This is a genomic window from Marinobacterium sp. xm-g-48 (assembly GCF_013282925.1).
Taxonomy (GTDB): Bacteria; Pseudomonadota; Gammaproteobacteria; order Pseudomonadales; family Balneatricaceae; genus Marinobacterium_E.
In genome coordinates, this window is the sequence record NZ_WBYQ01000008.1 from 1 (window position 1) to 55,990 (window position 55,990).

General features: G+C 48.2%; 63 protein-coding genes and 2 tRNA genes (1 of these 65 cut by a window edge). 15 read left to right on the top strand and 50 right to left on the bottom strand.

Going from position 1 to position 55,990, the window contains the following annotated elements; translation table 11 throughout:
• Positions 1-235 precede the first annotated feature (235 nt).
• The 4 genes from XMG48_RS10575 to XMG48_RS10590 are packed head-to-tail and all read right to left on the bottom strand — an operon-like array spanning position 236 to position 2,518.
• Positions 236-1,144 (bottom strand): hypothetical protein, encoded by a 909-nt coding sequence (locus XMG48_RS10575; RefSeq protein WP_173482045.1) that lies wholly within the window; start codon positions 1,142-1,144, stop codon positions 236-238.
• 34 nt (positions 1,145-1,178) lie between these two features.
• Entirely contained in the window at positions 1,179-1,439 is a 261-nt protein-coding gene (locus tag XMG48_RS10580) for a hypothetical protein (RefSeq protein WP_173482046.1), read from the bottom strand.
• Positions 1,432-2,223, bottom strand: coding sequence for a ParA family protein (locus XMG48_RS10585; protein ID WP_173482047.1), 792 nt, complete (start codon positions 2,221-2,223; stop codon positions 1,432-1,434). Before XMG48_RS10585 ends, XMG48_RS10580 begins: the two co-directional genes overlap by 8 nt.
• 25 nt (positions 2,224-2,248) lie before the next feature.
• Positions 2,249-2,518: a hypothetical protein gene (locus XMG48_RS10590; RefSeq protein WP_173482048.1), complete on the bottom strand. Its 270-nt coding sequence runs from the start codon at positions 2,516-2,518 to the stop codon at positions 2,249-2,251.
• Between the two features lie 236 nt (positions 2,519-2,754).
• Between XMG48_RS10590 and XMG48_RS10595 the strand changes: the two genes are divergently transcribed.
• Positions 2,755-3,045 carry a hypothetical protein gene (locus XMG48_RS10595; RefSeq protein WP_173482049.1) on the top strand — a complete coding sequence of 97 codons (291 nt, stop codon included), beginning with the start codon at positions 2,755-2,757 and terminating at the stop codon, positions 3,043-3,045.
• Positions 3,046-3,299: 254 nt separating this feature from the next.
• Here XMG48_RS10595 and XMG48_RS10600 read toward each other — a convergent pair.
• From XMG48_RS10600 to thrS, 10 genes are all read right to left on the bottom strand, one after another.
• Positions 3,300-3,376: transfer RNA gene (locus tag XMG48_RS10600), tRNA-Pro, on the bottom strand.
• A 65-nt stretch (positions 3,377-3,441) separates the two neighbouring features.
• Positions 3,442-3,501 (bottom strand) — tRNA-Pro (locus tag XMG48_RS10605).
• A gap of 52 nt (positions 3,502-3,553) precedes the next feature.
• A complete protein-coding gene (locus XMG48_RS10610; protein ID WP_173482050.1) occupies positions 3,554-3,901 on the bottom strand; it encodes a MerR family transcriptional regulator in 348 nt (115 codons plus the stop codon).
• Positions 3,901-4,203, bottom strand: coding sequence for an integration host factor subunit alpha (ihfA, locus tag XMG48_RS10615; RefSeq protein WP_173482051.1), 303 nt, complete (start codon positions 4,201-4,203; stop codon positions 3,901-3,903). Before ihfA ends, XMG48_RS10610 begins: the two co-directional genes overlap by 1 nt.
• Before the next feature lie 20 nt (positions 4,204-4,223).
• On the bottom strand, positions 4,224-6,602 hold the full coding sequence (gene pheT / locus XMG48_RS10620) for a phenylalanine--tRNA ligase subunit beta (RefSeq protein WP_173482052.1): 2,379 nt from the start codon (positions 6,600-6,602) through the stop codon (positions 4,224-4,226).
• A gap of 31 nt (positions 6,603-6,633) precedes the next feature.
• Complete coding sequence (pheS, locus tag XMG48_RS10625) at positions 6,634-7,617, bottom strand: phenylalanine--tRNA ligase subunit alpha (RefSeq protein WP_173482053.1); 984 nt, start codon at positions 7,615-7,617, stop codon at positions 6,634-6,636.
• Between the two features lie 102 nt (positions 7,618-7,719).
• Complete coding sequence (rplT, locus tag XMG48_RS10630; RefSeq protein ID WP_173482054.1) at positions 7,720-8,076, bottom strand: 50S ribosomal protein L20; 357 nt, start codon at positions 8,074-8,076, stop codon at positions 7,720-7,722.
• A gap of 32 nt (positions 8,077-8,108) precedes the next feature.
• The gene (gene rpmI / locus XMG48_RS10635) at positions 8,109-8,303 is read right to left on the bottom strand and encodes a 50S ribosomal protein L35 (protein WP_173482055.1); all 195 of its coding nucleotides are present in this window, start codon (positions 8,301-8,303) and stop codon (positions 8,109-8,111) included.
• A 94-nt stretch (positions 8,304-8,397) separates the two neighbouring features.
• The gene (infC, locus tag XMG48_RS10640) at positions 8,398-8,898 is read right to left on the bottom strand and encodes a translation initiation factor IF-3 (RefSeq protein WP_173482056.1); all 501 of its coding nucleotides are present in this window, start codon (positions 8,896-8,898) and stop codon (positions 8,398-8,400) included.
• A gap of 56 nt (positions 8,899-8,954) precedes the next feature.
• Positions 8,955-10,871 (bottom strand): threonine--tRNA ligase, encoded by a 1,917-nt coding sequence (gene thrS, locus XMG48_RS10645; RefSeq protein WP_173482057.1) that lies wholly within the window; start codon positions 10,869-10,871, stop codon positions 8,955-8,957.
• Between the two features lie 224 nt (positions 10,872-11,095).
• Here thrS and XMG48_RS10650 point away from each other — a divergent pair, with 224 nt between their 5' ends.
• Positions 11,096-12,685: a sensor histidine kinase gene (locus tag XMG48_RS10650; protein WP_173482058.1), complete on the top strand. Its 1,590-nt coding sequence runs from the start codon at positions 11,096-11,098 to the stop codon at positions 12,683-12,685.
• Positions 12,678-13,373, top strand: a complete 696-nt coding sequence (locus tag XMG48_RS10655; RefSeq protein ID WP_173482059.1) for a response regulator — start codon at positions 12,678-12,680, stop codon at positions 13,371-13,373. Before XMG48_RS10650 ends, XMG48_RS10655 begins: the two co-directional genes overlap by 8 nt.
• Positions 13,374-13,433: 60 nt before the next feature.
• On the opposite strand, the gene XMG48_RS10660 is transcribed toward XMG48_RS10655, so the two are convergent.
• The 4 genes from XMG48_RS10660 to XMG48_RS10675 form a co-directional block, all read right to left on the bottom strand.
• Positions 13,434-14,936 carry a tripartite tricarboxylate transporter permease gene (locus XMG48_RS10660; RefSeq protein WP_173482060.1) on the bottom strand — a complete coding sequence of 501 codons (1,503 nt, stop codon included), beginning with the start codon at positions 14,934-14,936 and terminating at the stop codon, positions 13,434-13,436.
• A gap of 3 nt (positions 14,937-14,939) precedes the next feature.
• Complete coding sequence (locus tag XMG48_RS10665) at positions 14,940-15,377, bottom strand: tripartite tricarboxylate transporter TctB family protein (RefSeq protein WP_173482061.1); 438 nt, start codon at positions 15,375-15,377, stop codon at positions 14,940-14,942.
• Positions 15,377-16,348, bottom strand: coding sequence for a tripartite tricarboxylate transporter substrate binding protein (locus tag XMG48_RS10670; protein WP_217363849.1), 972 nt, complete (start codon positions 16,346-16,348; stop codon positions 15,377-15,379). The genes XMG48_RS10665 and XMG48_RS10670 overlap by 1 nt, the downstream gene beginning before the upstream one ends.
• A 174-nt stretch (positions 16,349-16,522) precedes the next feature.
• Complete coding sequence (locus XMG48_RS10675; RefSeq protein ID WP_173482062.1) at positions 16,523-17,197, bottom strand: FadR/GntR family transcriptional regulator; 675 nt, start codon at positions 17,195-17,197, stop codon at positions 16,523-16,525.
• A gap of 83 nt (positions 17,198-17,280) precedes the next feature.
• Here XMG48_RS10675 and XMG48_RS10680 point away from each other — a divergent pair, with 83 nt between their 5' ends.
• Positions 17,281-18,429, top strand: coding sequence for an alpha-hydroxy acid oxidase (locus XMG48_RS10680; RefSeq protein WP_173482063.1), 1,149 nt, complete (start codon positions 17,281-17,283; stop codon positions 18,427-18,429).
• A 22-nt stretch (positions 18,430-18,451) separates the two neighbouring features.
• On the opposite strand, the gene XMG48_RS10685 is transcribed toward XMG48_RS10680, so the two are convergent.
• The 26 genes from XMG48_RS10685 to XMG48_RS10810 all read right to left on the bottom strand — a co-directional run bounded on the left by XMG48_RS10685 (position 18,452) and on the right by XMG48_RS10810 (position 42,475).
• Positions 18,452-19,783, bottom strand: a complete 1,332-nt coding sequence (locus XMG48_RS10685) for a hypothetical protein (RefSeq protein WP_173482064.1) — start codon at positions 19,781-19,783, stop codon at positions 18,452-18,454.
• The gene (locus tag XMG48_RS10690; protein WP_173482065.1) at positions 19,777-20,508 is read right to left on the bottom strand and encodes a hypothetical protein; all 732 of its coding nucleotides are present in this window, start codon (positions 20,506-20,508) and stop codon (positions 19,777-19,779) included. The genes XMG48_RS10685 and XMG48_RS10690 overlap by 7 nt, the downstream gene beginning before the upstream one ends.
• Complete coding sequence (locus tag XMG48_RS10695) at positions 20,501-21,487, bottom strand: VWA domain-containing protein (RefSeq protein ID WP_173482066.1); 987 nt, start codon at positions 21,485-21,487, stop codon at positions 20,501-20,503. The genes XMG48_RS10690 and XMG48_RS10695 overlap by 8 nt, the downstream gene beginning before the upstream one ends.
• The gene (locus XMG48_RS10700) at positions 21,487-22,479 is read right to left on the bottom strand and encodes a VWA domain-containing protein (protein ID WP_173482067.1); all 993 of its coding nucleotides are present in this window, start codon (positions 22,477-22,479) and stop codon (positions 21,487-21,489) included. Before XMG48_RS10700 ends, XMG48_RS10695 begins: the two co-directional genes overlap by 1 nt.
• Positions 22,469-22,795, bottom strand: coding sequence for a hypothetical protein (locus tag XMG48_RS10705; RefSeq protein ID WP_173482068.1), 327 nt, complete (start codon positions 22,793-22,795; stop codon positions 22,469-22,471). The genes XMG48_RS10700 and XMG48_RS10705 overlap by 11 nt, the downstream gene beginning before the upstream one ends.
• The gene (locus XMG48_RS10710; protein ID WP_173482069.1) at positions 22,788-23,690 is read right to left on the bottom strand and encodes a DUF58 domain-containing protein; all 903 of its coding nucleotides are present in this window, start codon (positions 23,688-23,690) and stop codon (positions 22,788-22,790) included. Before XMG48_RS10710 ends, XMG48_RS10705 begins: the two co-directional genes overlap by 8 nt.
• Positions 23,691-23,700: 10 nt before the next feature.
• Positions 23,701-24,663, bottom strand: coding sequence for a MoxR family ATPase (locus XMG48_RS10715; protein WP_173482070.1), 963 nt, complete (start codon positions 24,661-24,663; stop codon positions 23,701-23,703).
• Between the two features lie 118 nt (positions 24,664-24,781).
• A complete protein-coding gene (gene sthA / locus XMG48_RS10720) occupies positions 24,782-26,182 on the bottom strand; it encodes a Si-specific NAD(P)(+) transhydrogenase (RefSeq protein WP_173482071.1) in 1,401 nt (466 codons plus the stop codon).
• A gap of 39 nt (positions 26,183-26,221) precedes the next feature.
• Complete coding sequence (nqrM, locus tag XMG48_RS10725) at positions 26,222-26,455, bottom strand: (Na+)-NQR maturation NqrM (RefSeq protein ID WP_173482072.1); 234 nt, start codon at positions 26,453-26,455, stop codon at positions 26,222-26,224.
• 3 nt (positions 26,456-26,458) lie between these two features.
• Entirely contained in the window at positions 26,459-27,505 is a 1,047-nt protein-coding gene (locus tag XMG48_RS10730) for an FAD:protein FMN transferase (RefSeq protein WP_173482073.1), read from the bottom strand.
• Positions 27,506-27,508: 3 nt separating this feature from the next.
• A complete protein-coding gene (gene nqrF / locus XMG48_RS10735) occupies positions 27,509-28,738 on the bottom strand; it encodes an NADH:ubiquinone reductase (Na(+)-transporting) subunit F (protein ID WP_173482074.1) in 1,230 nt (409 codons plus the stop codon).
• A gap of 30 nt (positions 28,739-28,768) precedes the next feature.
• The gene (gene nqrE / locus XMG48_RS10740; RefSeq protein ID WP_173482075.1) at positions 28,769-29,377 is read right to left on the bottom strand and encodes an NADH:ubiquinone reductase (Na(+)-transporting) subunit E; all 609 of its coding nucleotides are present in this window, start codon (positions 29,375-29,377) and stop codon (positions 28,769-28,771) included.
• On the bottom strand, positions 29,377-30,036 hold the full coding sequence (locus XMG48_RS10745; protein ID WP_173482076.1) for an NADH:ubiquinone reductase (Na(+)-transporting) subunit D: 660 nt from the start codon (positions 30,034-30,036) through the stop codon (positions 29,377-29,379). Before XMG48_RS10745 ends, nqrE begins: the two co-directional genes overlap by 1 nt.
• 2 nt (positions 30,037-30,038) lie before the next feature.
• Positions 30,039-30,821, bottom strand: coding sequence for a Na(+)-translocating NADH-quinone reductase subunit C (locus tag XMG48_RS10750; RefSeq protein WP_173482077.1), 783 nt, complete (start codon positions 30,819-30,821; stop codon positions 30,039-30,041).
• A complete protein-coding gene (locus XMG48_RS10755) occupies positions 30,811-32,019 on the bottom strand; it encodes an NADH:ubiquinone reductase (Na(+)-transporting) subunit B (protein WP_173482078.1) in 1,209 nt (402 codons plus the stop codon). Before XMG48_RS10755 ends, XMG48_RS10750 begins: the two co-directional genes overlap by 11 nt.
• A 13-nt stretch (positions 32,020-32,032) precedes the next feature.
• The gene (locus XMG48_RS10760) at positions 32,033-33,373 is read right to left on the bottom strand and encodes a Na(+)-translocating NADH-quinone reductase subunit A (protein WP_173482079.1); all 1,341 of its coding nucleotides are present in this window, start codon (positions 33,371-33,373) and stop codon (positions 32,033-32,035) included.
• Between the two features lie 308 nt (positions 33,374-33,681).
• Positions 33,682-34,992 carry a Tol-Pal system beta propeller repeat protein TolB gene (tolB, locus tag XMG48_RS10765; protein WP_173482080.1) on the bottom strand — a complete coding sequence of 437 codons (1,311 nt, stop codon included), beginning with the start codon at positions 34,990-34,992 and terminating at the stop codon, positions 33,682-33,684.
• Complete coding sequence (gene tolA, locus XMG48_RS10770; RefSeq protein WP_173482081.1) at positions 34,986-35,933, bottom strand: cell envelope integrity protein TolA; 948 nt, start codon at positions 35,931-35,933, stop codon at positions 34,986-34,988. The genes tolB and tolA overlap by 7 nt, the downstream gene beginning before the upstream one ends.
• 4 nt (positions 35,934-35,937) lie before the next feature.
• Positions 35,938-36,354 (bottom strand): protein TolR, encoded by a 417-nt coding sequence (gene tolR, locus XMG48_RS10775; protein ID WP_173482082.1) that lies wholly within the window; start codon positions 36,352-36,354, stop codon positions 35,938-35,940.
• Positions 36,355-36,363: 9 nt separating this feature from the next.
• Positions 36,364-37,041: a protein TolQ gene (tolQ, locus tag XMG48_RS10780; protein ID WP_173482083.1), complete on the bottom strand. Its 678-nt coding sequence runs from the start codon at positions 37,039-37,041 to the stop codon at positions 36,364-36,366.
• 12 nt (positions 37,042-37,053) lie between these two features.
• A complete protein-coding gene (ybgC, locus tag XMG48_RS10785) occupies positions 37,054-37,470 on the bottom strand; it encodes a tol-pal system-associated acyl-CoA thioesterase (RefSeq protein ID WP_173482084.1) in 417 nt (138 codons plus the stop codon).
• 6 nt (positions 37,471-37,476) lie between these two features.
• Positions 37,477-38,490 carry a Holliday junction branch migration DNA helicase RuvB gene (ruvB, locus tag XMG48_RS10790; RefSeq protein ID WP_173482085.1) on the bottom strand — a complete coding sequence of 338 codons (1,014 nt, stop codon included), beginning with the start codon at positions 38,488-38,490 and terminating at the stop codon, positions 37,477-37,479.
• A 1-nt stretch (position 38,491) separates the two neighbouring features.
• Positions 38,492-39,124, bottom strand: coding sequence for a Holliday junction branch migration protein RuvA (gene ruvA / locus XMG48_RS10795; RefSeq protein ID WP_173482086.1), 633 nt, complete (start codon positions 39,122-39,124; stop codon positions 38,492-38,494).
• Positions 39,125-39,169: 45 nt separating this feature from the next.
• Positions 39,170-39,688 (bottom strand): crossover junction endodeoxyribonuclease RuvC, encoded by a 519-nt coding sequence (ruvC, locus tag XMG48_RS10800; RefSeq protein WP_173482087.1) that lies wholly within the window; start codon positions 39,686-39,688, stop codon positions 39,170-39,172.
• A 341-nt stretch (positions 39,689-40,029) separates the two neighbouring features.
• Positions 40,030-41,793, bottom strand: a complete 1,764-nt coding sequence (gene aspS, locus XMG48_RS10805; RefSeq protein WP_173482088.1) for an aspartate--tRNA ligase — start codon at positions 41,791-41,793, stop codon at positions 40,030-40,032.
• 238 nt (positions 41,794-42,031) lie between these two features.
• The gene (locus XMG48_RS10810) at positions 42,032-42,475 is read right to left on the bottom strand and encodes an HIT domain-containing protein (RefSeq protein ID WP_173482089.1); all 444 of its coding nucleotides are present in this window, start codon (positions 42,473-42,475) and stop codon (positions 42,032-42,034) included.
• Between the two features lie 53 nt (positions 42,476-42,528).
• Between XMG48_RS10810 and XMG48_RS10815 the strand changes: the two genes are divergently transcribed.
• Both XMG48_RS10815 and XMG48_RS10820 read left to right on the top strand, forming a co-directional pair.
• The gene (locus XMG48_RS10815) at positions 42,529-43,656 is read left to right on the top strand and encodes a GNAT family N-acetyltransferase (protein ID WP_173482090.1); all 1,128 of its coding nucleotides are present in this window, start codon (positions 42,529-42,531) and stop codon (positions 43,654-43,656) included.
• A 47-nt stretch (positions 43,657-43,703) separates the two neighbouring features.
• Positions 43,704-44,072: a hypothetical protein gene (locus tag XMG48_RS10820; protein WP_173482091.1), complete on the top strand. Its 369-nt coding sequence runs from the start codon at positions 43,704-43,706 to the stop codon at positions 44,070-44,072.
• A gap of 8 nt (positions 44,073-44,080) precedes the next feature.
• Here the strand turns inward: XMG48_RS10820 and XMG48_RS10825 are convergent, their stop codons facing one another.
• The 3 genes from XMG48_RS10825 to fabV all read right to left on the bottom strand — a co-directional run bounded on the left by XMG48_RS10825 (position 44,081) and on the right by fabV (position 46,799).
• The gene (locus XMG48_RS10825) at positions 44,081-44,266 is read right to left on the bottom strand and encodes a hypothetical protein (protein ID WP_173482092.1); all 186 of its coding nucleotides are present in this window, start codon (positions 44,264-44,266) and stop codon (positions 44,081-44,083) included.
• An 85-nt stretch (positions 44,267-44,351) separates the two neighbouring features.
• A complete protein-coding gene (hemH, locus tag XMG48_RS10830) occupies positions 44,352-45,437 on the bottom strand; it encodes a ferrochelatase (RefSeq protein ID WP_173482093.1) in 1,086 nt (361 codons plus the stop codon).
• 168 nt (positions 45,438-45,605) lie between these two features.
• Positions 45,606-46,799, bottom strand: coding sequence for an enoyl-ACP reductase FabV (gene fabV, locus XMG48_RS10835; protein ID WP_173482094.1), 1,194 nt, complete (start codon positions 46,797-46,799; stop codon positions 45,606-45,608).
• Between the two features lie 146 nt (positions 46,800-46,945).
• Between fabV and XMG48_RS10840 the strand changes: the two genes are divergently transcribed.
• The 7 genes from XMG48_RS10840 to XMG48_RS10870 all read left to right on the top strand — a co-directional run bounded on the left by XMG48_RS10840 (position 46,946) and on the right by XMG48_RS10870 (position 52,746).
• Positions 46,946-47,380 carry a MaoC family dehydratase gene (locus XMG48_RS10840; RefSeq protein WP_173482095.1) on the top strand — a complete coding sequence of 145 codons (435 nt, stop codon included), beginning with the start codon at positions 46,946-46,948 and terminating at the stop codon, positions 47,378-47,380.
• A 141-nt stretch (positions 47,381-47,521) separates the two neighbouring features.
• A complete protein-coding gene (locus XMG48_RS10845; protein ID WP_173482096.1) occupies positions 47,522-48,007 on the top strand; it encodes a DUF523 domain-containing protein in 486 nt (161 codons plus the stop codon).
• Between the two features lie 79 nt (positions 48,008-48,086).
• Positions 48,087-49,805, top strand: a complete 1,719-nt coding sequence (locus tag XMG48_RS10850) for a proline--tRNA ligase (RefSeq protein ID WP_173482097.1) — start codon at positions 48,087-48,089, stop codon at positions 49,803-49,805.
• Positions 49,806-49,817: 12 nt separating this feature from the next.
• Positions 49,818-50,162, top strand: coding sequence for an arsenate reductase (glutaredoxin) (arsC, locus tag XMG48_RS10855; protein WP_173482098.1), 345 nt, complete (start codon positions 49,818-49,820; stop codon positions 50,160-50,162).
• Position 50,163: 1 nt separating this feature from the next.
• Positions 50,164-50,742 (top strand): NAD(P)H:quinone oxidoreductase, encoded by a 579-nt coding sequence (gene wrbA, locus XMG48_RS10860; RefSeq protein WP_173482099.1) that lies wholly within the window; start codon positions 50,164-50,166, stop codon positions 50,740-50,742.
• 10 nt (positions 50,743-50,752) lie between these two features.
• Complete coding sequence (locus XMG48_RS10865; RefSeq protein WP_173482100.1) at positions 50,753-51,127, top strand: DUF2069 domain-containing protein; 375 nt, start codon at positions 50,753-50,755, stop codon at positions 51,125-51,127.
• Positions 51,127-52,746 carry a SufS family cysteine desulfurase gene (locus XMG48_RS10870; RefSeq protein WP_173482101.1) on the top strand — a complete coding sequence of 540 codons (1,620 nt, stop codon included), beginning with the start codon at positions 51,127-51,129 and terminating at the stop codon, positions 52,744-52,746. The genes XMG48_RS10865 and XMG48_RS10870 overlap by 1 nt, the downstream gene beginning before the upstream one ends.
• On the opposite strand, the gene dnaQ is transcribed toward XMG48_RS10870, so the two are convergent.
• Genes dnaQ through XMG48_RS10885 form a run of 3 tightly spaced genes read right to left on the bottom strand, consistent with a single transcriptional unit; the run spans position 52,734 to position 54,651 of the window.
• Positions 52,734-53,453, bottom strand: a complete 720-nt coding sequence (gene dnaQ, locus XMG48_RS10875) for a DNA polymerase III subunit epsilon (RefSeq protein WP_173482102.1) — start codon at positions 53,451-53,453, stop codon at positions 52,734-52,736. The two genes, XMG48_RS10870 and dnaQ, sit on opposite strands and share 13 nt — an antisense overlap.
• Positions 53,453-53,887: a ribonuclease HI gene (rnhA, locus tag XMG48_RS10880; RefSeq protein WP_173482103.1), complete on the bottom strand. Its 435-nt coding sequence runs from the start codon at positions 53,885-53,887 to the stop codon at positions 53,453-53,455. Before rnhA ends, dnaQ begins: the two co-directional genes overlap by 1 nt.
• Positions 53,884-54,651 carry a class I SAM-dependent methyltransferase gene (locus XMG48_RS10885; protein ID WP_173482104.1) on the bottom strand — a complete coding sequence of 256 codons (768 nt, stop codon included), beginning with the start codon at positions 54,649-54,651 and terminating at the stop codon, positions 53,884-53,886. Before XMG48_RS10885 ends, rnhA begins: the two co-directional genes overlap by 4 nt.
• Before the next feature lie 79 nt (positions 54,652-54,730).
• Here XMG48_RS10885 and gloB point away from each other — a divergent pair, with 79 nt between their 5' ends.
• Positions 54,731-55,504 (top strand): hydroxyacylglutathione hydrolase, encoded by a 774-nt coding sequence (gloB, locus tag XMG48_RS10890; RefSeq protein WP_173482105.1) that lies wholly within the window; start codon positions 54,731-54,733, stop codon positions 55,502-55,504.
• 121 nt (positions 55,505-55,625) lie between these two features.
• Positions 55,626-55,990, top strand: the 5' portion of a protein-coding gene (locus XMG48_RS10895) for a LysM peptidoglycan-binding domain-containing protein (RefSeq protein WP_173482106.1). Its footprint extends 1,237 nt past the window's final position; 365 of the gene's 1,602 nt are visible here — the first part of the coding sequence; the start codon lies at positions 55,626-55,628; its stop codon lies off the right edge, out of view.

The window sequence follows — 55,990 nt, forward strand, 5'->3', positions numbered from 1 at the left end:
TGAAAACGAATCATATAAGGTGTTACTTGATCAACTTTCAAGCATCTAAGGCGATTCGGGGCTTGCCAATGTTTTAATTGGCTAGATTCTGATTTAATTCGCAGCTGTAAACGACTGCTATGTGCCGACAGCAGCCCCTGAGGGTACGTAATCCCCCCCTATCATCGTTCAAATGTGCACATATCGAACAACAATCCAAAAGAGCTTAGCACTCCAATGCTAAGCTCATTCTTCTTCAAAGACTCAACTCAACCTCACTCTCTCTTTCAGAGTCCGAGCTTGATTCCTTGACGCGCTTTGCAGCACGCCAATTATTGAACTTCTCTTGATCACAAGAAAGCAATTCATCGACAGTCTTTTTGATATCAAGTGCTAGACCTGCATATGCGCTAAGTTCAACAAACCGCTTAAATCTCTCCCCCTCGTTACTGGGCAGTCTAAATCGTTCAGTATCTAAACATGGCACAGGCAACTTCATAGTCCTTGCCCACTTTAGAAAATTGAAATTAGTGTCTTGCGCTAGTGAATCATAGACAGATTGAGGTATAGCTTTGTGATCAATGACTTTGGAGTCAATTACGAACTGTTCTACAGCATCAGAAAATGCTGCGGACCCAAAACCTGACGAATGCACTTTAGGATCGTCCAGCAAATCATAAATTATCTGCCATACCCCTAAATTTTCATCCTGATATAGCTCAGTCGGGAAGGACTTATACCCCTCTGAAGAATAGTTTCTTGATATGAACTCAAAAGAGTCCATAAAGGACTCTTCGAATTCAACATAAGAGTCTAGATCCACATCAGGAATTGACGATGCCAACCTGCAAGATTGCAACATCAGAATTCTAAGAAACCCATCTTGTACGGTGCTGTATTGCTCGTATTGAGATTTAACAGCAAGCTCTGCTGGCAAACTGTCTTTGATTGAATCCAAATATGACTGCTCAAACAAAGAGTTCATAGAGGAGTTCTGAATTACATTTTTTCCAAGTGCCACCCTTGCGAAATAAGCCAATTTGCAGGCAATGATCACTTCACCGTCTGTAAATAGATTCTTGATTGAGCCATCAAATGGCTCTGGCGTAACGCCAGAAACATTCAATAGACGCACTTGATTTGTAGTTGATGTGTTTTTATTCATAAGTGTACCTTTTTATTATTGTTATCTACACGTTTCAGAAGATCATCTCCTGGAGTTGCTCATTGGTGAGTCGAGTCGAAATTGCCAGCAAAGCTCTCATAGCTCGGGAATCAGGACAACTTGGAGAGCCATCAATCTCACAAATTCGTTTTTTAAAATCTTCCAGTCGATTGATATCAATTTTTGTAAATCGAATCGCCTTCGGATTGATAGCTGACCGCAAAGTTCCAGAAGCAATCTTTGGCTTTTCCGTCTTTGGTTCCTGATCATTTATTTTATTTGCTAACTTAGACATGATTACTACCCTCTACCAACGCATAGGTGATTACCTGGTAATCTTCAGCGCTATCTGATTTAGGACTGTAGAGCGCGACAGGCATTTTGGCATCAATAGCCTTTCTGATATCAGACCTAGATTTGCACGTACGCTTGATAAAATACGGTTTGATAACCTGAAGCTCCTCCCCTATTTTTTCATTGAGGACAGTGGAACGAGCGTCATATTTGTTAACAAAAAAACTCACCACACCACTTTCCAACATCTCGGCTACATCATCAAAATCTTTGGTCTCTGTGATTAAATCGAACATATTGCTGATGGAGTTAACCGCAAAACCATCCAGTTCTACTGGAACTATCACTTTGTCTGATGTGTATACTGCGTTCAAAACGCCCTCCCCGATCGATGGTGGGCAATCTATAAGAACATAGTCATAACCCAGTCTTTCTAAAGATTTCGCCAGGATCGTCTCTCTGCGCGTCCTCTGAGGTATGTTTATTAATGCTTGCTCAAGCAGACTGTTGGAATGAACTATAAATAGATTATCAACTTCAGTACCGTTGATTCTCGCTTGTGAGATAGCTTTGTTGATATCAAAGGATTTGTTGGCAAAGAGATCTGAGAGCGACGGTGAAGCGCTCTCGTAATCTTCTTTAAAAATTGAAGATGTGTTCGCCTGAGGATCCATGTCGATAACCAATACTCTTTTGCCAAGGTTGGCTAAGGTATATGAGATATTGATAGTTGCAGTTGTCTTTCCAACTCCCCCTTTGTGATTTAGTAATGACCAGATTTTCATATTGTTACCTTTCTTCTTATTCTTATTAGTCTGAGTATTTGATGTTGTATTTGGCAGCAACAGCTAAAACCGTATCTTCAAACTCATCCAATACGTTGAAAGTCGTCCCAGTCCTTTGAGCCTTGATCTTCCAATCTTTGTTGCCAAACCAGATTTCCAAAAGGTAATTACCCTTCCCCCTTAAAGAGCAAAACTTCTTTGGATGCCAAAACTTGAATTCACTGCCTGGCAGTTTAATTAAAAAGGCATTTACCGTTTCAGCACTGATTGAATTCGATTGCATGTGTAGTTTCATTTCCATACCTCCATGTATGTCTTAATTATTATTTGTATTATTATATTAATACTTATAATAATTTAAGTCAATGAAAGGCTGTATAAAAAAACAGTATTTGTTTAATGAGGTATGGAGGCTAGTTGGAATTGTGAACAAGGCACTATCACTGAAGAATAAAGAAGCAACTAAATCTTCAATGTTCAAATAACTTCATAAAAGTTAGTATTCAAGTTCATTATTTGGGAGCTATGTGTATGAAAACTTTTGGATTTGGAGAAAATCTAGTAAACCTAAAGAACATCAATGTGAATGATGACAAAAACATCATGGCATTCGAATTAATTCTTGATGGGGAAAATCTCGGGTTATTCTGCTCTTTCTTTGATGAGATTGATGTGGGTAAGATCCAATCTGCAGCTGATGGTTCAGATATTTCGGATTACCCAGAAAGCGAGAAAATATCGGATTACTGTAAAGCAAACGGAATTGATCTAAGTAACCTCTGCGAAAGAGTTTCAGAAGAACTTTGTGCTGTAATCAGATAAAAAATTGATACTTCAATATAGCCTCGCTGATGCGGGGCTTTTTTGTATTCAATTATGGAAAGGATTTCGGGGTGTTAAACTGCAATCTGACCCTTGACCACTATGCATGGGGTGCCCATGGGTGTCAGTAGGATTTTTACACACTAATTATCAATATTTTTTAGAACATTGTGTTATATACTGACTATTTAAAAGATACATTGAGCTCACAGCAATATATAGAAATCATATGTTAGTGAATACTATCACTAAAGTGGTCGGGATGACTGGATTCGAACCAGCGACCTATCGCCCCCCAGGCGAACGCGCTACCAGGCTGCGCTACATCCCGTTTGTATTAAATCGTATAAAAAACAAACTCCTTTATATAATATTTAGAAATTAAAACGTAGTCAACAAGGGATTCGAACCTCCGACCCCCTGCACCCCATGCAGGTGCGCTACCAGGCTGCGCTACATTCCGGAAACTTGGCGCGCATGTTACAGGATGCGCTTTCGGGTTTAAAGCCTAGTTGGCGTTAATTCTCATCGATTTAAGAATATCTTCCAGCTCGGTAATCGATTGGCGAATCAACTGCTTATACCGCCCTTGATCATCGTGTGTATTACCTGCTGTCAGATACTGTTTTGCTCCAGCAATAGTAAGGCCTTGTTCGTAGAGAAGGCCCTTGATTTCACGAATCAGAAGAATGTCTTGGTGCTGATAGTAGCGGCGATTACTGCGTTTAACCGGCTCAATTTGTTCGAACTCTTGCTCCCAGTAGCGAAGCACATGAGGCTTTAGATCACACAACTTGCTGACTTCACCAATCGTAAAGTAACGCTTGGTTGGGATGGTAGGAAGATCGCTCGACATTATTGTTGCTTAGCTGAATGCAGCTCTACTCGCTCTTTAAGCTTTTGCCCCGGACGGAAGGTTACCACTCGACGGGCAGAGATAGGCACCTCTTCACCCGTCTTAGGGTTACGTCCAGGACGCTGTCGCTTATCGCGTAGATCAAAATTACCAAAACCCGAGAGTTTGACATGCTCGTTATGCGAAAGACTCTCTTTGATCTCATCGAACATCGATTCAACCATCTCTTTCGCTTCGCGTTTGTTTAGACCGAGTTCTTCAAAAAGACGCTCTGCCATATCCGCTTTTGTTAACGCACTCATACCAAACCCCTTTATTAGGTTTAATCTCGCAATACTGCACCTAGATCAGAGGTCAGTTTTTCAACGACCGCTTGCACTGATGCATTGATCTCTTCTTCGTTAAGAGTGCGCGATGGGTGCTGCCAGGTCAAGCCAAGAGCAAGACTTTTTTGTCCATCATCAATACCTTGGCCGGTATATACGTCAAATAGGATGACCTCTTTTAGGAACTCACCGCCCTCTGACTGCGCAATAGAACGAACAGAGTCAAAGCTCACTTCTGCACCGATCACCATTGCTAAATCACGACGTGACTCTGGGAATTTAGAGAGGGATGCAAAGCGAGGTAGACGCCCTTCCAATAGAGATGATAGCTTCATCTCGAATAGATAGACTGGACCAGCTAGATCTAAACTCTTTTGTAGACTTGGGTGCATTGCACCAACCCAACCCACTGTCACGCCCGCTTTCTCAATGCGAGCTGACTGACCTGGGTGAAGGGCATGGTGAGTATCGGCAACCAACTTAAACTGGCTCGCATCGCCACCCAAAGAGAACAAGGACTCCAGATCACCTTTAATATCAAAGAAATCGACCTTGTCGCTCTTACCCATCCACGATTCTGGTGAACGGTTACCCGAAATAATCCCCGCTAGGCTGTTCTCTTGTTCAAGCTCATCGCCATTGGCAATGAAGCACTGACCAATCTCAAACAGACGCACTCGACTCTGTTGACGCGCTTGGTTGTAAGCAACGGCTTTAGAGAGACCTGGCCAGATAGTGGTACGCATCACCGCCATCTCTGCAGAGATAGGGTTAGCAAGCGCTACCGCTTCATTCTGATCGTCAAATTGTTTTGCAAGCCCCGCTTCGATGAAGCTGTAGGTAATCGCCTCTTGGTAACCACGAGATACCAAGTGACGGCGCAGGGTGCTTGCCGTTAGTTTCGACTCTTTGATAGAGGGCAGAGGAAGCTCTGCACGGGGTGTATTAGACGGCAGATTGTTGTAGCCGTAAACGCGTGCAATCTCTTCAATCAGATCAACTTCGATGCTGATATCAAAACGGTAGCTAGGAACCGCAACCATCCATGAGCCATCGCCATTAGCACGCAACTGAAGACCTAGACGCGTTAGAATCTCTTCGATCTCGGCCGCTGGAATCTCAAGTGCCAACATATCAGTGACACGCTGGTGACGCAGCTCAAGAGCGACCGGCTTCGGCAAGTTCGCTTCAGATACAGCCTGGATAACCGGACCAACCTCACCACCAACAATGTCAATCAGCAAGGCTGTCGCACGCTCAATAGCACGCGCCTGTAGCTGCCAATCCACACCACGTTCGTAACGGTGGGATGCATCCGTATGCAGACCATAGTTTCGTGCGCGACCTGCAATCGCGATAGGGTCAAAGTAGGCACACTCAAGCAGAATATCTTTACTCTCTTCAGAGACTTCAGAGTTACCGCCCCCCATGATGCCCGCCATCGCAATTGCTTTATTGTGATCGGCAATCACTAGCGTATCAGCGTTCAGCTTAATCTCACTGCCATCAAGCAGTGTTAGCGCTTCGCCCTGCTCGGCCATGCGAACACGAATACCACCTTCAATCTTATTCAGATCAAAAGCGTGCATTGGCTGCCCTAACTCAAGCAACACATAGTTGGTAACATCGACAACAGGATCGATAGAGCGAACGCCAGAACGCTCTAAACGCTCAACCATCCAACGTGGCGTCTGTGCATTGATATCGATGCCACGAATGACACGACCCAAGTAGCGAGGGCAAGCTGAAGCGGCTTCTAACTCGATCGAAACGGTATCACCAATGGTTGCTGCAACAGCAGAGCAATCGATCTCAGCCACAGCGGCTTTATTCAATACACCCACTTCACGAGCCATACCGACCATACCTAGGCAGTCACCACGGTTAGGCGTCAAATCGACATCGATAATCATATCTTCAAGATTAAGGTAGTCACGGACACTCTGACCGACTGGAGCATCGGCTGGAAGCTCCATGATGCCGCCATGATCATCCGATAGGCCTAGCTCATCTTCAGCACAGAGCATACCCATGGATTCAACACCACGTAGCTTGGCTTTCTTAATCTTAAAGTTACCCGGTAGAACGGCACCGACCGTTGCAAAAGCGGTCTTGATTCCAGCACGGGCGTTGGGGGCACCACACACCACTTGGAAGGTCTCACTACCGTCGCTTACCTGACATACGCGCAGTTTATCGGCATCTGGGTGCTGCTCGGCACTCAGAACTTCACCCACAACCACACCGGAAAACTCTTTGGCAACCGACTCAATCTCATCAACTTCTAAACCTGCTAGGCTGAGTTGATCCGCTAAACCCTGCGTATCGATGGCAGGCTGAACCAGTTCACGTAACCACTGTTCACTGAATTTCATAGTTAAATACTCTCGTCTGCTATCGGCTGAATTAGTTGAACTGGCTTAGGAAGCGCAGATCGTTTTCAAAGAATAGTCGTAGATCGTCAACGCCATAACGCAGCATTGCGAAACGCTCTACCCCCATACCAAAGGCAAATCCGGTGTACTCTTCAGAGTCGATACCCGACATCTCAAGTACTTTTGGATGAACCATGCCACAGCCTAGTACTTCTAGCCATTTACCATCACCGCGATCGATATCGACTTCAATAGAAGGCTCAGTAAATGGGAAGTAGGAAGGACGGAAACGCACACGCACATCCTCTTCAAAGAATTCACGTAAGAACTGTTCAAGCGTACCTTTAAGATCTGCAAAGCTGATGTTCTTATCGATGATCAAACCTTCAACCTGATGGAACATTGGTGAGTGGGTCTGGTCATAGTCACAACGGTAGACACGACCTGGACAGATAATACGAATAGGCGGCTTCTGCGCCTCCATCGTACGAACCTGTACTGGAGAAGTGTGGGTTCTTAACAGACGGTGAGCGTCAAAATAGAAGGTATCGTGCATCGCACGCGCTGGGTGGTGCGATGGAATGTTGAGCGCTTCGAAGTTGTGGTAATCATCTTCGATCTCAGGCCCCTCTTCTACCGAGTAACCGATGCGACTGAAGAAAGCTTCAATACGATCCATCGTTTTTGTCACTGGGTGCAGGCCACCCAACTCTGGCTGACGACCAGGAAGCGTGACATCCACCTTCTCTGCAGCCAACTTCGCTTCAAGTGCAGCATTTTCGAGTAGGCTCTTACGCGCATTCAGCACATCGGACAGCGCCTCTTTGGCCACGTTGATGCGTGCACCTGCAGCAGGACGCTCTTCGTTAGATAGTTTACCAAGCCCTTTCAATAGCTGGGTAAGGTGCCCCTTCTTACCTAGGTACTGAACACGAACTTCGTCTAAAGTTTTTACATCGCTCGCTGTTTCAGCAGCGGCTTTTCCTTCCGCCAACAGGGCGTCAAGATTTTCCATTTACGGCTCCACTCTCTGGGTCCAAATACAAAAATAGGGGAAGAGCGAGCACCCTTCCCCTATCTGAGTCGATCAATTCATCACCCTAGGGTGACGATTGTCTTAGGCTAGTGCTGCTTTTGCTTTTTCAACAACAGCGGTAAACGCTGTTTGCTGATGCACTGCCAGATCAGCCAGTACCTTACGGTCGATCTCAACGTTAGCCTTTTTAAGGCCAGCGATCAGACGGCTGTACGACAAACCATTGATGCGAGCTGCTGCGTTAATACGAGCAATCCACAGAGCACGGAACTGACGTTTGCGCTGACGGCGGTCACGGTAAGCGTACTGACCCGCTTTGATGACAGCTTGTTTGGCTACGCGGAATACACGACTACGAGCGCCGTAGTAACCTTTAGCCTGTTTCAATACTTTTTTATGACGTGCACGAGCTTGTACACCACGTTTTACGCGAGGCATGGTAACTCCTTCTTAATCCTATTCGTAACCAATTAAATGTATGGAAGCATGCGCTTAACCAGAGCCTGGTCAGCTGCATGTACCTGAAGCATTGGGCGTAGCTGACGCTTACGCTTAGTAGTCTTCTTGGTCAGAATGTGACTTTTGAAGGCTTGCTTGTGCTTGAAGCCATTAGCAGTCTTCTTGAAACGCTTTGCCGCACCGCGGACAGATTTAATCTTTGGCATTTACTTTCTCCACGCATTCGTTAGTTATCTGTTGGAACGAACAAAACCTGCAACACCATACTGGATGGCACGGCAGGTCTTAGTTTGGAACCAACTACTTTTTCTTAGGAGCTATGACCATGACCATCTGACGACCTTCAAGTTTAGGACGAGCTTCAACAGTACCGTAGTCTGCCAAATCCGTTTCAACTCGATTAAGAAGCTCCATTCCGAGCTCCTGGTGCGCCATCTCACGACCGCGGAAGCGAATCGTAATCTTGGTCTTATCTCCACCTTCTAGGAAACGTATCAGGTTGCGTAGTTTTACCTGATAATCCCCCACATCAGTCCCTGGACGGAACTTAATCTCTTTAACCTGCATCTGAGTCTGTTTCTTCTTAGCCTCATTTGCACGTTTTTTCTGGTCGTAAAGGTGTTTACCGTAGTCCATCACCTTACAGACGATTGGGTCGGAATCGGAGATCTGTACTAGATCCAATCCTGCCTCTTCAGCCGCACGAAGCGCTTCATTAAGGCTTACAACACCAACCTGCTCTCCGTCAGCGCCGATTAAACGACACTCACGAGCTCGAATATTTTCATTAATTGGCGGCAAATTCTTTTGACCGCGCTTGTTATCACGCTTGATAGCTAGTTTCTCCTAAAGCGTTTTTATTCGCTGCGACCTTTGCGATTATTCTCTTGAATCAACAAGTTAGCAAAGTCTTCAACACTAAATACACCCATATCTTCACCTGTGCGTGTGCGTACAGCAACGCTGCCAGATTCAACTTCTTTATCGCCGATTACTAGAAGATAAGGGATTTTCTGTAGAGTGCGCTCGCGGATTTTAAAGCCGATCTTCTCATTTCTCAAGTCCGAAATTGCTCTAATACCGCTATTTTGCAGCTTAGATACCACTTCATTGACAAAATCTGACTGTTTATCCGTGATATTCATGACGGCAACCTGCACTGGAGACAACCAAGTCGGCAGCGCCCCCGCGTAGTGCTCAATCAAAATACCGATAAATCGCTCAAACGAACCTAGAATCGCACGGTGCAACATAACCGGTGTTTCACGATCGCCCTTCTCGTTAACAAACTGAGCATCGAGTCGACCCGGCATCGAGAAGTCGACCTGAATCGTTCCACACTGCCAAACACGACCCAGACAGTCACGTAGTGAGAATTCAATCTTAGGACCGTAGAAGGCACCTTCACCAGGCAGTTCTTCCCAATTCAGACCCGCTGCGTCCAAAGCATCAGCCAACGCCTTTTCAGCTTTATCCCAAACTTCATCAGAACCGACACGCTGCTCAGGACGAGTAGAGAGTTTGTAAATAATGTCGCTGAATCCGAAATCAGTGTAGACCTCATGAAGGAAGTCGATGAATTCAGCCACCTCAGATTGAATAGAGTCCTCAGCACAGAAAGTGTGACCATCATCTTGAACGAAGCCACGAACACGCATGATACCGTGCAGTGCACCAGATGGCTCATTGCGGTGACACGAGCCAAATTCAGCCATACGCAAAGGTAGGTCACGGTATGAACGCAATCCCTGGTTGAATACTTGAATGTGACATGGGCAGTTCATCGGCTTAACGGCAAAGTCACGGCTCTCAGAGTGGGTCGTGAACATCTGCTCTTGGAACTTATCCCAGTGACCTGATTTTTCCCACAGAGTACGTTCAACCACCTGCGGTGTCTTGATCTCTTGGTAGCCACGTTTGCGCTGCTGTTCACGCATGTACTGTTCCACTGCCTGCCAAAGAGTCCAGCCATTCGGATGCCAAAACACCATACCTGGTGCTTCTTCCTGAAGATGGAACAGATTCAACTGCTTACCGAGTTTACGGTGGTCACGCTTCTCTGCCTCTTCAAGGCGGTGCAAGTAGGCTTTAAGGTCTTTCTTGTCACCCCAAGCTGTGCCGTAGATACGAGTTAGCTGCTCGTTTTTAACGTCACCGCGCCAGTAAGCGCCAGCCACTTTCATCAGTTTGAAAACTTTTAGGTGGCCCGTATTAGGCACGTGAGGGCCACGACATAGATCGATGAAATCACCCTGCTTGTAGAACGAAAGATCCTCTTCACCAGGAATCGATTCAATGATCTCAACCTTGTACTTCTCGCCCATCGCTTCGAACATTTTCACTGCGTCTGAACGACTCATAACTGAGCGCTCAACAGGAAGGTTCGACTTAGCCAGTTCCGCCATGCGCTTCTCGATCTTCTCTAGATCTTCTGGCGTAAATGGACGCTCATAAGCAAAATCGTAGTAGAAACCGTCATCGATCGTTGGACCGATCGTCACTTGAGCACCAGGGAAAAGATCTTGAACAGCCATCGCCATCAAGTGCGCAGTTGAGTGACGAATGATATCGACACCCTCTTCATCGCGCGCCGTGATAAGAGAGACGTCTGCATCCGCCTCGATGACAAAAGAGGTATCAACCAATTCACCATTCACTCGACCGGCAAGGGTAGCTTTCGCTAGACCTGGGCCGATATCAGACGCCAGATCAAAAACAGACAGTGGCTGATCGAATTCACGTTTACTTGAATCAGGAAGAGTAATAACAGGCATTTATAGATCCTAGTGCTCAGTGGTGACCCATACGACAGGCCACGTAAGTTATGTGCGAACGACTCAGTCGAAGCGCGTTTCAATTGAAGGGCAGTATTATACAGATCTAACCAACCAGTCTCCACCCTGATCCGGCTTAAAACCCAATGGTTAGCCACGAAGTGACTGATTTTTATCAAGCATCGTGGCATCATTGCGACAACAAAAATGATAAGAGTACAGGGATGAAAGCACCTCGCCTTAAAATCAGCACCCGCTTAACACTACTGGTCAGTCTATTGATCCTGACGCAGGCGATTGTGTTGGGAATTTTCACCCTAAGATATCTAGCGGATTCACTCGAAGATCAGATCGGTCAACGCGCCCTGCAGCTCTCGTCAATGATCTCTCAAACCCCCTCTATTCGCGACGCTGTCAGTCGCAGTGATAGTGACGCTGTCCAAGCCATTGTAGCGGACCTCAGATTAGCAACCGACGCCAGTTTCATCTCTATTGGCGACATTGACGGCATACGTCTCGTTCACCCAAAACCAGAACGCATCGGCAAACCGATGGTGGGTGGTGATAACTATCGCGCACTGGAACTCGGTGAGAGCTACATCTCTAAAGCCGTTGGCAGCCTTGGGGAGTCAATCCGAGGCAAGACACCGGTGCTGGATGATCAGGGTAAGATCGTCGGCGTGGTTTCGGTCGGTTATTTAACCAAAACCATCGACCAGACCATCTTTAACTATCAAGGCACCGTCATCGTAGGCACCTTTGCCCTACTCTTGGTATCGATTATGTTGGCCATGTGGATTGCACGCCGTTTTAGGTCTGCCATTTTTGACCTTGAACCTCACGAGATCGCTGCCCTATTCCTAGAGCGAAACGCCACGCTAGAGTCGGTTCGAGAAGGGATCATCTCCATTAACTCAAAAGGTGAAATCACCACCTTTAACCGAGCAGCCTTGAGAACACTGGGGATTGATGATCAAGATGTTTCAGGACGCCCACTCAGTGAGGTGCTTCCCGATTCAAGAATGCCCATGCTGCTTGAGACCGGTGAAGCCGAGTACGACCGAGAGACTCTCGTCAACGGCCGACAGCTGATCATTAACCGATTACCCATCGTTAAAGAGGACCAGGTGGTGGGTGTGGTTGCCAGCTTCCGCCCGAAAGATGAGTTGACGGAGGTGAGCCGAAAGCTAACCCGCATTCGCCAGTATGCTGAAGCACTTCGTTCACAAGCACATGAATACGCCAATAAACTGCACACCATTGCAGGTCTTATCAGCTTAGATGCCAAGCAGGAAGCGCTCGATCTTATTGGGCAGGAGACTAAGGAGCACCAGGAGCTATTAACCTGGCTAAAAGAGTCGGTGGCAGATCCGGTCGTAGCAGGCTGTATACTCGGAAAATTCAATCGCGCGAATGAACTAGGGCTGACACTTGAGATTGATGAGGGTTCACAGCTTCACCAACTTCCGTCTCATATTGAATCACAGCAGATGGTGACGTTAATCGGCAACCTCATTGATAACGCTTTTGATGCCTCACTTTCGGCCCACTCCGAAGAGGTACGTCTATCAATGACCGATATGGGCTCGGATATCATTATTGAGGTCGAAGATGACGGTGAGGGTATTGATCCCAACAAGATCAACAACCTATTTACCTCAGGCGTCAGCAGCAAAGGCGAAGGTCGCGGCATAGGACTATTTTTAGTGCAAGAGACCTTAGAGGCCCTAGGTGGCCACATTACTGTTGAGGCCTCACACTCAGGCGGAAGCCGTTTTACCCTCTATCTACCAAGGAGTGGCAAGGATGTCTGATACATTGAAAATACTGATCGCTGAAGATGATCCACAGATTGCTGAAATTCAACGACGTTTTGTGGAGCGCATCGATGGCTTTGACGTCATAGGCATTAGCCACTCAACCCGAGACGCACAAGATATGCTCGACGTTTTCCAGCCGGATCTTGTGCTGTTAGACATCCACTTCCCTGACGGAAGCGGTTTAGATCTTCTTAAAACCCTGCGTTCAGGGGACTCACAAACCGACGTCATCATGATTACAGCCGCTAAAGAGGTCGATAGCCTATCCGAGGCTCTGCGCCTGGGTGTGTTTGACTATGTTCTGAAACCCTTAGTTTTTGATCGACTCTCTGGCGCCTTAAACCAGTACAGATCACATAAAACCACCCTTACCAATCAAGCTAACGAGCTGTCTCAGCAAGATGTTGATCAACTGCTCTCGCGTCACAGAGAGAGCAAAAACAGCAGCCTTAAACTTGAAGCTCTACCCAAGGGGATCGACCAGATTACACTGGATAAAATCGTTGCGGTGTTCAGGGAGAGTCATGACTCTTTAAGTGCAGAACAGGTAGGCGAGCGCATTGGCTCTAGCCGCACCACCGCGAGACGCTATTTGGAATATCTAGTGGGACAAGAGCGACTCAATGCCGATATTAACTATGGCACGGTCGGCCGACCTGAACGGCGCTACAAAGGGCTATAAACAAAAAAACGCTGAGTCTTATCAGCGTTTTTTATTAGAGCATCTACCAACCTGTCGTGGTTAGCTACTCTGCGTAGGTGGTTTCAATTTGCCACGGAAGATGAACGGCGCTAGGAAGCCAAGAACAGCAGCAATCCATAGACCGACTGAGATGTTACTGCTGAACAGATAGGTCCAGTCACCATCAGAAAGCACCATCGCACGGCGCAGGTTCACTTCCATGTGACCACCCAACAGGATACCCAGAATCACCGGTACTGAAGGAATGTCCATCTTGCGAAGCAGGTAACCCAGCACACCAAAGCCAATCATCAATAGTAGATCGAAGTAGCTACCGGTCAGTGAGTAGATACCGACAAAGGCAACCAGGGTCACACCTGGCAGCAGAATCGCAGGGGATACCTGTAGCACTCGGCTGAACATCTTCACCATTGGGACGTTAAGCACCAACAGTACAACGTTGGCAATCAGTAGTGAGGCGATCAAACCCCAAACCACCTCAGGTCGATCGTTAAACAACGTGGGACCTGGGGTGATATTCAACGTCATCAACAGTGCTAGCAGAACGGCTGTTGTACCTGAACCCGGAACACCTAGCGTCAACATAGGTACTAACGCACCCCCTGCCGCCGCATTGTTACCGGCCTCTGGTGCAGCGATACCACGTGGATCACCTTTACCGAACTGCGAGTTGTCACGTACCGATGACTTCTCTTGCATATACGCCAAGAAACTACCCAAGGAAGCACCTGCACCCGGCAATAGACCTGCAATAAAGCCGATCACTGTTGCCTTTAGCATGGTCCATTTAGTGCGAGCAATGTCAGCCCAAGGAATACGTACTTTCTCTAGTTTCACGCCTATGGCAGAGTCTTTACCGTGTGACTCAATAAACACCAGTACTTCAGAGACCGCAAAAAGACCAACGATGGCTACCAAGAAGTCGATACCATCAAACAGGTGCATGTTATCGCCGGTAAAGCGAGTCATACCCGTTGAAGCATCCACACCAATAGTCGCGATTCCCAGACCGATACAGACGGCTAATGCTGCCTTAGCCTGGTTGTTAGAACCGATACCACCTAAGGTGGCAAAGGCCAGCATGTAGAGCGCAAAGTACTCGGCCGGGCCGAACTGGTAAGCCACACGAGCCAACAACGGCGCAAGCAGCATTAAACCAATGGTCGCCAACAGTGCACCGACAAACGAAGCGACACCTGAGAGTACCAACGCATCTCCGGCGCGACCTGCTTTGGCCATTGGATACCCATCAAGACAGGTCATCATAGCCGGCTCATCACCCGGGATATTCAGAAGAATCGAAGAGATACGACCGCCGTACATGGCGCCGTAGTAAACACTCGTCATTAACACCAGTGCCTGAGTTGCATCTAGACCAAATGAGAATGTTAGAGGAATTAGTATCGCAACACCGTTCGATGGACCTAGACCCGGCAGAGAGCCGATCATCGTTCCAAGGATACAGCCTGCTATAGCAAGGGCCAGGGTAAATGGCGAGAGCGCCACATCAAAACCAATGGCCAAATTTGCAAAGATATCCATACCCTACCCCATCAACCAGCGCGGTAGCGCGAAAAGACTTAAACCGAAGATGAACTTAAAGATCAGGAACAGCGCTCCTGAGAAAAGCACTCCAGTCACCACAGCATTTTTTGCTCTAGCTTCAATCAGATAGGATACAGCGGTACCGGCTATCGCGGTTGAAACTAAGAAACCCAGCGGTTTAAGTGTGTAGGCATAGAAAACCAGCGCTACAACTGCAAAGCCAATGTGCATAAAGGTTGTTAAACCTGGCCACTCTGGCTCTTGATCCGGTTTCATGATCATCACAAGACCACAGATTACCGCTACCGACGCAATCATCATCGGGAAGGCTTTTGGGCCGAGTGGATCAGAGAAAAAAGGCTCTTGCAGTTGAGTGGCGCCCGCGAAATACGCGAGCGCCAGCACAACGACGATCAACCCCGTTATGCGATCTGTCATTACTTGATTACACCAAGCTCTTTAGACATATCTTGTACTTCCTGCATCACACCGTTTAGGTAGTTCTGGAAGTCTGGGCCCACTTTCGTGAACTTAACAAGACCGTTTGCTTCCATAGCGTCCGCCCACTCTTTAGAGGCTGCAACCTGAGCTAGCGCATCAGACCACTGGTTGTAAGAAGCTTCAGACGCACCTTTTGGAGTGTAGAGACCACGCCAGTTAACCGCGACAACATCGATACCCTGCTCTTTAGCCGTTGGAATCACAACATCTAGACCTGGAATTTCGATACGCTCGTCAGTGAATGAAGCCAGTACGCGAACGTCACCGTTTTTAATGAAGCTTACAACACCTGAGATGTCACCTGTCATTGCTGACGTGAAGCCACCAACTGTCTGAGTGATCGCATCAGCGTCACCATCAACAGCGATGTACTTAACCTTACGGATATCCGTGAAGCCTTTACGTTTCAGCGCCATTAGGACTTTAAGGTGATCGTAACCGCCTGCAGCTGATCCACCGGCAAAGGCGTGCTTACCAGGGTTCGCTATAACATCATCAAGCAACTCGTTCAGAGTCTGGTAAGGCGAGTCTTTAGCAACCACGATAACGCCAGGGTCAGCACCGATAGCACCTAGGAAACGAACCTGATCAGACGTCATACCTGAGTAAGCGTTTTGAGCTAGACGCGTTGCTGTAGCTGTTGAAGCAGCAACAATAAGATCACCGTCGTCGTTACGCTCGTTAACCACGTGCGCGTAGGCTAGACCACCGCCTGCACCCGCCATATTAGTGACTTGAACGGGATCTTTAACGGCACCGATGTCATGCATGATTTTGCCGATTTGACGACAAGTGAAGTCCCAACCACCGCCTGGGTTAGCAGGTGCAATACACTCAGCCGCCATTGCAGAAGAGGCAACGCTCATTGCAACGCCAGCTGCTAGAAATTTAATTTTTGCTAGTTTCATTTTCTTCTCCTTGTTATGAACACTGACATCGCAGTTTGATGAACAGTTAACAAGAATTTAGAAAAATCCACTCTTAAGAAAAAGCTTGTGGCGATAAGGAGTATTAATTTTATAAACAGCATTTTGTTCATAAAGTTCACGAGACGGCTTAATAGTGTGGAATAACAGGATTGCCTACTGACGGGCGAACGCCAACAGAGAGCGTGTGTAAAGCACATGCTCTCTTGCCGCCTCCTGCGCGGCTAACCGATCCCCTTGTTCAAGAGCCGAGAATATCTGCTGATGCTGAGGATTAATCCGCTCAGGATATCGCCCATAACGTTTAAGTGTTAGATCTAAGGCCTTGTAAATAGATGAAAAATAACGGTTGTAGAAGAGCTCACTTAAACTAGCGACTACGAGATTGTGGCTGTACTTAGCGATCAGCATATGAAACTGAAGATCCGCTTTTGCGCGAATCAATGTCGTGTTCTTTTGACTCCGCAGCTGCATCTTCTCGAACTCAGATCGAATGATCTGAATCTGCGTTTTCGAAGCGTTCTCAGCACAACACCCAGCGGCCACAGATTCAATAAAAGCTCTTAACTCAAGCACATCCCTAACGTCATTCAATGTCGGATCTGCTTTTACCGGTAAATTAAGAACCACACTCTCTAAAGGGTTAACCAGACGAGTTAGACGTCCCTGCTGTTTAATGAGCAGACCGGCGGCAAGCAACTCTGACATAGCCTCCCTAATCGCACTTCGGGATACTGAAAAGTGAGCAGCCAACCTCGACTCAGACGGAAGGGTTTCGCCTGCTCGAGTAGTATCCATCAATAGCGATAACAGAGAAGAAGTGATCGACATAACTGGTCTGACAAGTGGTGTTTATTTTCTGCAAGAGTACGCTGCAACAGGATAGAGTGCAAAAAAAGTTAAGGAGCCCTTCAATGAGTGTAATTTGCGAACTATCTGACCTACGTCGTCTCTACCACAAACGTGTCCCTAAAATGTTCCAAGGCTACTGTGAGTCTGGATCATGGACGCAACAGACGTTGGCAATGAATGACTCTGACTTTAACAAGATTCTGTTTCGTCAGCGCGTGGCGCGTGATCTTGCACCCCGCACCCTAGCGACTCAAATGGTGGGACAGGATGTGACCATGCCAGTAGCCATGGCTCCGGTGGGTCTTTTGGGTATGCAACACGCCGATGGTGAGATCAAAGCAGCGCAAGCTGCTGAGGCCTTTGGCGTTCCTTTTACTCTGTCTACCATGAGCATCTGTTCCATTGAGAAGGTAGCCGAAGCAACCACCAAACCCTTCTGGTTCCAGCTCTACGTTCAGAAAGATCGCGAATTCACTAAGAAGTTGATCGAACGTGCCAAAGCTGCAGGCTGTTCCGCTCTGGTTGTTACACTGGATCTTCAGATGATCGGTAAGCGCCATGCAGACCACCGCAACGGTATGACCGCACCACCCCGCCTGACTATCCCTAACATTTTAGATATTTCACGTCGTCCACGCTGGGCATTCGGCATGTTGGGGACTAAAAATCGTGAGTTTGGCAACATCCAAGGCTGTGCGACCGGCGTTGATGACATGAACGATCTAATGAAATGGACGGCCGGATCCTTTGATCCCAACCTAGATTGGGACGACTTGAAGTTCTTCCGTGAACTTTGGGATGGCCCTTTGATCATCAAAGGCATTCTAGAAGCTGAAGATGCGAAGAAGTGTATCGAACTAGGTGCCGACGCTATTGTCGTCTCAAACCACGGTGGTCGTCAGTTAGATGGTGCTCGCTCATCGATCAGCGTGCTTCCAGAGATCGTTGATGCGGTTGGCGACCAAATCGAGGTCTGGATGGATGGTGGCATTCGCTCTGGCCAAGATGTTATTCGTGCTCGCGCACTGGGGGCTAAAGGCGTACTCGTCGGCCGTCCTATGGTCTATGGCTTAGGCGCTATGGGTAAAGCGGGCGTAACAAGAATGTTAGAGATTTTCCATGAGGAGGCTGAATTGACCATGGCCTTTATGGGACATCGTGACATTGCTTCTGTGTCTAAAGATGACATTGTCATCAAAGGCGAACTCTAAAAAGAGCGATCAATTGGTAAACCTAAAGAGTTAATCGATTGATCAATGCTCGTTTTATCTCTTCAAGAGGCGCTTGATCGCTTTTAGAAAAAGCCAATTGGTTAATGCTGTGAGCTAGCCAAGTCGCCTCTTGATCACCTTGCGCATCGGCCCAGTGTTGTAGGGTTTTATAACGCTCGCTACCCTCTGCCCCAGCACAACCACTCGCTAACACGAGTGATCTAAGCTGATCAGCCGTCGTTGCTGAGTAGATCGCACGTTTAAACGCCTGTACTCTTGCTCTTCTTTGCCTAAATGCTCCCGCTAAAAGAGTCACTTTAATGAGGATAGCGACAGCGATTATCGATAAGAGCACAATGGCGGTCATTGGCAATTTCCAGGGCGCTTTAAGCAGCAGATCAACTGTGTCTAATCGCCCCGTTAGTGTATTAAAGAAAGGGAGTTTTACTGTGACAATCTGGCCAAACGACCAGCGCTTATAGGGGACAAAAAATTCACCCTCAGAATCTATGATTTGATCTGTAGAAATAGCCATCGCTCTGGCTAGCGCACTTCTTACACCCCATAAGGTTTGCGCCGAAGACCCTGCAACCACCTGGACACTGATTCGCCAACCAAGCTCACCCTGCTGTACCTCAATATTCGGCTTGCCGATACTGATGCTGTTTGGCAGATAGCTTGGCAGAGGTAAGACTTCAATAACCTGAGCTGGTAGATAGAAAGTCCACCGGCCACGCCCTCGTTGGATAATGGGTGGTAACTCAATGAGGTAATTTCCAGACTGTTGGGCAGAGAAGCGCCAACACCGTTTTGCGATGAGCTGCTCCTCAAATAAACCTGTTCTGGATAGTGTCTGCACTGCAGAGATTCCCGGAATTTCCAGCGACTCAATCTTAATACGGTTGCGTTGCTCAGATAACGGCATACTCACACAACTCTCAATGGATTCGCCTTGCCAGATCTGTTCCGGCAGTGTGTCCCAGATAGGTGTAATGTCTACATTATTAACCACCGCAGGTGTCACCATCAGATTAAAACGCTGCGATTTAGCCCCACCCAATGCTAGGGGGCCCAAGGTTAGCAGACCTGATTGTCTTGGAAAGAGTGTAAGGCGCTGCTTTACTTCTACCTGCCCATCGGGCAATTCTCTCTCTTTACGATAACCTTTTTCTGTAAACACCTGAGTTTGCCAACGCTTAACATTCAACTCATCTGGCGAGGTGGGGCCAACATAGAGGATATTGACTATCACAGAGCGGCCCTGCTCGATCTGATCTTTTTCAGGCAGGATAGACAAGTTGGCAGCATGAAGCTGCCCGATGCTGAAGACGAGCATCAATAACAGTTTTACCACGGCCGTTCCCCCTCCACTTTGATAGGAGTTGGATCGATGCTATTAGGTAAATCTAACTCAAGGCGCATCACACGACTCAATAACTCTGCAGTCGTTCCGGAGTCGGTCGATTCAGTTCTGATCCAGCGTGGCTGGTACTCCAGCTCGCTCTGCCTGCCTAAATGCTGATCGATGGAGGCCATTAACAGGGGTTTGACCTGATCGGCCGATAGGTTAAGTATATTTTCCGGAAGCTCCTGACTGACACCAAGGTAGACACCTTCGGCCACCTGATCCAAAAGGTCGATCGGTAGGTTACCTGAAGCGTTATGCCAATCGGCTTTATCGGCACTCTTTTGAATATCCAATAACAGCTGCTTCATTGATGCTTCGAGTGAACGCGCAAAGGCTAGGTTCACCGCTATTTTTTTCGCATCCACCCCAAACTCTTCTGCCTCTTGGTAGAGCAACTTAGCTTGTGTGTATTCGCCTCGGTAGAAGTGAGTATTCGCCAGGTTAAACAGTGCAATCCCACGATCAATATTCGATTCAGAGGACCAGACAGCCGACGCAAAATTGAGCTGCGCGCACTCCCAATCTTGCTGACGATAGCAGGCTTCTGCTTGCTGAAACTGTGATTCATATTTCGAAGGTTCAATAAACTGCGGAACCACCCAATAGGTCAGCATCACTAACAGCAAAAGTAAGCCATAACCGAATAGCGCAGCTCGTTTTAGACTAACCATTCGACCACCTCGTTGGTGAACGATGAATGAGAACGACTATGAGCAGAAGTGCTATCAATAGCGGTATCGAAAACCACTCAGACCAGACAACTCGGGCGTAGTTCTCTGGAGTGATACGCCTAGACTCAATATTGAGCCACTTTAGCAAGGGCTGCCCTAACAAGGATTCCGGTGTCCTGTAGCTAAAATCAGGATGCAGTGACGCCAGCGATTTAAGAAAGGTGATGTTCATTTGAGTGTTTGCCGAAGGGTGACCGGGTACTTGAGTAGGCTCTCCACCGCCCAACCCGATTAGATTCAGTGTCATCGGCATAGAGGCATGCAGGGATACTAGAGCGGACTCTATGCTCTCGCTGTTTTCCAGAGCCACATCTCCATCCGTTAAAAGCACTATATGGCTTTTTGTATCAGGCCCCCTTGGCAGAGACCGAATGGCCGACAATGCCTCAACTAGGTTACTCCCAAGAGTGGGCAGATAAAACTCATCACCTTGAGCTAGAAAATGTTGGATTAGATGACTGTCCATGGTCGGTTTTAATAGCCAGTGTGCACTGCCAGAAAAAGCTAATAGACCTGTCTCAACGATCTGTACATCAGGGTCCAGCCAAGAGTTTGCCAGCTCGGTGGCTGCAGTTATGCGAGGCACCACACCCTGAAGACCTCGCGCATCTATCGCTCGCATGGAGTCTGAATAATCCAACAGGATAATGACTCGATCCTGCGCTGATGTAAGATCATTTGGTATGAATTGGGGGGTTCTAGGTCCCGCTAATGAGAGGATCAAAAGCGCCCAAACCGATGACAATAAGAGCGGCTTTAACCCCTCCTGTCCAGAGCGACTGGGTGGCTGAACCCAAGGGAGCAGCTCATCATCGACCAGCTGTGTCAGTCTCCTTTTTTCTCTAACAGTAGAGATAACGAGAATCGCCAATGGCAATAGCATTAGCCATAGCAGAAGAGGTTCGCGCCAATAAACCATCAGACGCTCCTCCTAACAAAGATCAGTATCAGCAGCGTGAGTCCAGACAGAATAAACCAGGGGTAGAGCGGCTCCACCAAGGGCAATGTATTAATCGATCGATTCTGAGTCGTCTGCTCACGTGAAATGGTTTGCAGAGCCTCTTCAAAAGCATCGATGTTCAGAGCGTGAAACATCTTGCCGGCGCCCGCTTTAGCCACTTCATCCAACAGAGCGAGGTCCACGGGATCATAGACAAATCCGGCACGCGCTTTCTGTTCCTGAGAGAGCTCAGTCGAGCCTATCGCAATGACATAGAGAGTATAGCCGGCATCAGCTAGGGCTTTCGCAGCAGCTTGTGGAGAGGTTTCACCCAACTGCATACCGCTGTCGGTCACCATCACAACGACAGGATTAAGATCCGTTGGATAGTTGTCACTGACCAGCTTGAGTGAAGCCGACATGTCGCTTAAACGCCCGCCGAGTGTCACCCTAATACGAGCAATGGCTTGTGTCACGGCGTCTCGATCATCGGTAAACGGCAACCAATGATAGGGAGGGTTACCCATAATACTTAGGCCAATACGATTACCCTGAAAGCCATTAACGAACTCTGATAAGAGCTCTTTGGTAAGGCTCATTCTTTCAATCGACTGTTGACCGTCAAAATAGTCTTTCAGCACCATCGTGATGTTAGTATCCACCAATAGCACTAGGTCTACAGGATCTTTCTGATCTGGTAGCTCAATGGTGTCACGGTAGACAACGGGTTGCGCCAAAGCCAATACGAATAATGTCATCGACATCAACAATAGCCGTTCACGACGAGGCTGGTATTGCGATGCTTCCGGCTGTTCATTAGTCAGTTCGCCATAAAGAGGGTAACGAACTCTCTCTCTTTGCAGTAGGTCTGGCCAAGGCGCATCAGTGTCTCTTCGACGCCAAAAGAGAATCAAAATCAGAGGCGTTAGTAACAACCAAAGAGGTTGTAACATTCCCCAATCAGAGAACATGTCGCGCCCTCTTGATCAATGTTTGAACTTCATCAAGTGTCGGTTCAACAGGTTGAAACCGCAACCTGTTCAGTTCCTGTAGTAAGGCAGTGTCAATGACCATGATTCCCGCTAATTGATGACAGCCCTGACGCGGCGTCATTAACTGATTTGATAGTGCGCGCTGCAACTTTGCCAGCGGTGTAAAAAAGCGGTACCAAATTGCAATAAATAGGGTAAATAGTACTGTCAGAGAGAGTATAGCCGTCAGTGCCAGATTGGATGAGTGGTCAACCATTGGCAAAATATCGAACAGCCTTAACGGTGCTTCATTCATGATACTCACCACCTAACAGGCTCAGGGTAAACTGATCGAGCGAACTACAGACCTCAATCAGTGGGATGCCTGATTGTGACATTAGATCCTGAATCTCTAACAACCGATTCAAGTAGGCTTGATGAATACGAGCGATGGACTCTTGGTCATCGACACAGAACCTCTTAGGACCCCAGATCAAATCACGACCTAACAGCGCCTTTGGATCTCTCTCCATGGGGTCTGAAATGAGGAACGCGCTCAATGATCTCTTTTCTGATAGTTCAGTTAAAAGCGCTCGGTGATCTGAGTTCAACGATCTAAAATCTGAAATCAAAATGACTTTAGCACCGGTGGGTGTATCAGAAACAAGTTGCGTTAAAACAGCATCCCAGTTGATCGCTGAATTCTGCGAAGGCGGTGCAGGCGAGACCAAAGCCTCACAGAGAAGGTTGAGCCAGTCATCCCCCACCCTAGAGTCAAACACAGTGGCATTCTGCTCTAATAAAAACGCACCCAGTGCATAATCTTGCTGATGGTAAATACCTGCTAACCAGAGTGACAATCTAGCCGCTTGAGTGACTTTCAGACGCTTCTTTGTGCCAAACCGCATGGTTGAGTTGCGATCAACGACCAACTGAAGAGGTTGCTGAAATTCACTGCGGTAGGATCTAACTAACCACTCTTGAGATCGAGCAGAGGCGCGCCAATCGATCTTTCGAGGGTCATCCCCAAACTGAAACACCCTTAGGTCATCAAATTCCGTACCACTGCCTAATAATGCTGCTTTATTAGCACCACTGTTTAGACGTTGATTAATCTGACCTACTACCTGTGAAGCCAAGGCAGCGCCAGAGGCAATCAGTTGTGCTATCTCATCAGGAGTCAGCAGTGGTTGGTCAACTAAGCTGTTCACAACAGACCTGTTAAACCGCGGGGAGCGTCTCTAAAAGACGATGAATCACTGCCTCTTCAGTTACCCCGTCGGCCTTAGCCGAGAAGCTGAGTACCAAGCGATGACGAAGTACATCAACGGCAAGCGCATAAATATCCTCAGGAAGCACAAAATCACGCTGATTCAGTAGTGCTCTTGCGGTCGCCGCCTGAAGCAGAGCAATCGACGCGCGGGGCGACGCACCCGCTTTCACATAACCACACCACTCTGGGATGTATTGATTTAATCGACGAGTGGCAGAGACCAACTCTATCGCAAACCGCTCTACCCTTTCTTCAATAAAGACACTGTTTAACGACTCTCTCAGGGCAAGAAGCTCACTGGGTGTCAGTAGGGCCTGCATGTCGGCCTCGACATGCCCCTCCTGGGCGGCACGAGCTCGACGAGTGATCTCGATCTCTTCATCGATGCTTGGGTAGTCCAATACGATCTTGAATAGGAAACGATCCAGTTGAGCTTCAGGCAGAGGGTAGGTACCCGATTGTTCTAGGGGGTTTTGAGTTGCCAACACCATAAAGACAGGAGGCAGAGGATAGGTTTTACCGGCCACCGTGATTTGATGCTCGGCCATGGCTTCCAACAGTGCAGATTGCACCTTAGGTGGCGCACGGTTGATCTCATCAGCCAGTAACACCTCATGAAACAGTGGTCCTTCGATAAAACGGAAGCTGCCACTATTGGCATCGAACACTTCACTGCCAGTCAAATCGGCTGGCATAAGATCCGGTGTAAATTGAACACGCTGAAAACGGGCATTCATTCCCGCGGCGAGAGAATGAACCAGAGTTGTCTTAGCTAGACCCGGTGGGCCTTCAAGGAGCACGTGCCCGCCACTGAGTAACGCAATAAGAAGACGATCGATCACAGACTCTTGGCCGACGATGATCTCTTCGATTTTAGACCTTAACTCATGCAGTGGTGTCAGCTCGCTCACGGTTCAAACCCCTTCGGTGAAGTAATGAACCATTGTAGCTAATTTAGTTATACCGTTATAGATCTTTGGCTTAAACAAAAAGAGCGCCCTAAGGCGCTCTTAACAACCATAGAATAGTTTATTTACTCTCTAATCGGTTTAGGCCCGCAAGAGCAGCAACACGGTAGGCTTCAGCCATGGTTGGGTAGTTGAAGGTGGTGTTTACAAAGTACTTCACAGTATTCGCTTCACCCTCTTGTGCCATGATCGCTTGGCCGATGTGGATGATCTCGGATGCTTGGTCACCAAAGCAGTGGATACCCAGAATTTCCAGAGATTCACGGTGGAACAAGATTTTCAGCATACCAACGGGTTCACCGGAAATCTGAGCACGCGCAGTATCTTTAAAGAAGGCTTGACCCACTTCGTAGGGTACCGCTGCCGAGGTAAGCTCCTCTTCGGTTTTACCGATCGAGCTGATCTCTGGAATGGTATAGATACCTGAAGGCACTTCACTGACAAAACGAAAATCATCGGCATCCAACATATCTTCTGAAGCGGCACGCCCTTGATCAAGCGCTGCTGATGCCAGGCCAGGCCAGCCGATCACATCACCTACAGCGTAGATACCATCGACTTCCGTACGGTAGTGATCATCAACATCCAACTGTCCGCGACCGTTGGCTTTCAAACCGACCTTATCAAGATCAAGTTGTGCGGTATTGCCGGTACGACCGTTACACCATAGGAAGGCATCCGTACGAAGGACCTTACCAGACTTCATGGTGATTACGACACCGTTCTCTGTCCCTTCAATCTTGTCATACTCTTCGTTGTGACGAATCATGACGCCGTTGTTGCGTAGGTGGTAACTCAACGCATCAGAGATCTCGCCATCTAGAAAAGATAGAAGACGATCACGATTGTCGATCAAATCCACTTTCACCCCTAACCCACTGAAGATAGAGGCGTATTCACAACCGATAACACCGGCACCGTAGATCACCATATTGCGTGGTGTATGGCAGAGTTTAAGCACAGTGTCTGAGTTGTAGATACGTGGGTGGTTAAAATCAACATCCGGTGGACAGTATGGGCTGGAGCCCGTTGCGATGATGATGTTTTTCGCTTTGAGCGTATCAGCACTGCCGTTATTACCTACAATACTGACTTCACTGTTTGAAACCAGCTTGGCTTCACCAAAGAAGAGATCAACACGATTGCGCGCATAGAAGTTAGTGCGTAGCATGACCTGATTAGAGATCACCTTCTCGGCACGACTTAACACTTTAGGAAATGAGAACCAGCGTGGTTCACCGATATCACGGAACATTGGGTTGGTGTTGAACTCGATGATCTGTTTAACGGAGTGACGCAGCGCTTTAGAAGGGATGGTACCTTTATGAGTACAGTTACCGCCGACTGTGGACTGCTCTTCGATCACCGCTACACGGCGACCTTTTTTAGCTGCATTCATTGCAGCACCCTCACCCGCAGGACCCGAGCCAATTACCACTACATCGTATTCGTAGGCTGCCATTTAGTACCTCAACTTTCCTTGTCGTTATCGTCGATCGATCTACTTAACTTCGTAAGCTAGATCGTCTTTATTAATCTCTTTCTTTTGGACCGCGTCTTGCTCGCCATCACAATCTTCGGGGCGACCGCCACAGATATCACAAACGGTATCCATGCCGAGTGCACTCATGCCACCACAAGAGCCCTTAATTGGCTTATTCGAGAAGATCACGCCTACTGACATACCAACGATGACAACCAGTAGAACAATAAATGTAATGACCATAATTTCCATGGCTTACTCTCCTTCTTGAACAAAGGCTTCAAACTCTGCTGTTGCCTGTTCGATAAATGTATCACCCTGCTCTGACTTATATAAGAAGTAGGCTGCTATCCCCTCTTCTTTGGCGAACTCAAAGCCTCTGTTTTCGCCCATGACCATCAGGGTCGTTGCTAATGCATCCGCCTCAGCACAGGTCGGCGTTAATACGGTTACTGACGCTAAGCGGTGAGTAATCGGTTTACCCGTCTCAGGATTAATGGTGTGCGAAAAACGGACACCGCCTTCCTCAAAGTAGTTTCGGTAATCACCGGATGTAGCAATCGCCGTATCCTTAACATTAATGATTCGTCCGATACTGCGCTCCATCGATGCCGGTGACTCAATGGCAATGCGCCAGTGTGAACCATCTGGCTTCAAGCCTTTCGCTCGAAGCTCACCACCTATCTCAACCAAATAGTTGTGAATACCTTCGGCTTCGAGAATCTCAGCCAACTGATCGACACCATAGCCTTTAGCGATGGCAGAGAGATCAACATACTGCTGTCCTAATTTTCTCAGACGAGAGGGGTCTTTTAAAACCTCGACTTTTTGGTAACCAATACGCTCTTTCAATGAAGCGATCTCAGCCTCGGTGGGTGCCTTTTCGATGCGGCCATTAGGCCCAAAACCCCAAAGGTTAACCAGTGGACCTACTGTGACATCAAACGCCCCGCCCGAACGCTCACTGATCGCTAGTGACTGCTCTACAACCGCCGCTAGCGCATCGGAGACTTCCATCTCACTGCCCGCAGGAAGTTTGTTAAAGGTCGAGAGTTCACTATTAGGAATGTAGGTCGACATCTGCTGATTAACGGTTGCAAGAACCTTACCGGCACGATTGCGAATATCGTTGATTCGATCTTCGTTAAGATCAACCCAGCGCATACTGAAGGTAGTGCCCATGGTTTGACCATCAATGCCAACCACCTTCTCATTTTCAAAAAAGTTACAGCCCGTTAGAACAAAAACGGCCAGTAGCATAGCTACCGGCCATTTAATAAGGCTTTTAAAACCTGAAATCATCTATTAGCCACCGAAGTCGTCAAGCATGATGTTCTCACGTTCAACACCTAGGTTGAGTAGCATGTCGATCACCGCTGCGTTCATCATTGGTGGCCCACACATGTAGTACTCACAATCCTCTGGTGCTTCATGATCCTTCAAGTAGTTCTCTAGAAGGACGTTGTGGATGAAGCCAGTCAGACCTTCCCAGTTATCTTCTGGAAGTGGATCAGACAGTGCTAGGTGCCATTCGAAGTTCTCATTCTCTTCAGCCAACTTATCGAACTCTTCTGTGTAGAAGGCTTCACGAACAGAGCGTGCACCGTACCAGAAAGAGATCTTACGCTTAGAGTTTAGACGCTTAAGCTGATCGAAGATGTGTGAGCGCATTGGCGCCATACCTGCACCACCGCCGATGAAGACCATCTCATTGTCAGTCTCGCGAGCGAAGAACTCACCGAATGGACCGTAAACATCAATCGTATCACCTGGTTTCAGGCTAAATACGTACGATGACATGATGCCAGGTGGCACGTCGTCACGACCTGGAGGTGGCGTTGCAATACGGATATTAAACTTAACCACACCGCGCTCTTCAGGGTAGTTCGCCATAGAGTAAGCACGAATCGTTGTTTCGTCGACTTTAGAGACGTAACGCCAGATATCGAACTTATCCCAATCTGGGTGGTACTCTTCCTCGATTGCGAAGTCTTTGTAGTTTACGGTGTGTGGTGGACACTCTAGCTGAACGTAACCCCCTGCACGGAAGTCGACGTTCTCGCCTTCAGGCAGACGCAGGGTCAGCTCTTTGATGAAGGTTGCGACGTTCGGGTTAGAGTCAACCGTACAGGTCCACTTCTTAACGCCGAAGACATCATCTTCAACATGAATCTTCATGTCCTGTTTAACAGGCACCTGACAGCTTAGACGCCAGCCCTCTTTTGCTTCACGCATTGTGAAGTGTGACTCTTCAGTAGGCAACATAGAACCGCCACCTTCATGAACTTCACACTTACACTGGGCACAGGTACCGCCACCACCACAAGCAGAGGCAAGGAATACACCCTTGTCCGCTAGAGTCTGCAGCAATTTACCGCCTGCAGGCACTGTGATTGTTTTTTCAGGATCACCGTTAATTTCAATTGTTACATTGCCGGAGCTAACCAGCTTAGCGCGGGCAGCCAAGATAATAGCAACCAGTGCCAGTACCACGACTGTAAACATCACCACGCCTAGGATGATTTCTGCATTCATAGCTAATTCATTCCTCTCCTAGTAGACCAGTTACAGAGACACGCCAGAGAATGACATGAAGCCTAGCGACATCAGACCGACAGTGATGAAGGTGATACCTAGACCACGCAGACCCTCTGGTACATCTGAGTACTTCAGCTTCTCACGAATACCAGCCAAGGCTGTGATCGCAAGTGCCCAACCGATACCTGCGCTCGTGCCGTAAACAACACTCTCACCAAAGGTGTAGTCACGCTCAACCATGAACAGCGCAGCACCCATGATTGCACAGTTAACTGTGATCAGTGGTAGGAAGACACCCAACGCGTTGTAAAGCGCTGGAACGAATTTATCTAGGAACATCTCTAGGATCTGAACGATCGCAGCGATAACGCCGATGTAAGAGATGTAACCTAGGAAGCTAAGGTCAACTTCTGGGTAACCCGCCCAAGCCAATGCCCCTTCACGAAGCAATAGGTTGAAGATCAGGTTGTTTACTGGAGTCGTAATCGCCAATACAACGATAACGGCTACACCTAAACCAAAGGCTGTTTGAACCTTCTTAGAGATCGCCAAGAAGGTACACATTCCCAAGAAGAATGCGAGAGCCATGTTCTCAACGAAGATCGCCTTAACGGCAAGACTGATCATCTGTTCCATTAGTGAGAACCTCCTTTAGTGTTAGCCGCCATTTCAAAATCTGGCGCCTCAACTTGTTTTGGATCCCAAGAGCGGATGATCCAGATGAAGATACCGATTAGGAAGAAGGCACTTGGAGGAAGCAACAATAGACCGTTGCTCTGGTACCAACCACCATTAGTGACTAGCGGAAGAATCTCGATACCGAACAGTGAACCTGCACCAAAGAGTTCGCGGAAGAAACCGACAAACATCAATACAGCGCCGTAACCAAGACCGTTACCAATACCATCTAAGAAGCTTGGTAGTGGTGGGTTCTTCATCGCGAAGGCTTCTGCACGACCCATTACGATACAGTTAGTGATGATCAAACCAACGAATACCGAAAGCTGCTTAGAGATATCGTAAGCGTAGGCTTTCAGGAACTGGTCAACAACGATTACCAAGGATGCAATGATCGTCATCTGAACGATGATACGGATGTTACCCGGGATATGGTTACGAATAATCGACACGAACATGTTCGAGAATGCGGTAACCACAATAACAGCCAACGACATAACCAGTGCCGTTGCCATGTTTGACGTAACCGCTAGTGCAGAACATACACCCAAGATTTGCAGTGCAATTGGGTTGTCCTTAAAGATAGGGGTCGTCAAGATCTCTTTTGACTTAGCCATGATTAAGCGTCTCCTGCACGAAGGTTAGCCAAGAACGGAGCGTAGCCGTTTTTGCCCATCCAGAATTGAACAAGGTTAGTGACACCGTTACCCGTCAACGTTGCACCTGAAAGGCCGTCAACTTTGTACTCAGCGTTAACTGTCGATGCATCAACCTTACCTTTGATCAGCTGAAGCTCTGGCTTCTGCATGTCATTGGCGTAGACTTTTTTGCCCGGCCAGATCGCTTTCCAAGCTGGGTTGTCCACCTCACCACCAAGACCCGGAGTCTCTGCGTGTGAGTAGAAGCCTAGACCGACCACTGTATTTAGATCACCTTCCAATGCTAGGAAGCCGTACAGCGTTGACCAAAGACCGTATCCGTGAACAGGCAGGATGATCTTATCCAGTGCACCGTTATTGCCTTCTACAACGTAGACTGGCATGAAGTTAGGCTGACGCTTGATCGACGCTTTATCATCTTCACGCGACAGTGATTTTGATAGCGCAGGGTCTTTAGCCGCCTTCTGGATATCGAACTTAGCACCGTCTACTGCATCAGTGAACTTGCCTGTTTCCATATCAACAACTTTGGTTGTGATCTGTGCGAACAGCTCATCAACCGATTTGCCTGGTTGAAGAAGACCCGCTGCCGCAAGAATGTTTGTCTTACGGTCAAGATCTTTGTTAGCAACCTGTTTGGGTTTAAGGATGACAGCTGCTGCTGACACCACTACCGAACAGATTACACATAGCAGAACGGTTACCGTAACCGTTTTGCTAATCGTATCGTTATTAGCCGACATTACGTGCGATCCTCCGTTTGATGTTCGCTTGCACCACGAAATTATCGATGAGCGGCGCAAAGAGGTTCGCGAATAGGATCGCGAGCATCATACCTTCTGGGAATGCTGGGTTAACCACGCGGATAAGAACAACCATCACGCCGATTAGAGCACCAAAAACCCACTTACCTTTATCCGTCATTGAGCCAGAAACTGGGTCGGTCGCCATAAAGAACATACCGAACGCGAATCCACCCATAACAAGATGCCAGTAGAAAGGAACGCTGAACATTGGATTGGTTTCAGAACCGATCGCATTGAACAGTAACGTGGTCGCAACCATGCCGAGGAAAACACCGGCAACAATTCGCCACGCGGCAACACGAGCAAACAGCAACACTGCACCACCAATCATGATCGCCAATGTTGAGGTTTCACCCACTGAACCTTGAATCGAGCCTAGGAAAGCATCCATCCAAGTCACGTTTGCAGCAAGAACGCCCTCGATACCACCGGCAGCGGCTAGACCAAGCGGTGTTGCACCTGAGAAGCCATCAACTGCGGTCCAGATCGCATCACCTGACATCTGTGCTGGGTAAGCAAAGAATAGGAATGCACGGCCTGTCAGTGCTGGGTTAAGGAAGTTTTTACCAGTACCACCGAACACCTCTTTACCGATAACAACACCAAAGCTGATGCCCAGTGCGACCTGCCATAGCGGAACAGTCGGAGGAAGAATCAGTGAGAAAAGGATCGAAGTTACGAAGAAACCTTCGTTCACTTCATGGCCACGCTTCATTGCAAATAGGACTTCCCAGAAGCCACCTACAATAAAGGTCGTTGCATAGATGGGTAGCCAGTACATGGCACCATGTAGGATGTTATCCCAGGCGCTTGTTGCGTCGTAACCTGCAAGAGCAGAAATTACAGCACCCCGCCAGCCTTCCGCTTCGGTCAGGCCAAGCACTTCCATTGCGCTGTTTGCTTGGAAGCCAACATTGTACAGGCCAGCAAATACCGCAGGGAAGGTACACATCCAAACCAGGATCATCATACGTTTTAGGTCAACCGCATCACGAACGTGTGAGGCTGTCTTAGTCACGGCACCTGGCGTGTAGAAAATGGTATCTACCGCTTCGTAGAGTGCGTACCAGTTCTCGTACTTACCACCTTTGTGGAAGTGAGGTTCTAAAGAATCAAAAAAACCACGTAAGCTCATAATCTTCTCCTCCTTAGGCTTCTTTCTCTATACGAGAAAGGTTGTCACGAAGGATCTCGCCGTACTCATATTTACCTGGGCAGGCAAAAGTACAGAGCGCCAGATCTTCCTCTTCCAGCTCAAGACAACCAAGGTCCATAGCAACAGCGATATCGCCGACAACCAGTGAACGAAGCAGTTGAGTTGGAAGAATATCTAGGGGCATCAAACGTTCAAACTGACCAGTAGGAACCATGGCACGTTCTGAACCGTTTGTTGTTGTAGTAAAGGCAAACTTTTTACCCGGCTTGAACATAGATACAAACATGTTCATCACAGAGAATTTCTCTGTGCCTGGTGCTACCCAACCCATGAATTCACGTTCTGTGCCTTCACGAAGAACGCTTACCTGGTTGGCGTAACGCGCAAGGTAAGCGGTTGGACCAGACGCTTTAGCACCATTCCAAACAGAGCCATTGATCACACGGTTATCGCCAGCTTTAAGCTGACCAGCCGTCAACTCATCAAGTGACGCACCAACACGTGTTTTAAGCAGCGTAGGCACCTCAACTTGGGGACCCGCTAAAGATAGGTAACGCTCAGTGCTCAAACGACCCGTTGTAAATAACTTACCGATCGCGATCACATCTTGGTAACCCAAGTACCATACCTGCTTGTTACGGTGAACAGGATCAAGGAAGTGAATGTGTGTACCTACGTTGCCGGCAGGGTGAGTACCTTCAAAGGTTTCTGTTGTAACACCAGATACGGAAGGTAGCTCTGTACCTGGAGCTGCACAGAGATAAACGTTGTTGGCTTGGATGCGAGTCAGAACGGTTAGACCCTGTTCAAACGCCTCTTTTTCGGCACTTAGAACAACGCTAGGGTCCATCGCTAATGGATTGGTGTCCATCGCAGTCACAAAGATCGAACTTGGTACCGCATCGACTGCTGGTACCTTACCGAAAGGACGAGTTCTTAGAGAAGCCCACAACCCTGAAGCAATTAGGTTTTCACGAACCTGAGACTCTTCCAAAGAGGCAAGCTCAGAAGCTGCGTAACTAGAAAACTCAACTGCGTCTTCGTCTGAATCCAATTCAATGACGACTGACTGTAGCACTCGACGTTCACCGCGATTAATCGCAGTAACAACCCCTGCACCAGGAGCTGTGAATTGAACGCCATCATTCTTCTTATCAGTAAAGATCACCTGACCGAGTTTTACTCGATCCCCTTCCCGAACCATCATTGTTGGTTTTAGACCAACGTAATCGGCTCCTAGAAGCGCCACAGTTTTAACATCAGCTGAAGGGGATACCTTCTGTTCTGGTGCACCTGTGATAGGCAGATCTAGACCCTTTCTGATCTTGATCATTCGCTTTATTCCAATCCGCTAAAAATTTTTAAAGCCTCGTACTGAAACCATCTCGCTCTTTTGAAGCTCAATCGTACAGACGGACCTTTCCCAAAATCGCGCAAATTATACCTGACAGAGGTTTATTGCCGCTACAGAGGGAGAGGGGCTTTCAGTGATTATGTAGTTAATTTACAGGACAAACAGCTAACTAATTTTGAATAAACAGTTAACGGTTTGTTATATAGATGCTTTTTAAAACCGAAGGCGGGGGTGTTTATGACGGACAGGAATAACCTGTCCGGTTATGTGGAATTATACTACCAACATTAATAAAGGTAGGGACTCCATGCAGGAGCGCGAACATCACCACGAGTATTCGGCATTCTAAATCGTACCTGACCATCCAAAGAGACTGCTGATAGCACACCTTGATTACCCTCTTGCGTTGCATAAAGGACTACGCTGGCATTAGGCGCAATGGTGGGAGACTCTTCCAAACCGGTCTCTGTCAGAATATCGAGTCGATCAGTCTTTAGATCCAATACCGCAACAGAGAAGCGATTACCTGACCCACCTGAGCGGTGAATCAACGCTAGGAAGCGACCGTCAGGGGTCATGCTGGCACGGGCGTTGTAGTTTCCTTCGTAGGTTACTCGAGTCATTTGACGTGTCGCCAAGAATAGACGATAGATCTGTGGCGACCCTCCTCGGTCAGAGGTGAAGAAGAGCGACTCACCATCGGGCGCCCAGCTTGGCTCGGTATCGATCCCATAGTGATTAGTCACTCGTTGCAACTGACCCGAGGTCACATCCAACACATAGATCTCGGCATTACCGTCTTTAGAGAGCACCAGTGCTAGCTTATTGCCATCAGGTGACCAAGCCGGCGCACCATTCAAGCCGGAGAATGATTGGATTCGTTCGCGTTTCCCGGTTGCCAGGTACTGAACATAGATTGATGGACGACCCGTTTCAAACGAAACGTAAGCGATCTTCTTGCCATCCGCGGACCAGCTCGGTGACATGATCGGTTCGCGTGACTCTAAAATTACACGCGGACGGTTGCCATCCCAGTCAGCCATCTCAAGACGGTAGCGAGAGGTTTGACTGGTCAACTGTTCAGCGGTGACGTAGACGATGCGAGTTGAAAAAGCACCACGATTGCCTGTCAGTGCCTGATAGATCTGATCCGCAATAAAGTGAGCCGCATCTCTAAGTTGGTTAATGTCACTCTCTAAAGGCTGGATCATGATGTTCTCCTCTTTAAGAACATCATAAAGTTCATAGCGAAGGCTGACGCGTGTCGCGGAGATCGGCTCGATTTTACCGACCACAAGGAAGTCACTCTTCGTCATTCGCCAATCACGGAAGAAGACCTGGCTGCGCTCAGAAGGCAGGCTTAACATCGCTGATCTTGGTAAAGTAGTGAATAGACCTGAACGTGATAGATCTTGATCGACAATCTGCGCCACATCTTCTGGGAGCGCACCCTGCCCTGTCCACTTAAAAGGGACAACCGCTACCGGTGTTGGCTCAGAAAGACCCTGTGTCACTTCGACAACCAATTCAGCTTTAACGATTAGTGGCGCCCACAACAGAACAAATATCAGGCTTTTAAATTGGTTAAGATTTACCATCTCAATCCCTCAGGTCTAAATTCAATTAACACTCTACGCAAATTACGCTCAAACGTAATCGGGTCGACGCTTGCAATCAACTCATACTGCCCTACACGCTCAATCGCCTGAAGTACTGATCGATCGTAAGCCATGTCACCACTGCTTTTAATAATCTCTGCCAGATCCACTTCACCCGATGGGAAGAAGTGAATCCGCACGGTCGCTGTCATCCCGTTACGTGCTGTAGAGGGCAGACGCCAGTTATCTTCTGTTAGCGTTCGAATGTAGGCACCTACATCAGCGACCGTTTGTGCTGCTCTTTCAGCTGCTGCGGCACGCTGCCTTGCCAGCTCTTCGCGACGTTTTGCTTCAGCCTGCTCCTGGGCTTTACGCTCTGCATCCGCTTTTCGTTTGGCCTCTTCTGCAGCTTTGCGTTTAGCCTCTTCCGCTTGACGCTTCTTAGCTTCCGCCTTTTTCTTAGCCTCTTCAGCGGCTTTTAATTTGGCTTTTTTAGCCTCTGCATCAGCTTTTTTCTTAGCCGCTTCAGCTTTTTTACGCTCTGCAGCTTTACGTTCAGCCTCTGCTCTCTTTTTCTCTTCAGCCGCTTTTTTGCGCTTAGCGTCATCGGCTTTTTTCTTATCAGCGGCTTTTTTAGCATCCGCTTTACGTTTAGCGTCCGCTGCTTTCTTGCGCTTTGCCTCATCGGCTTTGGCTTTCTTGGCTCGTTCCGCGGCTTTTTTCTTCGCAGCCTCTGCAGCTGATTTATCTTTCATCAATTTCTCTTCAGCGGCTTTCTTTTCAACCAGATCCGAAAGATCGACCATTCGAGCCTCGATATGTCGCGGCTGCGCTTTACGATCCACCTCTTGACCGATCCAAACCCCTGAAATAACCACCAACACCAGTGCATGAACCAGTGCAGCAAAAAGGGTTGGCAGAAGATAACTACGATCGAACAAGGATCTACTCCGTCACCAAACCGACTCGTTCAGCTCCAGCACCCTGTAACAGCACCATTAACTGAACCACCTGATCATAGCTCGCTTGACGATCACCTCGAACCAACATCATTTTTCCAGGGTTAACCGAGAGTATCTGCCTGATCTGACCCGCTATCTGTTCGGCACTTTTAGGAACCGTCTCATCTTCACCCAAATTGATGTAGTAAAGTCCTTCTGCATCAACCGTCACGATCAATGGCTCTTCATCTTGAGTCTCTACAGGCTCAGAGGAGGCTTTCGGGAGTTCCACATCAACGCCTTGAGTCAACATAGGAGCTGTCACCATAAAGATAATCAGCAGAACCAAGGTCACATCGATATAGGGTACGACGTTAATCTCTGCATTCAATTTGCGCTTTGTGCGCTGACGCCTAATCATCTTTTACCCTTAACGAGCATGAACGCGACGGTAAAGAATGCTAGAGAACTCATCGGCAAAGGTTTCGTAACTGTTCAACAGAGAATCCACCGATGCTGAGTAACGGTTGTAGGCCACCACGGCCGGAATCGCCGCAAACAGACCTATAGCCGTCGCGACCAAGGCTTCTGAAATACCCGGCGCTACCGAGGCAAGGGTCGCCTGCTGAACGTTAGCCAGACCACGAAACGCATTCATGATACCCCACACGGTTCCAAACAGACCGACATAGGGGCTGGTAGAACCCACCGTTGCAAGGAAAGGAAGGTGCGCTTCGAGCTTCTCCTCTTCACGTGCCATTGCGACACGCATGGCTCGCTGCACACCGTTCATCACCATATCCGGATCAGCATTTGACTGCTGTGTCAGACGTGTAAATTCTTTGAGTCCAGCTCGGAAAATATTTTCAGCTCCGCTCTCTGAATTAGGTTCAGCATTGGCTTCGCGGTAGAGCTGACCTAAATCAGCACCCGACCAAAAACGCTCTTCAAATGCTTTAAACGCTTTTTGTGCACCGCTAATGACGCGGCGACGTTGAAAGATAACAACCCAAGATAAAAACGAAGCCGCCAAAAGCGACAACATAACTAACTGGACGACGAAACTCGCACCAAATACGAGGCTCCAAATCGACAGCTGATCTTCCACACTCAACTCCTGTTAATCCCAAGCTTCCGGATGCGCTTGGGTGATTGATGTAATTAACTCTTTTGGCCAGCGTTTCGGACGCATGGCTCCAGTGACGGATATCACTTCAACTTCTGCTTGGCAGAGGACTCTATCAGATCCCTCCTTAACAACAGCTTGCAGAAATTTAACACGTGCACCTTGCGGTTTTTTGACGGTTGTTCTGACAATTAACGAATCATCAAGCCTAGCCGGCGCTAAATATTGCGCCTCCACCGAACCAACCACAAAAATCAAATTTTGCTGTGACAGTTCGTGCTGCGACCAACCCGCCGAACGCAACAACTCCGTCCGAGCACGCTCCATAAATTTTAGATAATTAACGTAGTAAACAATACCGCCAAAATCGGTATCTTCTATGTAGACTCTGACAGGCCACTGAAACGCCATAATAAACTAGTTTCCTTCAGGCTTATCGACACCAAAGTATCGGTAAGCATGGTCGGTTAGCACCCGCCCTCTTGGCGTGCGCATGACAAAACCTTGCTGAATCAAATAGGGCTCGAGAACGTCTTCGATGGTGTCACGCTCTTCGCTAATGGCTGCCGCAAGACTGTCCACACCAACAGGACCACCACCAAACTTTTCTAGCATGGCGAGCAGCATTCGACGGTCCATGTGATCAAAACCATGTTGATCGACATTGAGCATATTCAATGCCAGATCAGCCATCTCTTCGGTGATACGCCCATCCCCTTTCACTTCAGAGAAGTCACGTGCACGGCGCAGGAGCCGGTTGGCAATACGAGGAGTACCGCGAGAACGACGTGCAATCTCGTGCGCACCACCCTCATCGATTTCAGAACCACTTAAACGTGCCGTTCGCATGACAATATTGGTCAGATCGGCAATCGAATAGAACTCTAACCGCTGCACAATACCGAAACGATCACGCAGTGGTGACGTCAATAAGCCGGCACGTGTCGTAGCACCGACTAACGTAAAGGGGGGCAGTTCCAGTTTGATCGATCGTGCAGCTGGGCCTTCACCGATCATGATATCGAGCTGGTAGTCCTCCATCGCGGGATAGAGTACCTCTTCGACACTGGCACTGAGTCGATGAATCTCGTCTATGAAGAGCACATCTCCCGGCTCAAGATTGGTCAGAAGAGCTGCAATATCACCCGCTTTCTCTAAAACAGGGCCAGAGGTGGTTTTAATTTCACTGCCCATCTCATTGGCAATAATATTGGCCAGTGTGGTTTTACCCAATCCTGGCGGGCCAAAGATCAGAGTATGATCCAGTGCTTCATTACGCTTGCGAGCGGCATGGATGAAGATCTCCATCTGCTCTCGAACTTGCGGCTGACCTTCATAGTCTTGAAGTGTCTTAGGGCGAACCGCGCGATCATGCACCTCTTCATTGGGTGTCTTAACCGGCGATATAAAACGATCAGGTTCAATCTGCATCTTAGCTTGCCACCATCATCTTAAGTGCCTGACGAATCAACGATTCTGTATCGGCCGTCTCACCCAATTCGGTGACCGCTTTTTCAATCGCCTTAGTTGCTTGCAGCGGTTTATAACCCAATGCGACCAGTGCCGTCTCTGCATCTGCTCTGTAATCGACGGTAGGCTTCGCATCCACGATGGGCATTGCAAAATCACTCAGTTCCGCTTCAACACGGGTCGGTAGCTCAAGTCGATCCAGCTTATCCTTCATCTCGATGATTAAACGCTCAGCGGTTTTTTTACCGACACCCGGCAGACGTACCAGGGCTGTACTGTCCTCATGCTGAACCGTTCGAATGAACTCTTGGACGGAGATACCCGAAAGAATGGTCAACGCCAACTTAGGCCCCACCCCATTCACCTTGATCAGGGTTCGAAACAGAGTGCGTTCGTTTTTGTCGGCAAATCCATAAAGAAGCTGTGCATCTTCACGCACAACGAAGTGTGTATACAGCGTTACAAAGGTGCCGACGTCCGGCAATTTGTAGAAGGTATTCATGGATGCTTCCAATTCATAACCGACACCGGAAACATCTATCAGCAACTCTGGAGGTGACTTCTCTACCAATTCACCTGTTAAACGACCTATCACAATCTGACCTCAATAAAGTAACGCATTGATATTATTCGAAAGCACTTACAATCTCCATCGCCCTTTTACTGAACGACGAGTTCCCGCTGTCGCTATTAAGCCTTGACGGGTATAGGCATGACAGAGTGCGATGGCCAGCCCATCAGCCGCATCGACCTGTGGCAACCCCGGAAGTGACAAAATACGCTGCACCATCATCTGGACCTGCCCCTTATCCGCAGCGCCAGTTCCAGCTACTGCCTGCTTCACCAGGCGTGCCGCATATTCATGAACCTCTACACCCCGATTGACGGCCGCTACGATAGCGGCCCCTCGTGCCTGCCCTAACTTAAGCGCAGAGTCAGCGTTACGAGACATAAAGACCTGCTCTATCGCACACTCTTGAGGCTGGTAGCGCTCAATCAGTTCAGAGACACCGCTAAAGACTTGATTTAACTTATCAGGAAGGGTCGCATCCGCGATTTTGATACAACCACTGGCAACGTACTCAGCCTTATTACCCTGAGCATTGATGATGCCGTATCCGGTAATTCTTGAACCTGGGTCGATTCCCAATATCAGCATCGGTCGCCTGTCGTAGAGATTGTTTTAATGCTGTATATACTAACAGTAGTTGTGATTGAGACCAATACCTTAAACAGACAGCGGTTGACAGGCTAAAGCCAGTCACCGGAGCATTAAATTCGATTAGCAAGTCCAATCGATCGCGGTTTGGCGCGGGGCGCCAATACGCTCCTATAGTAGGACTTTGCAACGATCTCTCTGCGTAGCTCGACTGTAGGAGCGAATTTGAGCGCAGCGAAAAACCGCGATCAACTCGCATCTGCGAGTTGTAAGTCTTTCAGCATTTTCCAGAGACACAAAAAAACCGGCTTACTGCCGGTTTTTTTTAATCAAACACTCGATTAAGGTGTTTTACGCAACTTGATGTTTAGGTCACGCAGTTGAGCCGCGCTCACTTCTCCCGGTGCTTCAGTCATTGGACAAGCCGCTGACTGAGTTTTAGGGAAGGCGATCACTTCACGAATCGAAGTAGAACCTGTCATCAACATAATCAAGCGATCAAGACCGAACGCCAGACCCGCATGTGGTGGCGCACCGAACTTAAGCGCGTTCAATAGGAAGCCAAACTTCTCGTCCGCCTCTTCATCACTGATACCCAGTACTTTGAAGACCGCTTTCTGCATCTCTTGATCGTGGATACGAACCGAACCACCACCAAGCTCACAACCGTTAAGAACCATATCGTAGGCACGTGACAGCTGACCTTCAGGCTGAGCAATCAACTCCTCTGGTGAACAGCTCGGTGCTGTGAATGGGTGGTGAAGCGCTGTCATGCTGCCATCGGAGTTCTCTTCAAACATTGGGAAGTCGACAACCCATAGTGGCGCCCACTCACGCTCAAGCATGTTAAGGTCTTCACCCACTTTGATACGCAGCGCACCCAAGGCTTCGTTAACGATGTTGGCTTTATCCGCACCGAAGAAGACAAGATCACCATCTTTCGCTTCAAGGCGCTCCATAATCTGCAGCGCAATCTCTGCACCCAAGAACTTAACAATTGGAGACTGAAGGCCTTCAGCGCCAGCCGCTAGATCATTCACTTTAATCCACGCCAAACCTTTCGCACCGTAGATTGATACGAACTTAGTGTACTCATCAATCTGCTTACGAGTCAGCTCTGAACCGCCCGGTACTTTAAGAGCCGCGACGCGACCTTTTGGATCCGTTGCTGGGCCAGCAAACACTTTAAAGTCGACAGTTGCGACAAGGTCTGCAACATCAACCAATTCCATAGGAATACGCAGGTCTGGCTTATCAGAACCAAAACGCTGCATCGCCTCAGAGTATGGCATGTGCGGGAACTCGCCTAGATCGATGTTCAATTGATCTTTGAACAGGCCACGGATCATATTTTCAGTGATTGCCATCACCTCGTGCTCATCAAGGAATGAGGTCTCGATATCGATCTGAGTGAACTCTGGCTGACGATCAGCACGCAGGTCTTCATCACGGAAACACTTAGCAATTTGGTAGTAGCGATCAAAGCCAGAGACCATCAGCAGTTGTTTAAACAGCTGTGGTGACTGAGGCAGTGCGAAGAAGCTACCTTCATGAGTACGGCTTGGGACTAGGTAGTCACGTGCACCCTCTGGTGTAGCACGAGTCAGAATCGGCGTTTCGATATCTAGGAAACCTTGATCTTCAAGGTAAGCACGAACCTGGTGAGTCACTTTAGAGCGGAAACGAAGCTTCTCTTGAATCTCTGGACGGCGGAGATCGACGTAGCGGTGACGAAGACGAACATCTTCACCCACTTGCTGGTGCTCATCCAACTGAAAAGGAGGAGTTTCAGCCTTGTTCAGGATGATCAGCTCTTTACCCAGCACCTCGATAGCACCCGTTGGCATATCCGGGTTGGTAGTACCCTCTGGCCGAGCACGAACAAGGCCTTTAACCTCAACTACGAACTCGTTTCGGCAGCTATCCGCCAACGCGAAACTCTCTTCGCGATCTGGATCAAACACAACCTGTGTCAAACCCTCACGATCACGAAGATCTAGGAAGATTACGCCACCGTGGTCACGACGACGGTGCACCCAACCTGCCAGGGTAATTTCTTGTCCAATATGTTCTTCACGAAGATCGCCGCAATAGTGGCTGCGCATAACTCTGCTGTCCTATCTACTAAAACCCGCTGAAACGAGTATTAACTAAAATGGTTAGGCCTATGGCCGAAAGGCGGGAATTATACCTGAATTAACAGGCTATTACAGGGCAATTTTTGGTATTTCAAAGAGTATCTTGTGGATTCTAGAGCGGGTGACAGGCTTAAGGCCTGTCACCTTTGGGACGTCAAACTATCTACGAAGAGCGGTAACTGGTTTTCAACCTGTCAAACGCTGATTATACCGCTCTAAACTCAACTTCACCGGTTAACAAGGCATCCAAACGCTCTTTGACAGAGGCTAGCTCATCTGAGCTGTAAGGCTGTGCTGGCACTTTCCCCCAGACTGGTCCTGGCCAAGCAGGATCACTCTCTAACCGGGCGATAACATGTATATGCAATTGGGAAACCATGTTACCTAGATTCGCAACATTCATCTTTTTGGCCGCGAAGATATCGGATAACGCTTGAGCCAGTGCACTGGTCTCCAGCAGCATCTGCTGTTGATCCTCTGCACTGAGATGGTAGATCTCTGTCATACCCGCACGACGAGGTACAAGAATCAGCCAAGGATATTGGCTATCATTCATCAGCAAAACCGAAGAGAGCGGGAAATCACCCAACTTAATCGTATCCGCAGCAAGTTGAGCATCTAACTGAAATTCGAGTTCTAGTTCATCCATTTCTATATACTCCTCGTAACGACCTAACCTTTTCTTAAATATAGACCAAGCAGATGGAAATTAGGACTCATCAATCCATTAATAGTATTGATAAGCATCGTTGGAATGAACTTAAGGATTCCGACTATCCCTTTCTGCGTCATGAATTCTTGGCCGCGATGGAACATTCAGGGTCTGTTTCGACGGAACAGGGTTGGCAACCCTGTCACTTAGAATTAATTGAGGAGGGTGAGACGATTATCTATCTCCCTCTCTATATTAAATACCACTCTTGGGGTGAGTATGTTTTTGATCAGAGTTGGGCAAACGCTTTCCATCAATCCGGCTTAAACTACTATCCAAAGCTTCTAAGCGCAGTCCCTTTTACGCCATCAACCGGCCCGAGATGGGTAGGTAAACTGAAAGCTGAAGAGTCTCTACAGAGAATATCCCAAGCGATTAAAACCTTTGCTAGCGAGTACAAATTAGAAAGCTGGCACCTTCTCTTTCCAAACGACTCATCGATAAAAAGCGCTCTGCCTAGGGATTTGTTAATCAGAAGCGGACTGCAGTATCAGTGGTTTAATAGAGATTATCGTGACTTTAACCACTTCCTAGAAGGGCTCACTTCTCGAAAACGCAAAGAGCTGCGTAAAGAGCGCGAAAAAACCGAGGCGTTTAAATTCATTCACCTCTCAGGTTCAGATATTACCCAAGATCAACTTCAGCAGTTTTACGAACTCTACTCACTCACCTACCTTAAACGGGGACGTGAGCCCTACCTAAATGAGAGTTTCTTTACCGAATTAGTGCACACCATGCCCGAGCAGATGCTGTTTGTCTTTGCACAACTTGACGGAAAAATCGTTGCGGGCGCCCTATCCTTCCATGACAGCAGTACGCTCTATGGTCGCTATTGGGGCTGTTATGAAGAGTATGACGCGCTGCACTTCGAGACCTGCTACTACCAGGGGATCGACTACTGCATTGCACGACAGCTCAAGCGCTTTGACTCAGGTGCACAGGGAGAACATAAGATTAAGCGCGGTTTTGAACCTATATTTACTCACTCTGTACATTGGGTTAATCACCCAGAATTTCACAAAGCGATCGCTAACTTCGTTGATGAGGAGCGGGACTATCTGTCATCACAAAAATCTTACTTATCTGAAAGACTTCCGTTTAAGAACACAGATTTATAGTCTACTCTTATGAAAAGATTCCAGACAATCCATTTAACGGACTAAACATGACACTGCTCAACCAGCTCAAAGACGCTTATCTTATTCGTGACCTTGTAGAAGGAAAGATACGTTACTTTTGGGAATTCCCCTCTGGAGAGCGCGCCAGCGAACTACTGGTCTCTTATGATGCGGCTTATGACTGGTGGCGACAGGCGATTCATGATGCCTATGAAGGCCCCGAACGTCGTACTTCACCTTTTGATCGACGCGCTAACAGTGTTAAACGCGCCAGCGAGGTCAAACATGGGCAAGTGACCGTTCAGTCTTACGGTGGGCGACGCACAACTGATACGCCACCGAAAATTAGAGAGGATCGAGCTGAAGCTAAAATTGAGAGGTTAAAGTCCCAGCTGTCGCATTGGAGTGATCAATAAACGAGCAATCAGTGCAGTGGGGTTTCGTACTTTTTCTGAATCGCAATCAATTGAGGCTGAATATCGAGTGGGGCGTACTTGATCGCTTGATCAAACAGCTCTTTGTTCGCCTCTGATAATCGCTCATCTTCGTCCATCTGTGACAACTGACTCATCGCTTCAAGAAATTTAGGGTGCGGTTTCGTAGCAGACATCACAGACCTCCTGATCCAATAGATTAGATTCTATTGTGGCCTAAAGTATTCACTAGGCAAAGTGCTTTTTAGCGCAGAACAAACTCTACTGTTCCGCGCCTTTAGCTTTGGCTTCGGATGCTCGTAATTGATAATCATCTTCAGGTTTGGAGATCCACCCTTGAAGTTCACGATCAATCAATCCACACAGCATGTTAATGTGTGATGCATCAGAGTTTAGCGCTTCAATGTATTCATAACGCTCACCACCCGCCTCTTCGAAATATTCGCGGTTCTCTTCACCGATCTCTTCAATGGTCTCAAGACAATCAGACGAAAACCCAGGGCAGACCACCTGAACAGATTTCACACCCTGGCCAGGTAGGGATTTAAGCGTCTCATCAGTATATGGCTTCAACCACTCTTCGCGACCAAATCGAGACTGGAAGCAGGTCATGTACTCCCCCTCTTCTAACCCCAAACGATCGGCAATCAGTCGTGTCGTTTTATGACACTGACAGTGGTACGGATCGCCATTTAAAAGGTATCGTTTTGGTACACCATGATAAGAGAGAATGAGTTTATCCGCTCGCCCATGCTCAGCCCAATGAGCTTGGATCTTCTCTGCTACCGCCTCAATGTAAGCAGGTTCATCAGCGTACTGCTGAATAAAACGGAAATCTGGAATCAGACGGCGTTTTTGAAAATCACTCGCTACCGCATCAAAGGTAGAAGCGGTCGTTGAAGCGCTGTATTGCGGATAGAGTGGCAACACTACTAACTTTCGAACACCCGCTTCTTGCATGCGATCTAGCACTGATTCAATCGATGGATTGCCATAACGCATCGCAAAATCAACCACGACGCGATCGCCATACAGCGATTCAAAATGGTTACGGATAGCTTCTGTCTGATTTTTAGTATGAGTAAGAAGCGGTGAGCCTTCGTCCGTCCACACGGTTGAGTAGGCTTCAGCAGAACGCTTCGGGCGTATATTTAAGATGATAAGATTGAGAACCATCCACCAAATTGGACGCGGAACTTCCACGACACGAGGATCCCAAAGAAACTCCTTAAGGTAGCGTTTAAGCGCTTTGGGAGTCGGTGCATCCGGTGTACCCAGATTGGTCACAAGGACGCCGATTTTATCTTTCTGGCTATGAGAAAATTTTGGAAAGCCTTTGTATTTCATCTAAAAAACGCTCTAAATGTTTGATGGTGACAGTGTAGCCAATCTTATGTGAGTGCACCAAGACTGAAATCAGAAAAATCCATACGCACTCTATGGGCTTTACGATCACCTGTAGCAACTGACAATAAAAAACCGGCACATAGCCGGTTTTTTTTGAGTTGACTTGTATTAAGACAATTCGAGTGGCTTGAACGGAACCAAAGTATCCACTTCAGCGTCGTAATCAACACCGTCAATACCGAAGCCGAACAGCTTCAAGAACTCATCTTTGTAGAGTTGGTAATCGGTCAATTCAAACAGATTTTCAGAAGTGACATCTGGCCATAGGGCTTTACACGCCGTTTGAATACTGTCACGAAGCTCCCAATCATCTAGACGGAAGCGGTTGCCTTCGTCCATTTCGCAGCTGTCACCGTAGAGACCGGTGCGGAATAGTCGGTCAATCTGCTCTTGGCACCCTTCATGAACACCTTCAGCACGCATGATTTTGAACACCATAGCTAGATAGAGTGGCATCACAGGAATAGCAGACGAGGCCTGTGTCACAACGGACTTAAGAACCCCTACGTTTGCTTGACCACCCTTTTTCGACAAGCGCGCATTCAATTCAGAGGCAGCACGATCCAAATCCTGCTTCGCTTTACCAAGGGTACCGTGCCAGTAGATCGGCCAAGTGATATCGGTACCAATGTAGCTGTAAGCAACGGTTTTAGCACCGTCAGCCAAAACTCCTGCTTCATCCAGAGCTTCGATCCAAAGCTCCCAATCCTGACCGCCCATCACTTTGACGGTTGCGTCGATCTCTTCTTGATTGGCTGGTTCGACTTCCGCTTCGATGATGACATCTTTGTTAGTATCGATCGCTGTTGAACGGTAGACCTCACCGATCGGCTTCAAGGCAGAACGAATCACCTCACCAGAGTCTGGCATTTTACGAACAGGAGACGCCAGCGAATAGACCACAAGATCAATTTGACCTAAGTCCTCTTTGATCATCTCAATGGTTTTCGCTTTCGCTTCATGAGAGAAAGCGTCGCCGTTAATCGATTTAGCGTAAAGCCCTGCTTCGTGGGCCAGCTTTTCAAAACTCGCCGAGTTATACCAACCCGCGGTACCTGGTTTCTTCTCGGTTCCCTCTTTTTCAAAGAAGACACCAATGGTAGAAGCACCCGCACCAAAGGCTGCTGTTATACGTGAACTCAAACCATAACCCGATGATGCACCTACAATAAGTACACGCTTAGGACCATCAATCGTTCCTTGCGCTTGAGTCTTCGCAATTTGCTCGCGAACGTTTGCTTCACAGCCTGTTGGGTGAGTTGTTGTGCAGATGAAACCGCGAATTTTTGGTTTAATGATCATGGTAGAAAGTTTAGTCCATTCAATATAACGAAACGCAAAGATACCTGATTTATCCCCACTGGGGAATCTTGAAACCTCTCTTGCAACCCATGAAAAAGTGAGTAACCTGTTGCAAAAACCCAATTCCACACTGTTTAGGATGATTTATGGATAATTTACACGGCTACTACTTAGAAGACCTTGTAGTTGGTATGAGCGACAGTTTTGCAAAGACCATTTCTGAGGCAGATGTCTATGGCTTTGCAGGCATTTCGGGTGACACCAATCCTGTACACATTAATGAGGAGTATGCTGCGACAACTCCATTCGGCCAGCGCATTGCCCACGGCATGCTAAGTGCGGCATTAATCTCTACTGTGGCCGGTACGAAACTTCCTGGACCTGGAGCGATCTATGTTGATCAGCAGATTAAGTTCAAGGCACCCCTTTTTATCGGGCAAACAGCGAGAGCAGAAATCACCGTTAAAGAGATCAATGAACGCCGTCGTCGTGTCCTTTGTGACACCAACGTTTATGTTGGCGACAAGGTAATCGCAACGGGTGAAGCAACCTTTATGGTGGACGCCCGTCCAGAGGCTTAAACAGCCTAACAGCCTGTGTAAGACCATTGATTGAGACTCACAGGCTGACTTCCCCTTTCCACTTCTGTATGATCGCCAACCACTAAATCGTCGTACAGCGACATCTACGACACAATAATAAAAAAACACGGTCACACATTTATGAATAAAGTGCTTATCAGCGCCTGTCTTTTGGGCGAAAACGTTCGATACGATGGACGTCACAACCTCATTAATCACCCCCTGCTAGAGAGGCTACAAAACGAAGATCGCCTCGTTAGGATCTGTCCCGAGGTCGCCGGTGGTCTCACTGTCCCTCGCCCCTACGCCACTATTGCTCGTCGTATTCCGGTTGAAGTCATCACAGATGAAGGCGAAGACGTTACTCCGCAGTTTGTTCTTGGCGCCGAGCTCACAGCAGAACTGGCAAAGCGAGAGGGGTGCGTTGCGGCTTTGATGAAAGCCGATAGCCCAGCCTGTGGTAATCGCGACATCTCAGGCGCTGCCTTCAGTGGTAAAGAGGCGTCTGGCGCTGGTATTGCAGCGCAAGAGGTCATTGAGTCTGGCATCCCAGTCTTTAATGAGACGGAAATTGATCGCTTAGAAGCGATGTTAGAAGAGCTAGATTTAGTATCTGAAACCGCATAATTGTTTTTAAAACTTGTAGCCGAAAGAGCCCATCCTTAAACTATGGGCTCTTTTTATTTGAGCTGGAAACAATTTCACCATGCGTGCTAGTCAATTTCTTATTGCGACCGTCAAAGAGACTCCTGCTGATGCAGAGGTTATCAGTCATCAGTTAATGCTTCGTGCGGGCCTCATCCGCAAACTGGCATCAGGCCTATACACCTGGCTACCGATGGGTCTTAAAACACTGCGCAAGGTTGAAAAGATCATTCGCGAAGAGCTCGATGCTTCGGGTGCTCAGGAGCTACTGATGCCTGCGATTCAGCCGGCTGAATTGTGGCAAGAGTCAGGCCGCTGGGAACAGTACGGACCTGAACTGCTCCGTTTGAAAGATCGTCACCAGCGTGATTTCTGTGTTGGACCGACTCACGAAGAGGTGATTACCGATCTGGTTCGCAACCAGCTTAAGAGTTACAAACAGCTACCGGCTAACTTTTACCAAATTCAAACCAAATTCCGTGATGAGATTCGTCCGCGTTTCGGTGTAATGCGCTCACGTGAATTTGTTATGAAGGATGGCTACTCCTTCCACATCAACCAAGAGTCACTACAGAAGACGTACGACGACTACTTTGATGCTTACGTTCGCATCTTCGACCGCCTTAACCTAGATTACCGTCCAGTCATTGCCGATAACGGTTCTATTGGGGGTACCGGCTCTCATGAGTTTCACGTTCTTGCCGCTTCTGGTGAAGATGATATCGCCTTCTCTGACAGCAGCGATTACGCAGCCAATGTTGAAATGGCGGAAGCAATCGCACCTAAAGCCGCTCCGGATGCACCTACAGAAGAGATGCGTTTGGTTGACACGCCTGATGCTAAAACCATTGCCGCGCTCGTTGAACAGCACAACCTACCGATCGAGAAGACGATTAAAACCTTAATGGTCAAAGCGTCGGACGAGGTTGATTCAGAGATCGTTGCCCTTCTGGTTCGTGGCGACCATGAGTTAAATGAGATTAAGGCGGAGAAGCAGCCTGAAGTTGCCTCTCCTCTGACCATGGCAACTGAGGAAGAGATCCGTGCAATTGTGGGCGCCGGCCCTGGCTCCCTTGGTCCAGTCAACCTTCCTATTCCGATCGTTATTGATCGCGCAGTGGCTTGTGCGTCTGACTTTGGTGCCGGTGCTAACATCGATGGTAAACACTACTTCGGAATTAACTGGGAGCGTGATCTTCCTACCCCACGCGTTGCAGATCTTCGCAACGTGCAAGTTGGCGACCCAAGTCCAGACGGCAAAGGTACGCTGAACATTCGTCGCGGTATCGAAGTTGGACACATTTTCCAGTTGGGCTTGAAGTACTCCGAAGCGATGAATGCAACGGTATTGGATGAAAACGGCAAAGCGGTGCCAATGACCATGGGTTGTTACGGTATCGGTGTTACTCGTGTCGTTGCAGCTGCCATTGAGCAGAATCACGATGAGAACGGCATCATCTGGCCAGAATCTCTAGCACCTTTCACCGTTGCTCTAGTACCACTGAACTACGATAAATCTGATGACGTAAAAGCGCTATCGGACAAACTCTACTCAGAACTGAAGGCAAAAGGTGTTGATGTACTACTAGACGACCGAAAAGAGCGCCCAGGGGTTAAATTTGCCGACATGGAGCTGACCGGCATTCCACACCGCCTAGTGATCTCAGACCGAGGCATTGCAGCCGGTCAACTTGAGTACAAAGGTCGACGTGATGCTGAAGCCTCGGATCTTCCACTGGATAACGCAGTGGACGCGCTGATCGCGAAACTGGGCCAATAAGGAACTATTTCAATGAGCATCACTATTCTTCACAACCCTCGCTGCTCTAAATCACGTCAAACTTTGGCACTGGTTGAAGAGCAAGGGGCTGAACTCACCGTTCGTGAGTATTTAAAAGAGCCTCTATCCGCTGATGAGCTTCGTCAATTGATTGCCGCACTGGGTGTAACACCAATCGACCTAGTGCGCACCAAAGAGGATGAGTTCAAGTTGGCCGGTCTGACTAAAGAGTCCTCAGCTGATGCATTGATCGACGCTATGGTTGAGTACCCAAAACTGATGGAGCGTCCCGTTGTGATCAACGGTGACAAGGCGCGCATTGGCCGCCCTCCTGAGCAAGTATTAGAGATTCTGTAATATGTCTGCGCCGTACGTACTGGTTCTATTCTACAGTCGTCATGGCGCGACCCGTGCGCTGGCTGAATCGATCGCACTGGGCATTGAACAATCTGGTATTAACGCTCAAATAAGAACCGTTCCGGATGCAGAAACGTCTGACCTCGCAGATAGTGAAGGGACACTCTATGTCACACGGGACGATTTAAGAGAGTGCTCAGGCCTAGCATTAGGAAGTCCAACCCGGTTTGGTCATATGGCCAGTGCGTTAAGCGCATTTATCGAGACGACCACGTCAGAGTGGCTGTCTGGCTCGCTGATCGATAAACCGGCAACACTGTTCACCTCATCCAGCTCACTGCATGGCGGTCAAGAGAGTACGCTGCTCTCTATGGCTCTGCCTTTGATCCATCAAGGAATGCTGTTAGTCGGTGTTCCCTATAATGTTGCTGAACTGCACTCAACCACCCGTGGTGGCACACCTTACGGTGCCAGTCAGGTATCGCAAAACAGTCACCGCCTATCACAAGACGAACAGAGAATTGCCGTCGCTCAGGGTAAACGTTTGGGTACCCTAGCGCAGCGTTTGAGCAGTCGTTAAAGGAGTTAACATGTCTCTACAACGCAAAGCGTCAATCAGTGGTTTAATTACCCGTGTCAGCTTTATCGCCCTTTTAATCTTCTACACTCTACGTTTCTTATGGTTAGCACCGAGTTCTGGAGATAACCCTTGGGTGATTTGGCTGGTTCACTTACTGCCACTGATCGGTTTTACACCCGCTATATTAAAGGGCACACCGCGTCCTCACGCTTGGCTCTGCTTCGTATTGCTGCTCTATTTCTTGGGCAGTGTACTGACGGCTATCCAACCCCATTTAGCCCTCTATGGTGTGATTGAAGTGTTGTTGATTTCAACTCTGTTTACCGCTGCGATGATGTATACACGCTGGCAGAGTCGCTGGCTGCGTGAGCAAACCAGTCACTGATGGACAGCCAAACCCTGCGACGAATACGTTCGAGCTTTCCTATCCTCAATACACGAGTTGATGGGAAACCCCTGATCTACTTCGATAACGGGGCTACCACTCAAAAACCGCGCGAAGTGATCGATGCAATAACTCAGTTTTATCGGAAAGAGAATGCCAATGTTCACCGTGCGGCTCACCACCTGAGCAGCCTAGCAACCGCACACTTTGAACAGGCTCGAGGTCAATTAGCACAGTTCATTAATGCTAAACCCAATGAAATTGTCTGGACTCGAGGTGCAACCGAAGGTCTCAATCTCGTCGCCGAGAGTTACCTAAGACCCATTCTCAAGGCAGGTGATCGCATTGTTATCGCTATCTCTGCTCATCACGCTGCGATTCTTCCGTTTCAGCGATTAGCGCAGCAGGTTGGCGCCCACTTAGACGTCATCGAACTGACAGCGTCAGGTGAACTCAATTCAGATCAGTACCAAAGCTACCTTAAACTCAATCCAAAACTGGTGGTACTACCCCACGCCTCCAATGTCCTAGGCACCGTCTACCCCATTAAAGAGATGGTAAAACTGGCCAAGAGAGAGGGCCTAACGACTCTGATCGATGGGGCTCAAGCGGCACCGCACCTGGTCTTGGACATGCAGGATCTTGACGCTGATTTTTATGCGTTTTCGGGTCACAAGATGTTTGGTCCGACCGGTATTGGGGTTCTTTACGGGAAAGAGGCTCTGCTTAATGCGATGCCCCCTTGGCAAGTTGGCGGCGAGATGATTGAGTCGGTCAGCTTAACTGAGACCCAGTATGCCGAGGCGCCGCTGCGCTTTGAAGCGGGCACGCCCGATATTGCCGGCGCCATTGGATTGGCAGCTGCCGCTGAGTACCTAAACAATCTAGACCGTGCAGAGATAGAAGAGCACGAGCAGCAACTGACCAGTCACCTCTTGCAGGGACTCAAATCCATAGAGGGGATTAAAATACTCCCTGCTGGAGAGTTCAGCTTACCCATTGTGAGTTTCTATCATGAGACGATCAATGCCGACGACATAGCCGCTCAACTCGATGCACAGGGCATCGCTGTTCGTGCCGGTAGCCACTGCGCGCAACCGCTCATGCAGTCATTTGGATTGCACTCTTCTGTGCGCATCTCTTTAGCGTTTTATAACACAATTGAAGAGCTAGACACTTGTATCGCCCTTTTGCGTTCACTCTGTAGCCATCAACCTGTGACGAGTGATGAGACATCGAATAGCGATTCAGCAAAGCTTTGGATAGAACAGGTTGAGCAAGCGAAAGATTGGCCAACACGACTGAATGCACTGATGAGTTTGGGATCAGTCTCAATAGACCCAAGCCTAAAGCGACCAGAAAATCTCGTCACAGGTTGTGCCAGTCAGACTTGGCTAAAACTGAGTAGTGAAAAGGGTTTTATTCAGTTCGATGGGTGCTCAGAGAGCCGTCAGATTACTGCTCTGATTCAGCTTTTTAAGCACCAGATTGATCAGGGATCCACTGTCGAACAGATCAAGACTTACCTAACGGACCTTGGCTTGGAAAGGCAGTTGAGTCGCACGCGTGGCAACGCCATTCAACGTTTGATTGAATGGCTAGAGTCTCATGACTCCTGAGAAAGGTTTCGCCACACAGCGCCGTCTGATTTCTTATCCAGCATATCCAAAAAACGTTCGTGCTCAGTGAGGTCATCTTCACTCGCTTTCAACACTTTAAGACCAGAAACCTGTTCAGGAGTAAGGCGTCTGATTCGCTGTCCACCACCCTCTTCATCTTGCCCATCCACCGATAGACTCAAGGCGGTTTGACCACCCGTAATCGCCAAATAGACATCGGCTAGGATTTCAGAGTCGAGCAAGGCGCCGTGCAATTCACGGTGCGAGTTATCTATAAAGTACCGACGACAGAGAGCATCTAGGTTGTTCTTCTGACCAGGGTGTTTTTTACGCGCTAAGGCTAAGCTGTCGGTAATCGTACAGAACTCTTCGATGCGCTCTTTAATCCCGTTGCGCTCAAACTCCTTATTAATGAAGCCGACATCGAACGACGCGTTATGGATGATCAGTTCGGCACCACGCACGTATTCAATGAATTCGTGCATCACAACATTGAACTTAGGCTTGTCTGCCAAAAATTCATTGGTAATGCCGTGGACCTGCATCGCCTCAGCATCAACCTCACGATCGGGCAGAATGTATTGATGGTAGTTGTTACCGGTTAAGCGGCGTGCCACCATCTCCACACAACCGATCTCGATGATGTTGTGACCCTCTTCGGGCTCAAGACCGGTGGTTTCAGTATCGAGTACAATTTGACGACTCATTAGAGCTGTTCCTCATATCCGCGATTAGCCAACTGATCGGCTCGTTCATTACCTGGATCACCACTATGGCCCTTAACCCATCGCCACTCAATGTCATGTTGTTGTGTCGCCTGATGAAGTCGCTGCCAAAGCTCGGCATTTTTAACCGGCTTGCCCTGGGAGTTTTTCCAATTTCGCTTCATCCAGCCGTGGATCCACTCTGTGATCCCTTTGCGCAGGTATTCCGAATCTGTATAAAGAATCACTTTAGAGGGTCGTTTTAAACACTCTAGCGATTCGATAGCCGCCATGATCTCCATGCGATTATTGGTGGTTTCATGCTCCCCACCCCACATCTCTTTCTCAGCACCGCCATAACTTAATAGCGCACCCCAACCACCAGGCCCAGGATTACCTTTACAGGCCCCGTCGGTATATATCTTGACTACTTTCAACTCTTATTTCGCCTTACACCAGCACTTGTTGCTTTAGATTCTATCACTTGTAACTTGCCAAGTAGACGACGATTCCACTGCGGTTGCAGTGGTGTGAGTCCCGCTACATCTTTTCTTGCTGTTATTGTGAACAGGTTGCCTGATTTAAACGGCAACGCCTTAATCACCTTGGCCACAGGCCTGATCCGTTGCCGCCACTGGTTACTCTCCAGAGGGTAGTTGAACTCTTTAGAGTCCCCACCTAAGGATGAGAGCTGCAGCAACTTAAACCAATCGCCTAAACGGTGTTGCGAGATAAATTGGGCACGCCAAGGGGCGCCCTGATTTCTCTTAAACTGTGAGTGCAACCCTAACCAGGAGGTCGGATTAAAACCCAACAAAATCAGATGACCACCAGGGCGAAGGATACGGGCCGCTTCACGAATAACTTGGTGTGGATCCGCAGAAAACTCATGAGCATGGTGCAATACCAAAATATCAATGACCGCCGACTGCACGGGCAGCTCTTCTGGCGTTGCAATTAGGGTTCGTTCTTCCATCCCTAGCTCAACTCTAGGAGCAACCAATACAGCGTGCTGAGCTCTGGCTGTATCACAGAGCCACTGACGACCGTCCAAAGTAACCTGTAATAGACGACTGCCCTGCACGGAGAGCAATGCACGCTCGATCATCTGGCGCTCTTGTGCCAAAAACTGCTGCCCCAACTCTGAGTCGTACCAGGCTTGCAGTTCGCTGACTGCGTTCAAATCAGTCACACTACTCATCGTTTTCACCTTCAAATGAGGTTCTCATTGATCTCTATTCTAGGTAACCTGAGGGGAAATTTCAGCCTCGGAGTTCAGGATGTTTAAGCTAACCCCATTACCCGCATTTGACGATAACTATATCTGGGTCATCGAATCACCTGATGACTCATCCATTGCCGTTGTCGATCCAGGTGATGCGGATGTGGTTGAACAGCATCTGACTCAATCCAACAAAACATTGGCTGCTATCCTAGTCACCCATCACCACCGAGATCATACTGGCGGTGTTGACGCCTTGAATGCGCGATACTCAGTGCCTGTTTACGGCTCATCTGAGTCAAAGTTTCCTGGTGTAACACACCCTCTATCTGACGGAGACTCCATTGAGCTGTTTGGGGCGTCTCTATGTATCAAAGCTGTCCCTGCACACACTCTGGATCATATCGCCTACTTAGTTAACGGCGATACACCGCAGCTGTTCTGTGGCGATACACTGTTTTTAGCTGGCTGCGGTCGCCTGTTTGAGGGAAGTGCAGATCAGATGCAAAAAGCAATGGACTACTTTGCAAGCCTACCGGATGCGACCGAGGTCTACTGTACGCATGAGTACTCTCTAGCCAACCTGGCCTTTGCCAAAGCCGCTGACCCAGAAAATAGTGACATCGACCAAGCGATCACTCGATGCGAACAGCTAAGATCCGATAACAGACCGACACTGCCAAGCAGCATCGGATTAGAACGCCAGATAAACCCCTACATGCGAACGCGTGAAGCGGCATTGATTCAAAGCGCCAGCCACTATTCTAACCAAACACTCTCTGCTGGAGTCGAGACCTTGGCGGCACTGCGAGAATGGAAGAACAGCTTCTAAATAGTGATCTATGAAGTGGACTTTTTATTCCTTAACAGAAAATTAATGAAATTGACCCAATAGCCCCTCACAGGTAGAATTGCGGCTTTAAATTTTCGGTATAAATGTCCAGAAAGGCACTATGGCAAAGTTGAAATCGACACTGATGGTTGGCGCCCTTGCGATCACACTCGCAGGCTGTCAGACCGTCGCGACACAACAGAGCGCACAGCAGAGTCCAACCGAGCCTGTCCAGGTGCTTGAGAGCGAGCCTGTTCTTGTTCAGCGTACCGAACCCAAAGTGAAGCCAGAGTGGGATGAAGCCCCGATTAAATCGGTACTTCTAGAACTTGAGAAAGATCCAAAGAAAGCAGACTTGTGGGAAATAACCCGCAACAACATGCGACTCAACCACAACCTGGACAAAAAGGTCGTTCAACAGCATATCGATTGGTATGTTGAGCACGACAAATATTTGAACCGCTTAACAGGCCGCGCCTCTCGTTA

What these genes read in the sequence shown, in the direction of transcription:
- XMG48_RS10675 (WP_173482062.1), bottom strand. Translation starts at nt 17,197, where the DNA reads ATGTCGATCACTTCTTCTCTGTTATCGCTATTGATGGATACTACTCGA.
- XMG48_RS10825 (WP_173482092.1), bottom strand. Translation starts at nt 44,266, where the DNA reads ATGTCTGCTACGAAACCGCACCCTAAATTTCTTGAAGCGATGAGTCAG.
- XMG48_RS10655 (WP_173482059.1), top strand. Translation starts at nt 12,678, where the DNA reads ATGTCTGATACATTGAAAATACTGATCGCTGAAGATGATCCACAGATT.
- ybgC (WP_173482084.1), bottom strand. Translation starts at nt 37,470, where the DNA reads ATGGCGTTTCAGTGGCCTGTCAGAGTCTACATAGAAGATACCGATTTT.
- XMG48_RS10750 (WP_173482077.1), bottom strand. Translation starts at nt 30,821, where the DNA reads ATGTCGGCTAATAACGATACGATTAGCAAAACGGTTACGGTAACCGTT.
- nqrF (WP_173482074.1), bottom strand. Translation starts at nt 28,738, where the DNA reads ATGAATGCAGAAATCATCCTAGGCGTGGTGATGTTTACAGTCGTGGTA.
- XMG48_RS10670 (WP_217363849.1), bottom strand. Translation starts at nt 16,348, where the DNA reads ATGAAACTAGCAAAAATTAAATTTCTAGCAGCTGGCGTTGCAATGAGC.
- XMG48_RS10815 (WP_173482090.1), top strand. Translation starts at nt 42,529, where the DNA reads ATGGAAATTAGGACTCATCAATCCATTAATAGTATTGATAAGCATCGT.
- XMG48_RS10700 (WP_173482067.1), bottom strand. Translation starts at nt 22,479, where the DNA reads ATGTTCTCTGATTGGGGAATGTTACAACCTCTTTGGTTGTTACTAACG.
- fabV (WP_173482094.1), bottom strand. Translation starts at nt 46,799, where the DNA reads ATGATCATTAAACCAAAAATTCGCGGTTTCATCTGCACAACAACTCAC.
- XMG48_RS10730 (WP_173482073.1), bottom strand. Translation starts at nt 27,505, where the DNA reads ATGATTTCAGGTTTTAAAAGCCTTATTAAATGGCCGGTAGCTATGCTA.
- arsC (WP_173482098.1), top strand. Translation starts at nt 49,818, where the DNA reads ATGAGCATCACTATTCTTCACAACCCTCGCTGCTCTAAATCACGTCAA.
- XMG48_RS10870 (WP_173482101.1), top strand. Translation starts at nt 51,127, where the DNA reads ATGGACAGCCAAACCCTGCGACGAATACGTTCGAGCTTTCCTATCCTC.
- tolR (WP_173482082.1), bottom strand. Translation starts at nt 36,354, where the DNA reads ATGATTAGGCGTCAGCGCACAAAGCGCAAATTGAATGCAGAGATTAAC.
- XMG48_RS10585 (WP_173482047.1), bottom strand. Translation starts at nt 2,223, where the DNA reads ATGAAAATCTGGTCATTACTAAATCACAAAGGGGGAGTTGGAAAGACA.
- XMG48_RS10665 (WP_173482061.1), bottom strand. Translation starts at nt 15,377, where the DNA reads ATGACAGATCGCATAACGGGGTTGATCGTCGTTGTGCTGGCGCTCGCG.
- rplT (WP_173482054.1), bottom strand. Translation starts at nt 8,076, where the DNA reads ATGCCTCGCGTAAAACGTGGTGTACAAGCTCGTGCACGTCATAAAAAA.
- XMG48_RS10580 (WP_173482046.1), bottom strand. Translation starts at nt 1,439, where the DNA reads ATGTCTAAGTTAGCAAATAAAATAAATGATCAGGAACCAAAGACGGAA.
- thrS (WP_173482057.1), bottom strand. Translation starts at nt 10,871, where the DNA reads ATGCCTGTTATTACTCTTCCTGATTCAAGTAAACGTGAATTCGATCAG.
- XMG48_RS10845 (WP_173482096.1), top strand. Translation starts at nt 47,522, where the DNA reads ATGAATAAAGTGCTTATCAGCGCCTGTCTTTTGGGCGAAAACGTTCGA.
- XMG48_RS10760 (WP_173482079.1), bottom strand. Translation starts at nt 33,373, where the DNA reads ATGATCAAGATCAGAAAGGGTCTAGATCTGCCTATCACAGGTGCACCA.
- pheS (WP_173482053.1), bottom strand. Translation starts at nt 7,617, where the DNA reads ATGGAAAATCTTGACGCCCTGTTGGCGGAAGGAAAAGCCGCTGCTGAA.
- dnaQ (WP_173482102.1), bottom strand. Translation starts at nt 53,453, where the DNA reads ATGAGTCGTCAAATTGTACTCGATACTGAAACCACCGGTCTTGAGCCC.
- XMG48_RS10660 (WP_173482060.1), bottom strand. Translation starts at nt 14,936, where the DNA reads ATGGATATCTTTGCAAATTTGGCCATTGGTTTTGATGTGGCGCTCTCG.
- XMG48_RS10885 (WP_173482104.1), bottom strand. Translation starts at nt 54,651, where the DNA reads ATGAGTAGTGTGACTGATTTGAACGCAGTCAGCGAACTGCAAGCCTGG.
- XMG48_RS10850 (WP_173482097.1), top strand. Translation starts at nt 48,087, where the DNA reads ATGCGTGCTAGTCAATTTCTTATTGCGACCGTCAAAGAGACTCCTGCT.
- aspS (WP_173482088.1), bottom strand. Translation starts at nt 41,793, where the DNA reads ATGCGCAGCCACTATTGCGGCGATCTTCGTGAAGAACATATTGGACAA.
- sthA (WP_173482071.1), bottom strand. Translation starts at nt 26,182, where the DNA reads ATGGCAGCCTACGAATACGATGTAGTGGTAATTGGCTCGGGTCCTGCG.
- ruvC (WP_173482087.1), bottom strand. Translation starts at nt 39,688, where the DNA reads ATGCTGATATTGGGAATCGACCCAGGTTCAAGAATTACCGGATACGGC.
- XMG48_RS10680 (WP_173482063.1), top strand. Translation starts at nt 17,281, where the DNA reads ATGAGTGTAATTTGCGAACTATCTGACCTACGTCGTCTCTACCACAAA.
- hemH (WP_173482093.1), bottom strand. Translation starts at nt 45,437, where the DNA reads ATGAAATACAAAGGCTTTCCAAAATTTTCTCATAGCCAGAAAGATAAA.
- gloB (WP_173482105.1), top strand. Translation starts at nt 54,731, where the DNA reads ATGTTTAAGCTAACCCCATTACCCGCATTTGACGATAACTATATCTGG.
- XMG48_RS10575 (WP_173482045.1), bottom strand. Translation starts at nt 1,144, where the DNA reads ATGAATAAAAACACATCAACTACAAATCAAGTGCGTCTATTGAATGTT.
- XMG48_RS10695 (WP_173482066.1), bottom strand. Translation starts at nt 21,487, where the DNA reads ATGGTTTATTGGCGCGAACCTCTTCTGCTATGGCTAATGCTATTGCCA.
- wrbA (WP_173482099.1), top strand. Translation starts at nt 50,164, where the DNA reads ATGTCTGCGCCGTACGTACTGGTTCTATTCTACAGTCGTCATGGCGCG.
- tolB (WP_173482080.1), bottom strand. Translation starts at nt 34,992, where the DNA reads ATGGTAAATCTTAACCAATTTAAAAGCCTGATATTTGTTCTGTTGTGG.
- pheT (WP_173482052.1), bottom strand. Translation starts at nt 6,602, where the DNA reads ATGAAATTCAGTGAACAGTGGTTACGTGAACTGGTTCAGCCTGCCATC.
- nqrM (WP_173482072.1), bottom strand. Translation starts at nt 26,455, where the DNA reads ATGGAAATTATGGTCATTACATTTATTGTTCTACTGGTTGTCATCGTT.
- ruvB (WP_173482085.1), bottom strand. Translation starts at nt 38,490, where the DNA reads ATGCAGATTGAACCTGATCGTTTTATATCGCCGGTTAAGACACCCAAT.
- XMG48_RS10690 (WP_173482065.1), bottom strand. Translation starts at nt 20,508, where the DNA reads ATGGTTAGTCTAAAACGAGCTGCGCTATTCGGTTATGGCTTACTTTTG.
- nqrE (WP_173482075.1), bottom strand. Translation starts at nt 29,377, where the DNA reads ATGGAACAGATGATCAGTCTTGCCGTTAAGGCGATCTTCGTTGAGAAC.
- XMG48_RS10820 (WP_173482091.1), top strand. Translation starts at nt 43,704, where the DNA reads ATGACACTGCTCAACCAGCTCAAAGACGCTTATCTTATTCGTGACCTT.
- XMG48_RS10705 (WP_173482068.1), bottom strand. Translation starts at nt 22,795, where the DNA reads ATGAATGAAGCACCGTTAAGGCTGTTCGATATTTTGCCAATGGTTGAC.
- rpmI (WP_173482055.1), bottom strand. Translation starts at nt 8,303, where the DNA reads ATGCCAAAGATTAAATCTGTCCGCGGTGCGGCAAAGCGTTTCAAGAAG.
- XMG48_RS10840 (WP_173482095.1), top strand. Translation starts at nt 46,946, where the DNA reads ATGGATAATTTACACGGCTACTACTTAGAAGACCTTGTAGTTGGTATG.
- XMG48_RS10865 (WP_173482100.1), top strand. Translation starts at nt 50,753, where the DNA reads ATGTCTCTACAACGCAAAGCGTCAATCAGTGGTTTAATTACCCGTGTC.
- XMG48_RS10810 (WP_173482089.1), bottom strand. Translation starts at nt 42,475, where the DNA reads ATGGATGAACTAGAACTCGAATTTCAGTTAGATGCTCAACTTGCTGCG.
- XMG48_RS10590 (WP_173482048.1), bottom strand. Translation starts at nt 2,518, where the DNA reads ATGAAACTACACATGCAATCGAATTCAATCAGTGCTGAAACGGTAAAT.
- ihfA (WP_173482051.1), bottom strand. Translation starts at nt 4,203, where the DNA reads ATGAGTGCGTTAACAAAAGCGGATATGGCAGAGCGTCTTTTTGAAGAA.
- XMG48_RS10610 (WP_173482050.1), bottom strand. Translation starts at nt 3,901, where the DNA reads ATGTCGAGCGATCTTCCTACCATCCCAACCAAGCGTTACTTTACGATT.
- XMG48_RS10755 (WP_173482078.1), bottom strand. Translation starts at nt 32,019, where the DNA reads ATGAGCTTACGTGGTTTTTTTGATTCTTTAGAACCTCACTTCCACAAA.
- XMG48_RS10650 (WP_173482058.1), top strand. Translation starts at nt 11,096, where the DNA reads ATGAAAGCACCTCGCCTTAAAATCAGCACCCGCTTAACACTACTGGTC.
- XMG48_RS10595 (WP_173482049.1), top strand. Translation starts at nt 2,755, where the DNA reads ATGAAAACTTTTGGATTTGGAGAAAATCTAGTAAACCTAAAGAACATC.
- XMG48_RS10745 (WP_173482076.1), bottom strand. Translation starts at nt 30,036, where the DNA reads ATGGCTAAGTCAAAAGAGATCTTGACGACCCCTATCTTTAAGGACAAC.